This is a genomic window from Aequorivita flava (assembly GCF_038742595.1).
Lineage (GTDB): Bacteria > Bacteroidota > Bacteroidia > Flavobacteriales > Flavobacteriaceae > Aequorivita > Aequorivita marisscotiae.
In genome coordinates this window covers 1-57,671 of the sequence record NZ_JBANCF010000006.1, presented here as the reverse complement: position 1 = coordinate 57,671, position 57,671 = coordinate 1, and the positions used below count along the sequence as shown (strand labels likewise).

Below are 57,671 nucleotides of genomic sequence, written 5' to 3'. Positions count from 1 at the left end.
ATAAAAACCATACCATTGGTGTTGGGCGAACGCGATGTTTTAAAAGTTGCTACTACTATGCCGGGAATAAAAACTGCGGGTGAAGGTTCCAGTGGGTTTAATGTTCGCGGAGGTCGCGCAGATCAAAATTTAATTCTGTTAGACGATGCGGTGCTTTACAATCCATCGCATTTTTTGGGTTTCTTTTCAGCGGTAAATCCGTTTACCACCGGAAGTTTAGAAATTTACAAAGCCAGTATCCCCGCCGAATTTGGAGGAAGACTATCTTCAGTTTTTGATATTGAAACCAAATCTGGCAGTATGGAAAAATTTAAGGGCGAAGGTTCTGTAGGCCCAATTACCGCCAATCTTGCCGTAGAAGTTCCGGTTGTGAAAGGAAAAGCCTCGCTAATAGCGGGTTTCCGAGCCACCTATTCCGATTGGATTTTACGAAGTTTAGACGAAGAAGAGCTTAAAAACAGTGAAGCTTCATTTTACGATGGCATTGTAAAATACAAACACAATATAGACAATAACAATTCCATTCAAGGTACATTTTATTATAGCAAAGACCGTTTCAGCATAACTTCAGATTCAATTTTTGATTATAACAACCGTTTAATTTCGTTAAAATACGGTCGCAATTTCAACGATAAAAGTAGGGCAGAGGTTATTTTGGTAAATAGCCAGTATAAATACGGAATTAATTACGAAGCAGATGCCAACGAAGATTTCGATTTTGGATACGCCCTTAACGAGTATCAAGCTAAGCTTAATTTATCTTATAAGTTAAGTAAAAAACACAAGTTAAGTTACGGGTTAAGCAGCAAATTGTACGCAATAGACCCGGGCAATATTGAGCCCGTCGGGGCAAATTCCGATGTGCTCTCAAAAACCTTGGATCGCGAAAAAGGTTTGGAATCGGCCGTGTACATTGCAGATTTATTTGAAGTAAACAAAAGGCTTCTGTTAGATGTTGGGCTGCGCTATTCGTTTTATGCAGCATTAGGCGAAGCCACGCAAAATGTGTACGAAGCAGATGTTCCAAAAAGTGAAAATTCTATTGTAGAGGTTAAACATTACGATAAAAACGAAATAATTGAAACCTACGGCGGACCCGAATATAGAATTGCCGCACGCTATTTGTTGGGCAGCGACTTCTCGGTAAAGGCAGGTTTTAACAGAACAATTCAGTATTTACATCTTCTATCCACAAATACTACCCAATCGCCCACAGATATTTGGAAACTATCCGATTTAAATATTGCACCGCAACGCGCCAACCAATACAGCTTGGGTTTCTTTAAAAATCTTCCTGCATCCGATGTTGAATTCAGTTTGGAGGGCTATTACAAAACAATGACCGATTTATTGGATTATAAAATTGGCGCCCAATTAATTTTAAACGATAATCTTGAAACAGAGCTTTTGCAAGGCGAAGGAAAAGCATACGGAATAGAATTTTTAGTGAAGAAAAATTCAGGTAAATTCAATGGCTATTTTGGGTACAGTTATTCCAGTTCGCAAGTAAAATTGGATAGCCAAATTATGCAGGAACGCGTAAACAACGGCGAATTTTTTCCTGCAAATTACGATAAGCCACACGATTTTTCAGTAGTTGCAAATTACAAGTTAACGAAGCGGTTTAGCTTCTCCGGAAATTTCACCTATCAAACGGGGCGCCCCATTACTTATCCCATCGGACGCTATGTTTTTGCGGGTGAGGAACAGGTGCTTTACAGCGACCGCAATCAATTCAGAATTCCAGATTATTACAGATTGGACCTTGGCGTAAACATAGAAGGCAATCACAAATTAAACAAACTGGCGCATAGTTTTATAAACATTTCGGTTTATAATGTTTTGGGAAGAAACAATCCGTATTCGGTATTTTTTGTGAACGATGCTGGAGAGATAAAAGCGTACAAAACTTCTATTTTTTCAATTCCGGTTCCTACCATAACGTATAATTTTAAGTTTTAGAAAAGATGAAAACCAACATATTATTTACCGCTCTTTTCGCAATTTTGCTGCAGTATGCCTGTACCGAACCCTACGAAATTGAAACCGTAGATTTTGAGAGCGTTTTGGTGGTTGAAAGTACCATTACCGACGAAATAAAACCGCAAATTGTAAGATTGAGCAAAACTTCAACCTTAGAAAATCCAGCTATTATATATGAAACAAATGCAGCGGTAGTTGTTAATTCCAGTGTTGGGAACAATTTTAATTTTTCTTGGAATAATGAAATGGCGGCTTATGTTTCCGACGTTCCATTTAAAGCTGAGCCGAACGTTAACTACACCTTAAATATAATTTCAGCGGAAGGAAAACGCTATACGTCCTCACAGGTTAGCCTACCCCCAAAGGTAGAAATGGATCAAGTTTATCCCGAACGCATTACAGACCCTACAGCCAATAAAGATGGCGTGCAAGTATTGGTAAATACAGAAGATCCCACCGACAATGCAAAATACTTTCGCTACGAATACGAAGAAACCTATAAAATTGTTGCGCCCTATCCGTCGCCTTACTTTGTAGAAATTGTAAATTACAACTCCTCAAACGGAACCTATCAATTAGAGCTTACTCCAAGACAACCCGAAGAAATATGTTATTCTACGGTCTATTCTACGGGTATTGTTCAGACTTCTACAACAGAGCTCAACGAAAATAGGGTGTTTCGGTTTCCGGTGAAGTATTTGGCCAAAACCGACGCCAAAATACAAACGCGCTACAGTATTTTGGTGAAGCAATTTGTTCAAAGTGTTGAAGCCTTCACCTTTTATAAAATTGTACAGGAACTTGGCAGCGTTGAAAGTTTGCTTTCGCAAAGTCAGCCTGGATATGTAGCCGGTAATATGGTTTCCGAAGCCAACCCCAACGAAAAGGTTTTGGGTTTCTTTGAAGTTTCGTCTATGACTTCAAAACGAATTTATTTTAATTATGAAGATGTTGGACTGCAAAAACCACCATATTTTGTGGATTGCGAAGTGCTGACTTTAGATTATAACGATGCTACTATAATGGACGACGATCCCGATGAACGCGCAGCATTATATCAATTAATAATGTATTCCGACTATCAGGTGTTGTCACAAAACTCGCGCCTAATTTATAGAATTGTACAACCGGAATGTAGCGTATGCACCTATTTTTCAACAAATGTAAGACCCGATTTTTGGGTAGATTAATTATGGTTAAAAAACTCTTTATTACAATGTTTCTTTTAGTGGGATTGGCCGCGATGGCCCAAATTCCGAAGGAGGAAATATTGCTCGATACCGGTGTTTTTCCGAAAGAAAACGTAAAACTTTCGGTAAATTCAAAAGTGTTGCTTGCGGGCGAATTGCTTCAGTATAAAGCTTATAATTTAACAGCGTCCAATAAAATGAGCAATCTCAGTAAGATATTGTACGTATCGCTACGAAACGCAACCGACTCAATAGTATTCAATCATAAATTGCAAGTAAATCACGGAACGGCTCACGGCGATTTCTTTATACCTTCAAATTTAAAAACAGGCATTTACAAATTAATTGGCTACACAAATTTTTCAAAAAACAGTTCAAGCGATGCTTTTGCTCAAGTTGATTTATACATTGTAAATACCTTCGTAAAAAGCGAATTAATGCCCTCCAGTAAAGAAACCGTGGTAATGACTTCTTCCACTGAAGAGGATTTACAAAATTTGAAAACAAGACAAGATTTAAATTCACTTACAATAAAATTGAATAAAAAAACTTTCGGACTTCGGGAAAAAGTGTCTTTAACCATTGAAAACTCCGAACGTACCAACGATGGAAATTATGTGCTTTCCGTAAGAAAAATAAACCCCGTAAAAATCTCTGGTGATGTTGCAAAAGCGTCAAAAGTTACGGCTTCCGAAGTATTTTACATTCCAGAACTTCGCGGCGAATTAATTTCGGGCGTAGTTGTTTCAAAATTAAACAATACACCCGCCGCCAATAAAGAAGTGGCATTAACAATTCCGGGGAAAGATTATATTTTTAAAATCGCTACAACCAATGCACAAGGTCGTTTTTACTTTGCTATAGATGAACCTTACAATGCCGAAACGAGTATACTTCAATTGTATGGCGATGAGGCAATGCGAAACACGTACAAAATGGTCCTGGATTCTAAAGATTTTAAAATAACCGGAAAACCACCACACACTTTAAAATTAGAACCACAATTGGAGCCGTGGCTAGAGGAACGCAGCGTACAATTGCAAGTGGAAAATGCCTATTACAACACAAAAAAAGATAGCATTCTGTCTCATAAAGCCAAGCCGGCATTTTACGATAATTTAGGAACCGTGTTTTTGTTAGACGATTACACCCGGTTTTCCACAGTGCGGGAAACATTTGTTGAAGTAATTACACTTGCGGCTATTCGGGGCTCTGGTGATGATGCAAAATTTGTTGTAAACAATGCTTACGACCCAAATAGACTTGCAAAATTTAATAGAATAGATCCGTTGGTTCTTCTCGACGGTGTGTTGATTCAGGATAATGCCGAATTATTAAATTACAACGCTCGTAATATTGAAAGTGTACGCGTGGTAACGGAACCGTATCGTTATGGAGCCAAAATTTATAGTGGAATTATTGCAATTGAATCAAAAAGCGGCGACTATAGCCCAGCAGCTACTACCCACGAATATATTACCGAAATAAACCTGCCGCCAGTTGTAAGCCAAAAACGTTACTATCGCCCAGATTATGGTGCAGGCACGCAACTATCGCGGATTCCGGATTATAGAGTGCAATTACTGTGGCAACCCGAAATTAATATTTCTAGCAAAGATTTTACTACCGCTTTTTACACCTCGGATGTATCAGGTGTATTTGAAATTTTAATTGAAGGTTTTACCGAGCAAGGCGTGTATATTTCTGATAAACATCACTTCAGTGTTACGGAAAATTAACATAAAATGTTAATTTTTTTGCAGTATTGTTAATTTATTTCGATTAAATGAATTATCTTTCATTTTTTAACAACTGTAAACATAAAATTTACCGCCCTATGCTCCACTGGAAAGCAATATATATTATTCTTGCAATTGTTTTCGCGGTAATTGGTTTTATTGGTATTGGTGAAGGTGGCTTGCAACCGGCCAAATACATTTCGGGAATGTTTCTCATACTTTTAATAACACTCTGGGCGACCGAATATGTAGGCAGAAAACGCGGATAAATTGTGTTGTTAAAGTTTTACAAAGCCTGCAATCTATATTTAATATTTTAGTACTTTTATACAACTATCGTATCGGGGTGCTTAAGTTTTAAAAACAGCTGAGAATATACCCGTAAAACTTCGAAACGGATAATGCCAGCAGAAGGAATATGATTTTCAAAGGGAACTTAGATTTTTTTAAATTTTGTTCCCTTTGTTTATAGTCTCTGGGTCTCATAACTCATCTGTCTTCACTTTCTGTCCAGTCATCATTAAAAAAGCCTTTAAAAAACCATCTATTTCCCCGTCTAAAATTGCATCGGTATTCCCAGATTCATGTCCGGTGCGAACATCTTTCACCAATTTATAAGGGTGTAAAACGTAATTTCGAATTTGCGAGCCCCATTCAATAGCCATTTTACTGTCCTCAATTTGGGCACGCTGGGCCATTTGTTTTCTGAGTTCTATTTCGTACAACTGCGATTTAAGCATTTGCATTGCCTTTTCGCGATTCTCTAATTGGCTTCGGGTTTCACTATTGTGAATTACAATACCGCTAGGGTGGTGCGTAAGGATCGCTTTTGTTTCTACCTTGTTTACATTTTGACCGCCAGCGCCGCCACTTCGTGCAAAATCCCAAGAAATATCTGCGGGATTGATGGCTATTTCAATGGTATCATCAACCAACGGATATACATAAACACTCGCAAAACTGGTATGGCGCTTCGCATTGCTATCAAAAGGCGAAATACGCACCAAGCGGTGAACGCCGTTTTCACTTTTTAACCAGCCAAAGGCGAATTCGCCATCAATTTCTAAGGTTACGGTTTTTACTCCGGCAACATCACCTGCTTGAAAGTTAAGTTCTTTTACTTTATACCCATTTTTTTGAGCCCACATTAAATACATACGCATAAGCATATTGGCCCAATCGCAACTTTCAGTTCCGCCTGCACCAGCTGTAATTTGAAGTACGGCGCTCATATCGTCGCCTTCCTCGCCCAACATATTTCGAAATTCCAGTGCTTCAACGGCGCTTTCTGCCTTTTCAAAAGCTGTGTTTACTTGTTCGGGAGTACCTTCTCCTTCCTTGTGGAATTCCAATAAAATTTCGGCCTCTTCGGTAAGTGTTTTTGCGCTTTCGTAGTCTGTTACCCATTTCTTTTTGGTGCGCAAAACCTTCATAAAAGCTTCGGCTTCCTGTGGATTGTTCCAAAAATTGGGGTCGAAGGTTTTTTCTTCGTCGTTGGTAATTTCTATATTTTTGCCAGCAATGTCAAAGATGGCGCCTCAAGGCATCTAACCGCACCTTAAGGTCTTTTATTTGGTCTGTTGTGGTCATAATAACGCCCGTAAATAGGGGTGATTTTTAATTTAAATTTCAATTTAATTAATCTGAAGTAGTTTTTCAAATTACAATTGCCGCAAAAATACCACTAACTTAGCGAGAAGAAAGATTTTTTCGGCTAATTTTATACTTTCTTAAAATTTGTATTTGGAAAAAAATTAACCATTTAAATTCAATTGCCATGAAAAAATTACTGTTTTTATTCACATTAGTATCAGCTATTGGTTTTAGCCAAAACGACGAAGCCTACGTAGATTCGCTGGTGGCGCAGAAATTTGCTGAATTGGAATTGCAGCAAAATCAAGAATACTTTTACCGAAAGGATTATTGCCTCGGAAAAGTTATGATTTTTAATATGCCGGACGGAAATCTCTGCACCTCTTCCTCAACCTATTATGCGGTTTACGTTTTTTGGAAAGAAAGCGATTCGGTTTTAAAGATTCAAAAATTTGATAACTGTGGAAGCTTTAGGCCCATTCCTATAAGCCGAAGTAAGGTTTTTATAAAGGCCATAGAAGATAAGGAAGCCTTAATGACGGGCGAAGTATTGCCGTACAAAGGCGAACAGGTAGATGAAAATGCTACCGGAAATATGTCTGTACAGTCCTGCCATAAAGCCTATAAATTTGTTTTGGACGGCGAGCCGTTCGAAAAGAAATTTAGGGAATACGACTTAACCAACGAATCGAAATATAAAAACGTAAACGCCGAACACAACAATAGCTTGAAGTTGATAAAACTTGATGCATTGCTTTCCGAATTGATAAAAAGTTTTGAAGACAACGGCAAATTTTTTAGAGAAAGATAGCCATTAATTATGATTATAGATTTAAGAAGCGACACCGTTACAAAGCCCACCGAGGGAATGATGAAGGCCATTGTACAGGCCGAAGTTGGGGACGATGTATATAAAGAAGATCCAACCGCAAATAAATTGGAACAGAAATTGGCAACCATGTTTGGTATGGACGAGGCCCTGTTTTTTCCAACCGGAAGCATGGCAAACCAAGCAGCTATAAAAATGCACACCCAGCCGGGCGAACAGTTAATTGCCGATAAATGGGCACACGTTTATAATTACGAAGGCGGTGGCGTTTCGTTCAACAGTGGCGTTTCGTGCAAACTTATTGATGGCGACCGAGGTATGATTACAGCATCGCAAATTGAAGAAAATATTAATCCGCCAGACTTTTACCACAGTCCACTTACCAGTTTGGTGTGCTTAGAAAACACAACCAATAAAGGTGGAGGCGCGTGCTACGATTTTTCTGAAATTGAAAAAATACGAAAGGTATGCGATACCCATGATCTCGGGCTACATTTAGATGGTGCCCGAATTTGGAACGCTTTGGTAGCAAAAAAGGAAGATCCTAAAGCCTACGGAAATATTTTCGATACTATTTCAGTATGCCTAAGCAAAGGTCTGGGTACACCCATGGGCAGTGTGTTATTGGGAAAAAAAGATATAATGAAAAAAGCCATGCGCGTGCGTAAGGTTTTAGGTGGTGGCATGAGGCAGATTGGTTTTATGGCTGCTGCAGGGGTGTATGCTTTAGATTATCACCTGGAACGTTTGGCCGAAGACCACAAAAAAGCAACCGAAATTGCCGACATACTTTCGCAACAATCGTATATAAATAGGGTAGAACCTACCGAAACCAATATTGTAATCTTTTATTTATCAGAAAGTGTTTCCGAAGAAAAATTTATGACCGATCTTCTGCAGAAAAACATTAAAATTAGTTCGATGGGCCAGGGCAAACTCCGAATTGTAACTCATTTAGATTACACCAACCCGATGCACGAAACCTTTCTAAACGTGCTGAAAAATTATTCAAAATAGAATCTCCGTTATGCTCGATATTTCTGCTTCTTATACCGACTTGTATCAACTAACAATGGCACAGGTTTATTTTAAAACCAAACCTAAAAGCATAGCGGTTTTCGATTATTATTTTAGACACAATCCGTATGGTGGAGGCTATACCGTGTTTGCTGGTTTGGAAAATATACTCGAAATTTTAGAAAACCTACACTTTACAACAGACGATATTACCTATTTAGAAAAGCACAATTTTGAAGCAGAATTTTTAGAATATTTACGCAACTTCCGTTTTCGTGGAACAATTACTTCGGTTGCTGAAGGCGATGTTGTTTTTCCAAACAGGCCCATTTTGCAAGTGGAAGGCAATATTATGGAAGTTCAAATAATTGAAACCGTTTTACTGAATATTCTCAACTTCCAAACATTAATTGCTACCAAGGCGAGCCGTATTCGCCATAGCGCGGGCAATAAAATTTTAATAGACATGGGACTGCGTCGTGCGCATGCCACAGGAGGGTATTTAGCAGCCCGAGCCGCAGCTATTGGCGGAGTTAATAGTACCAGCAACGTAATAGCTGCCGAAGATTTTAAACTGAATGCTTCGGGTACTATGGCACATTCGTTTATACAGAGCTATAAAGACGAATTGCAAGCGTTTCGCGATTTTGCAAAAATCCGTCCCAAAAATTGTGTGCTGCTGGTAGATACCTATAACACACTAAAAAGTGGCTTGCCCAATGCAATAACCGTAGCAAAGGAAATGGAGGCGAGAGGCGATAGGCTACTGGGAGTTCGCTTAGACAGTGGCGATTTGGCATATCTCGCTAAACAAACGCGGAAGATTTTGGACAAATCCGGTCTGGAATATGTAAAAATAGTGGCTTCAAACCAGTTGGATGAATATGTAATTAAAAGTTTAAACGAGCAAAAAGCGCCCATAGATATTTATGGCGTGGGTACCAATCTTGTTACCGGTAAACCCGATGCCGCCTTAGATGGCGTTTATAAACTATCGGAATACAATAACGATGCACGTATAAAACTTTCGGAAAATATTATTAAAGTTTCGCTTCCTTCAAAAAAACAAGTTTTCCGTATGCTCGATGACAGCGGCATGTTTTATGGGGCCGACGTTGTAGGCCTTGCCTCAGAAGAAAATATATCTCAGATGCTCCACCCCTTCGATTCAAACAAAAGTTTAAATCTGCAAAATTTTAAACAGGAAGCATTATTGCAGAAAGTTATGCAAAACGGTAAACGAACTATTGAAGAGAAAACGGTTGCCGAAATTGCAAAATACACCGAGGCGCGTTTGGCACTTTTACCCGACGAATACAAGCGGTTTCAAAATCCACATATTTATAAAATTGGGTTAAGTGCCAACCTTAAAAGTGAACGTGACCGATTGGTTAAGGAACATAAATTTTAAATAATGAAAACACTTATAATTGTTGATGTACAAAACGATTTTATACCTGGTGGCTCCCTTGTGGTGCCTGAAGCAGACCAAATAGTTTCGGTAATTAATACCGTACAACCTAAATTTGATTTGGTAGTAGCTTCACAAGATTGGCACCCGCAAAACCATATTAGCTTTGCTTCAAACCATCCAGAAAAATCGGTTTTTGAAACCATTAAAATTAACGAACAAACACAGACCCTTTGGCCAGACCACTGTGTTCAAAATACTAACGGGGCACGTTTTCACCCTAACTTAAACACAGCTAAGTGGGAGGCTATTTTTCGTAAAGGCACCGATCCGGGTATAGATAGCTACAGTGCTTTTTACGACAACGGACATTTAAAATCTACCGGGCTTGCTGGCTATTTAAAGGAAAAGGGTGCCTCGCAGCTCTTTTTCTGTGGCCTAGCTGCAGATATTTGTGTTTACTATTCTATTTTCGATGCTTTTAAAGAAGGCTTCGCCTGCTTTTTTATTGAAGATGCCTCAAAACCATTAGATGTTGAAGGTTTCAAAAAAATAAAGGAGGAAATGGTTTATCATGGAATTCAGATTATTAATTCCAGCGAAATCTAATTCAAAATATTTCCCAATTGTTTTTACGAAAGGATGGGGTGGTGTGCTTTTTATTTCAAAACTATTTTGGTAACTTTAAAAAATCAACTTTAAATTTTTTTTAGAAATGTCTGAACAAGTACAAATGATTCCCGGAAACTCACTAATTACCAAAACCCCCGAAGAAGGGAGACAATTAGCAGTAAAAATGGCGCGATTGGTAATTAAAGCCACGCAACCCGATGCGGCAGTACGCGATAAATTGCGTCCTATTTATGCCGAAGATGCCGCAATGCTCATCGCAATCGGTCAAGTTGTAGCCACAGAATTTGCCACAATTGCAGCCGCCAACAATTATTGGAAATAGTGTTATGGCACAATAGAAAGCAATTTTAGGACCGGTTTTCTATTAATGTATAAATTAAAAAACCACGAATTCACAAATAATACAAGACTATATTATTTGTGAATTCGTGGTTAAGTAGTATTTAAATAAAACTACTCTAGTTCCTTAACTTGTGCGTTAGGCGCATTTTTCCGAACAGATTCTATTCCGTTTTTGGCACCACTCTCGGCGGCATACATTTGGCTGCTACCAATAATCTGCCCATTGCTCGCTTTTATGTTGAAATGTATTTTTCCATTTTTGGCGGTTTTCATTTCAAAGCTATCGTCTTTGCCACAGTTTTTCTTAATAGATTCAATACCATTGGAAGCCGATGCTTTTGTAGCATACATTTGGCTTGTTAAAATAACTTGGCCGTTAGCCGCTTTTAATACAAAGTGAAATTTATCACCGCTTTTTTTCAATTCAAACATAATAATTAGTTGTTTTAAGTATTTATAATTTATCTCGGGCTCAATATCGTAAATAGCAAGAGGTTATAAAAATTGAAAATGCTTTTTTATCATAATTTTAGCATTCTTTATTTAAACATATCCAATCCCGGAATATTAGGCATTCCTTCTTTTGCCACGGCAGCCACCTCTGCTTCGTGCACGTTAGTAGCCTTTTCAATAGCTTTGTTTAAGGCGAGGATTAAATAATCTTCCAGTTGTTCTTTATCTTCCAAAAGCGCATCGGCAATTTCTATGGTTTTGATTTTTCGGTTGGCGGTGAGGGTTATTTTTAATAATCCATCGCTACTGGCTTCTTCCAAAAATACCGTGTCCAATCGCTTTTTTGTAGCTTCTACTTTTTGCTGGGTCTCTTTTAATTTGCCCATCATTCCCATTAAATCTCCAAACATATCTTTTTTATTAAAGTTTGGTGCAAATTTACTAATTTGTAACTCTATATTACAATCTTAGAATCATGAAAAAACTAACCTTCCTTTCAATTGCTTCCCTTATTTTTGCTGCTTCAATAAATGCGCAGGAAATTTCAAAAAACATTATGACAATTACTCCCCCACGAGCTGAAAAAATTCCAAAGAAACTGGAAAAGCACGCTGATCTTCGAATTGATAACTATTACTGGCTTAACAATCCGGACAACGAAAAAGTAATAGCGTATTTAAATGAAGAAAACACCTATTACGAATCTATCACCGGCCACACTAAAAAATTTAAGGAAGACCTCTTTGAGGAAATGAAGGCGCGTATAAAGGAAAATGACGAATCGGTGCCGTATAAATTAAATGGATATTATTATATAACCCGTTACGAAACAGGAAAAGATTACCCAATTTATACCCGTAAAAAAGAGTCACTTAATGCCCCAGAGGAAATTCTTTTTGATGTAAATGAAATGGCCAAAGATTATAGCTACTATAACCTTACCGGTTTAAGTGTTTCTGAAGACAATAAGCTTATATCTTTTGGGGTAGATACCCTAAGCCGAAGAAAATACGACATCTACATTAAAAATCTTGAAACAGGCGAAATTTACGCTGAACGAATTCCACTTACCACAGGAAGCGCAACTTGGGGCAGTGACAACAAAACTCTTTTTTATACCCGAAAGGACGAAAAAACCCTTCGCGCCGATAGAATTTACCGCCATACATTAGGAACCGATCCCATTACGGACCAATTGGTTTTTACCGAAACCGACGATACCTTCGGCACCTACGTTTACAAAACCAAGTCGCGCAAATATATTGTAATTGGCTCCTATAGCACGCTTACTTCAGAATATCGCGTGTTGGAAGCGAATAACCCGATGGGCAGTTTTAAAATTTTTCAACCGCGCAAAAGAGGCTTGGAGTACAGTATTTCGCATTACGGCAATAATTGGTATGTTTTAACCAATAAAGATGGAGCGCTCAATTTTAAATTAATGAAAACTTCTGAAGATAAAACCGCTGCGGAAAACTGGAAAGATATGATTGCCCACAGAACCGATGTACTATTGGAAGACATCGATATTTTTAACGATTTTTTGGTGGTAAGCGAGCGTAGCGATGGACTTACAAAAATTCGAATTAAAAAATGGGAGGGAAGTGAAGATTACTATCTTCCATTTGACAATGAAACATACACCGCTTTTACCACGCAGAACCCTGAATTTAATACCAAAATACTTCGTTATGGGTATAATTCATTAAACACTCCGGCCTCGGTTATAGATTTTAATATGGAAACCAAGGAGAAAACCATCTTAAAGGAAACCGAAGTTTTAGGTGGAAAGTTTAATAAAAACAATTACCAAACGGAACGTTTATGGGCTACGGCAGCCGATGGTTCAAAAATTCCAATGTCGGTAATTTATAGAAAGGGAATTAAAAAAGACGGAACCAATCCGCTGCTCATTTATGGCTATGGCTCGTATGGCGCAACAATAGATCCGTATTTTTCAACGGTGCGACTTAGTCTTTTAGATCGCGGTTTTATATTCGCTATTGCGCACGTTCGCGGAGGTGAATATATGGGAAGACAATGGTACGAAGATGGAAAATTGCTGAAAAAGAAAAACACTTTTACCGATTTTATCGATGCTTCAAAATATTTAATTGAACAGGGCTATACCTCGCCGCAGCATTTATATGCTTCAGGTGGTTCTGCCGGTGGGCTTTTAATGGGAGCTATTGTAAATATGGCGCCAGAATTATACAACGGAGTAATTGCTTCAGTTCCGTTTGTAGATGTGGTAACCACCATGCTGGACGATTCCATTCCGCTTACAACTGGCGAGTACGACGAATGGGGCAATCCCAATGAAGTTGCATATTATGAGTATATAAAAAGTTACTCTCCCTACGATAATGTAATGCCAAAAAACTATCCAAACATGCTCGTTACCACTGGGCTACACGATAGCCAAGTGCAATATTGGGAACCAGCAAAATGGGTGGCAAAACTTAGAGATTTAAAAACCGATTCAAATATACTTTTACTCCAAACAAATATGGATGCGGGTCACGGCGGGGCTTCCGGACGTTTTGAAGCCTTAAAGGAAGTTGCAATGGACTATGCCTTTCTATTGGATCTGGAAGGAATTACGGAGTAATAAAAATATTTCATTATCTTTGTCGCGTTAAAAAATTCAGTTTGTAACTGGGTATTTTTTATAACGAACTCCCTCTTTATGAAAGAAGAAATAAAAGCCCACAATAATGTGTTGGAACTTATAGGCAACACACCGTTGATAAAGCTTACAAAAATTACCCAAAAAATGAAGGGTAATTACTTTGCAAAAGTAGAAGCATTTAATCCTGGGCACTCTACAAAAGACCGTATCGCACTTTATATTATTGAAGAAGCCGAGCGAAAAGGCATTCTTAAACCCGGCGATACCATTATTGAAACTACCAGTGGAAACACAGGTTTTAGCATTGCAATGGTTAGTATTATTAAAGGGTACGACTGTATTTTGGCGGTAAGTTCAAAATCGTCGGCAGATAAAATTGATATGCTTAAAACAATGGGCGCCAAGGTATATGTTTGCCCCGCCCACGTAAGTGCAGACGACCCACGCTCGTATTACGAAGTGGCAAAAAAATTACACAACGAAATTAAAGGTTCTGTTTACATCAATCAGTATTTTAATGAATTGAATATTGATGCACATTACCAAACAACTGGCCCCGAAATTTGGGAACAGACTGCTGGAAAAATAACCCACTTGGTAGCTTGCAGCGGTACTGGAGGAACCATTTCTGGAACCGCTCGATTCTTAAAGGAGCAAAACCCAGACATTAAAGTTATAGGTATTGACGCCTACGGCTCCGTACTTCAGAAGTACCACCAAACCAAGGAATTTGATGCAAATGAAATCTACCCATACCGAATTGAAGGTTTGGGGAAAAACTTGATTCCAACCGCTACAGATTTTAACATTATAGACAAATTTGAAAAAGTAACCGATGAAAGCAGTGCGCATACTGCCCGTGAACTTGCAAAAACCGAAGGGCTCTTTGTTGGGTACACCAGTGGCGCCGCCATGCAAGGTTTAAAGCAGCTGGAGGAAGAAGGCGAATTTACTGAAGATAGCAATATCGTGGTAATATTCCCAGACCACGGATCGCGTTATATGAGTAAAATTTACAACGACGATTGGATGAGCCAACAAGGTTTCATTGATTCTGAAACTGCGGAAATACAACAAATTGAATACGTCAAGTAATAATTACTTGGAGATTTTAGAAATACTATTTAAAAACCGGTTGAGCATATCTCAATCGGTTTTTAAGTATTGGCGGATCACTTCTAAACAAGAATTTGCGAAATCTAAAATCTCATGTCTAAAAACAATAATCTTATAATAATTTAATTAATTTTGTCCCGTATTTAATAAACAAAGGTTGATGAGAGATTTATTCGATAAAATTTATAAAGATAAAGGTCCGTTGGGTAAATGGGCTGAACAAGCGGAAGGCTATTTTGTTTTCCCAAAACTGGAGGGTCCAATTTCCAACAGAATGAAATTTAAGGGCAAAGATGTAATTACGTGGAGTATTAATGATTACCTAGGCCTTGCCAATCATCCCGAAGTGAGAAAAGTAGATGCCGAAGCCGCAAAAAAATGGGGCTCTGCCTACCCAATGGGCGCAAGAATGATGAGTGGCCATACAGATCTTCACGAACAATTACAGCGCGAACTCGCTGCCTTTGTAAATAAGGAAGCTGCTTACCTATTAAACTTTGGGTACCAAGGCATGGTTTCTACCATTGATGCCCTAGTGGCAAAAGACGATGTAATCGTGTACGATGTTGATGCCCACGCTTGTATTATAGATGGGGTTCGTCTTCATTTAGGCCAGCGTTTTACTTACAAGCACAACGATATGGAAAGTATCGAAAAGAACCTGCAACGCGCTACGAAAGTAGCCGAAAAAACCGGCGGGGGAATCTTGCTTATTTCCGAAGGGGTTTTTGGAATGCGCGGTGAACAGGGAAAACTAAAAGAAATTATTGCACTTAAGGAAAAATACAACTTCCGCTTTTTTGTTGATGATGCCCACGGCTTTGGAACACTCGGTAAAACAGGGGCCGGAGCAGGTGAGGAGCAAGGCGTGCAAGATGGAATTGACGTGTATTTTGCAACTTTCGCAAAATCTATGGCGAGTACTGGCGCTTTTATTGCCGGTGATGAAGAAATAATGAACTACCTTAAATACAACCTGCGTTCGCAAATGTTTGCAAAATCGTTACAGATGGTTTTGGTTGAAGGCGCGTTAAAGCGTTTGGATATGCTCCGAACGATGCCTGAATTAAAGGAAAAACTTTGGGAAAATGTAAACGCTCTTCAAGGCGGACTTCGAAAAAGAGGTTTTGACCTTGGAACTACGCAAAGTTGTGTAACGCCAGTATATTTAAAAGGAAGTATTCCCGAGGCAATGGCGCTGGTAAAAGACCTTCGTGAAAACCACGGTATTTTCTGCTCAATTGTAGTTTATCCAGTAATCCCGAAAGGATTAATTCTTTTAAGAATGATTCCAACGGCATCGCATACAATGGAAGATATTGAAGAAACGTTAGAAGCTTTTTCATCTATCCGCGAGCGACTGGAGAATGGAACGTACAAGCGTCTTTCTGCAGCTGTTGCTGCGGCAATGGGCGAATAAAAATTTCTCTGAAAAACAGAAGTTTCAAAAAAAATCCACCTTTTTTAAGGTGGATTTTTTAATTATAAGTCTTTTCTAAAAGTACTCCGCTCTTTGTGCTGCACTGGATTGTAATCCTTCCACAACAACTGCACGGCCGTATTTTCCTTTAACTCGGGATTGGTTTCAACAGTGTGTATTCCTTTTGAATTGAATAGGTGTTGCATCTCCTCAAAAATAATCGCGGTCACGCCTTTTCCTTGGTACTCCGGATCAATTCCTATTAAATAAAAAGCTGCGGTATCGTTCTTTTTCTGCGCCTTTAAAATATGCCGCCATCCAAATGGAAAGAGTTTCCCATTTGCTTTTTTCAACGCTTTCGAAAAGGAAGGCATCACAATGGAAAAAGCAATTAACTTTCCTGCTTCATCTTTAATACAGCAAATATAATCTGGGTGGATAAAGCTAAAATATTTCTCTTTATAATAATCTATTTGGTACTGTTGAATAGGAACAAAGGTTTGGAGTGTGTTGTACGTTTTGTTCAACAAGCCAAACATTTCATTAACATAGGGTAATATTTCTTTTTTATTTTTAAATCGAATTACCGAAAGTTTATACCGTTGGCGAACAATACTTGAAAATTTTGCTACTTTTTCAAATATAGTATCGGGAATTTGCAGGGTGTATTCAACCCACGTAGCTTGCTTGGTAAAACCGAGTTTTTCCAAGTGTTGGGCGTAATACGAATGGTGGTACCAAGTAATCATGGTGTTTAATTCATCATAGCCCATAGTGAGTATTCCGGCTTTCTCCATATTGCTGAAACCTACCGGGCCTTCGGCATATTCAAGATTGTGTTCGCGCCCTTTTTCGTAGGCTTTTTCAAGAAGCGCCTTTGTTACCTCAATATCATCTACCATATCTAACCAGCCAAAACGAATTTTTTTCTTCCCTTGCTCGTTTATTTCTAGATAGTTTAAAATTACGGCAATCCGGCCTACAATTTCATCGTTTTTATACGCCAAATAATACCAAGCTTCGGCATTTTTAAACACTGGGTTCTTTTTGGTGTCTAATGTTTCCATTTCGTCCTTTATTAAAGGGGGAACCCAATATTTACTGCCTTTGTACAGCTTAAATGGAAAAGTGACAAACTTTTTTAGATCACTTTTGGAGTTGGTTTGTTTTACAGTAATCATATAAAAATACTATTGTTCGCCGTTATTGTCTAAATCTAGTTCCTGCTGGCGTTCTTCTTTTTTGTTTTTTGCCTTTTTTTCTTCAGCTTTAATGGTTTTGTCTTCCAAATATTCGTCTGTGTCGTGCATATCAAAACGATAGGCAACCCCTAAGCGACCATAAAATTTTGAAGGAGTGTCCTTTAAACTAAAAGTAAGTGAAAGATCTACTTGAAGGTTTTCATTTATTAAAGCTGCCGCTCCTCCCCGAAGTAGTTGATCTGCATAAAAATCGCTTTTAAATCCTTGGTTTTCAACAAATATAGAAAAGTACCTGTTGGTAGCGTGTGTTAAGGTTACAATATAACCATAGGTTGGAAATTCGGTGGTTACACGATCTACAATTAAATTAGTCACAAAAACCCACCCACCAATAAAGTTATTTTGCGTAGAAATAACAAATTTCGGGCTTAATACACTTTCATTCTCCGGGGTAAACGGATTGTTTGAAAAATCAAAATTTGCCCCTGCGTAGAGTGCAACTGCCGGTATTAAATCCTCCCACTGTACTTTGTTGTTTTTTCGCCAGCTGTATAAATTGGGACCTTTTAAATCGCGTTTTCTGTACGGATCGTAAATTAAATATTTAGCGCCAATTGTGTTGTGCTTAAAATTTGAAAGCTTGTATTCCCTCGCCACCGCAGCACGTGTATCGGTAACCGTATTAGATTGAAAATCGCCCATAAAGCTCACTTCCAAACGTTCTTTAAAAAATCCATACCGCACCGAATAATCTATGGTATTGCCATCGGTTTCGGTTTTTAAAAGGCTGTGTTTTTCTTTTCCGTAACTATAGCCGGCTTCAATCTGCAATACATTGGTGCCTACCGCAAACGCGCCCTGAGAGCCCCCGGGACGGTTGGTGTTTATCATTTCGGTATATTGTGCCGAGAGGGTTAGATAAAAGAATAAGCTGAACAGAATGGATAAGAAAAATTTGGTGTTCATATATTGTTAGGTTTAGTTCAAAGATATAAGATTTTACCATTAATTTAATAGTCAATATTCGTCTTTTTCTGCATCAATACTTATTTTTGAAAACAATTTTACAGTTATGATGACATTCCTAAAAACGATATTAATCGTTCTATTGGTTTATTTTGGGCTTAAATTTCTTATTAGGCTCGCTACCCCTTACCTCATGCGGTATATTTCAAAAAAGGCCGGACAGCAGTTTGAGCAATTTTTTGGAAATACTACAAATATGAATACAGAACGTGAACGGGAGGGAAGTATTACAATTGATAAAAATCCTTCCAAAAATTCACGCGCATCTAAAACAGTTGGCGAATATGTAGATTACGAAGAGGTAGATTAAAAATAAACTTTTTAAACCCTACCGTATAACGGTACCACTCTTTTTAATTAACATTACAGCCGTAATTTGTTTTATTTGAAATTTGCATTTTCCCTTGGTCGTGGTTCTTTTTCAATTCTCTTTCAAAAAAAATCCCTAATTTCCCCACTTCAAACCCATAAGTAAAATTATGCCCTCCAGCTATAAAAAATTTCTTCCCCACTTAGTTGTCTTTGTTTTGTTTATCGTTGCCGCCTTGGCTTATTTTAATCCTGTTTTACAGGGTAAAAAAATATTCCAGAGCGATATTGTGCAATATACCGGGATGGCAAAGCAACAGAACGATTTCAGAAAAGCCACCGGTGAAGAAACCTATTGGACCGACGCCGCTTTTGGCGGAATGCCTACCTATCAATTGGGCGCCAAATACCCAAATAATTATATAAAACAACTGGATCTCGCCATTCGGTTTTTACCGCGACCGGCAGATTATCTGTTTCTGTATTTTATAGGGATATACCTATTGTTTTTAGTGCTAAAAGTAGATTATAAACTCGCCTTTCTCGGGGCCTTGGCCTTTGGGTTTTCTACCTATTTAATTATAATTTTAGGCGTTGGCCACAATGCAAAAGCCCACGCCATTGCTTATATGCCCTTTGTTTTAAGTGGCATATTCCTCACTTTTCGGAAAAAATATCTCTGGGGATTTTTAGTGCTAACAGTGGCAATGGGGCTGGAACTGGTTGCCAATCACTTCCAAATGACCTATTATCTATTACTGTTGGTGGCAATCATTGGCATAGTATATTTAATAGATGCTTTTAAAAAGAAAATGTTGCCCCATTATTTTAAGGCCATTGGAATAATGGCTGTAGCGGTATTGATTTCTATTGGTTTAAATGCTACCAATATTTTAGCTACCAAAGAATATGCAGATACTTCTACGCGCGGCAAAACAGAGCTTACCATAAATGCCGACAATACGCCAAAGGACAACAAAACAGGATTGGATTTTGACTATATAACCGAATACAGCTACGGCAAGCTGGAAAGTTTTAATCTTTTTATTCCGCGGTTTATGGGTGGAAGTTCTTCGGAAGCTTTTCCCAACGATTCAAAAACCGCTGAAAGTTTAATGCGCATGGGTGCTTCGGCACAAGAAGCAAATCAGGTTTTAAGCCAGATTCCAATGTATTGGGGCGATCAATCTTTTGTAGGCGCCCCGGCGTATATTGGAGCTATCGTGATTTTCCTGGCTGTTTTGGCCTTGTTTTTAGTTCGTGGAAGAATAAAATGGTGGATTGTTGCAGGATTTATTTTAACGCTTCTTTTATCCTGGGGTAAAAACTTTAGCGGCCTGACCCAATTCTTTATCGATTACGTTCCGCTTTACAATAAATTTCGCGCGGTTTCTTCAATTCAGGTAATTATTGAATTAATCCTTCCCATTCTGGCTATAGTTGGTCTTCATCAGTTTTTCAACAAATTTGAACAGGAAAAGGAAAAGAAAAAAGCACTGCTTTATTCCACGGGAATCGTTGGCGGCCTTACCTTGCTGTTTATTCTTTTTAAAACATCCCTTTTCGATTTTGCCAGTCCGTACGATAGTTATTTTCGTGAGGAAATGGGCCTTCCGTTTGTAGAGGCAATTCGCGAGGATAGAATGTCGCTTTTTACCTCAGACGCCATTCGTTCGTTAATCTTTGTAATATTAACAGCAGCCGTTCTATGGTTTTTTATAAAGGGATCACTTAAAAAGGGAATGGCAATTGGCGCACTTTGTATCTTGATTTTGGTAGATTTAGTGGGGGTAGATAGAAGATATGTAAACGAAGAAGACTTTGTACAGGCACGAATAGTAGATGAGCCCTTTCAGAAAAACGGAGCCGATATTCAAATTTTGGAAGACGATGGGCATTACCGTGTTTACGATGCTACAGGAAATGCGTTTAACAGTGGTCGCGCCAGTTATTTTCACAATGCTTTGGGCGGTTATCACGCTGCAAAACCCGGCCGTATGCAGGATTTATACGAATTCTACATTAGCCAGGGCAATATTGGTATGCTTAATATGCTAAACGTGCGCTATATTATTGTACAAAACAAAAACGGTGGCGCGGTAGCACAACGCAATCCCTACGCCAATGGCGATGCTTGGTTTGTTGAAAATGTACTTCCTGCCGAAAATGCTGATGAGGAAATTAGGCTTTTAGACAGTTTAAACACTAAAGTAACCGCAGTTGTAAACAACGAATTTATTTCTAAAATTCCGAGCCAAAAAATTGCAAGGGATAGCACTGCAAGCATCGAGCTTTTTAGTTATCAGCCCAATCATTTGGTATATGAAGCTGCTACCAAGTCGCCCCAATTGGCTGTTTTTTCAGAAATTTATTACCCTCAAGGTTGGAATGCCTATGTAAATGGTAAGCCCGCAGAATATTTTAGAGCTAATTATCTGCTGCGCGCCATGGTAATTCCGCCGGGAAACAATAAAATAGAATTCAAATTTGAACCAAAGGTTATTCAAACCGGAAGTACAATTTCCTTAATTAGCAGTATCATTTTTCTTTTAATTTTGTTGAGTGGCTTATATTATGCCTTTCGAAAAAAAGAAGAAAAACAGTAAATGAAACACGCCCTTATCATTACATATTATTGGCCTCCAGCAGGCGGTCCGGGCGTACAGCGCTGGTTAAAATTTGTAAAATATTTTCGTCAATTTGGAGTGGAGCCCATTGTGTATGCCCCCGAAAATCCAAACTATCCTTTGGTTGATGAAAATTTTTCTGCTGAAATTCCCGACGATATCAAAATCGTAAAACACCCCATTAACGAGCCGTACCGATTTGCAAAGCTTTTTTCAAAAAAGAAAACTGAAAAAATGAGCAGCGGTATAATTTCAAAGAAGGATTCGTCTGCAATGGAGAAGCTTATGCTTTACGTGCGCGGCAATTTCTTTATTCCCGATGCCCGCGTAGGATGGGTAAAACCTTCGGTGAAATTTTTGTCGCAATTTATAGCTGAAAACACTGTAGATGTGATAATTACTACGGGGCCTCCGCATAGTGTTCACTTAATAGGAATGCAGCTTAAGAAGGAGTTAAACCTGAAATGGATTGCAGATTTCCGCGATCCGTGGACAACCATTCACTACCACAAATCGCTTCGATTAAACAAAACTTCGGCACGAAAGCATAAAGAATTGGAAGCATCGGTATTAAAATCTGCCAACATAGTTACTGTAACCAGCCCTACAACCAAAAAGGAATTCCAGATGATTACTGATACCCCAATAGAGGTAATTACTAACGGCTACGATATACTCCCGGAAATTATTTTTAAATCGGATACAGCGTTTTCTATCTCGCACATTGGATCCTTGCTCAGCGAACGCAATCCCGAGGTGCTGTGGAAGGTTCTAAGCGAAATTTGTACGGAAAATGAAACTTTTAAAGCAGATTTACTCCTGCAATTTGCCGGTGCCGTAAGCGATGAAGTAAAGCAAAGTCTCAAGAAATTTCAACTTGATCAAAATTGTACATTTTTAGGTTATGTTTCGCATTCTAAAGCATTAAAACTGCAACACCAAAGTCAGTTACTATTGTTAGTTGAAATAAACAGCGCCGAAACCCGTGCCATAATTCCTGGGAAACTCTTTGAATATCTCGCTGCAAAACGCCCGATTATAGCATTGGGACCAAAAGAAAGCGATATTGAAGAAATTATATTGGAAACTAAATCGGGTAAATTTTTTAGCTATTGGAGCGATGCCGAGTTAAAAATTGAAATCCTTAAATCCTACGAAGCATATAAAAAGGGCAAGCTGCAAATTGCTTCCGAAGGTATCGATAAATACAGCCGAAGCCAATTAACTCAGCGGATGGCTACACTAATTAAGGTCGTTTAATTCCATAAAAAAAACCTTCGATCATCACCAATGGCAAATCACGAAGGTTTTCAACCAACCAAAAAACTATCTTTTATCCGCGTCCTCCGCGAGAGCGAACCCCTCTTGAGGAATTAGTACCTCGGGAAGTGTTGCTCCTCGTATTCCGTTGTACCGTCGTATTCGATTTGTTGACGCTACTTCGATTTACTGTTTCTCTTTTAGGAACCTGTGTTTTATTTCTAGTAACCGAACTACTTCTATTATTTGCAGTGGTTCTCGAATTTGTGCGGGCGCTTTGCTCACTTCGCGAATTTCTTACATTATTGTCACTGTAATTACGTTGCGTACTATTTCTAGTAGTGCTTCTTTTTACTTCGGTATTTCTGCTGTCTCTCGTGCTAGCCGAATTTCTACTGGGTACAGTGCTTTTATATTTGCTGTCGCTCCTTTTACTTTTACTTCGGTCTATTGTAGATGCGCCCCTGCTGTTGGTACTACTGTTGCGCGTTATGGTTTCACTGCGGGTGTTAGAGTTTTTAACGCTACTGTTTCGCCCATTGTTATTGTTGCGCGTGTTATTGGTGCGAACTGTAGTATTGTTTCGTGTGCCACTATTTCTTACGTCGCTTTTAATTCGTGAATTATTGGCGGCAATCAAGGTGTTTTTTCTATTAGGGTCGAAATTTCTGTTATACGAAGCTCTTCCTTTTTTGTCGTAAACTCTACTCCCTGGTCTATAAAAATCTCTACGTCCGTTGCGATACGCTATCTTATGTCGTTTTTTATAATACACAACATGATCGTGATAGCTATACCGAACAGGTGTGTAATATCTTCTGTAGGGCAAATCGTAAACTACGCAATGAGTGTAAATTGGAGGTGCGTAATACACGTGCCAAGGACGATAAATATAATACGGGTTATATCTGTTTATAACCCCGGTACAATGCGAAAAATAGCCAAAGTTATTGTACACTATGTGCAATCCACCTACGCGCGCAATTCGTCTATCGTTATACTGAATATCTACATTTCCGGCTTGTATTATTCTGCCGTAATAGTCATAATAAATAGGTACGCTTTCTATTTGTATTACCGCGCCATAATCATCGTATTGTACATAGGCGTCGTAATTATACCCAGAATTATAGCTAACATTCATGTTGGGGGTGCTAATGGTAACCTGTGAGCTTTTTTGTGGACCAACATACACAAAGTCGAATTGGCCATCCGGGAATATTGAAAATTCCACATCGCCTTCAATAAAAATATAGGCGCTACCATCATAACCTCTGCGGAGATTATTTTCACTTTCTGGGGAGCTCGCCTGTGCCGAAAATCCCAATAAAAGGATGCTAAAAATAAAGGTTAGGTTTTTCATAATAATTAAATTTTAAAGGTTTGTACTCGCTTTATAATTATTTTGGTCAGCTGTACACTTCAAAATAACCAACGACCGTGCCAAAGTTTTAAAACACTGATATTCAGTGGTGGTTGTAAGGGGTTAATAGGAATATTTTATTCTTTGGCTCTATAATTAAAAAATCCGCTACAGGTTTTTAAGCTGTAACGGATTTTTAAAACTAACCAACCAAAAACTAAAAATCTTATTTCTATTGTATTGGTTTCAATTAGTGTGCCAAAAAATTAGTTGAAATTTTAATTACTCGGGAACAAATCGGCTTGCAATTCCAGCAAATTAAATAGTGCAAAACCAATTTAAAGTTTTTCTCTTAAATATTCGGCGGTAAACGATTCTTGGTTTTTTGCAACCGTTTCTGGTGTGCCGGCTGCAACCACTTTTCCGCCGTTTTCTCCGCCTTCGGGTCCCAAATCAATTATAAAATCCGCGCATTTTATTAAATCTAAATTATGCTCCACAACAATAACTGTATGGCCTTTTTCCAAAAGCGCATAAAACGATGCGAGTAATTTTTTAATATCGTGAAAGTGAAGGCCTGTAGTGGGTTCGTCAAAAATAAAAACCGTTTTTTCTTTTGATGTTCCTTTCACTAAAAAGGAAGCCAATTTAATACGTTGCGCCTCGCCGCCGGAAAGGGTAGAGGAGCTTTGCCCCAATTGCACATACCCAAGACCCACATCTTGCAACGGTTGTAATTTTGATACTATTTTTTCCTGCTTGGAATTGCCAAAAAACGCTACGGCATCATCAACGGTCATCGTAAGAATATCGTCTATGTTTTTACCTTGAAAAGTTACTTCTAACACTTCCTTTTTAAAGCGTTTCCCGTTACAAGCATCGCACACTAAATGCACATCGGCCATAAACTGCATTTCAATGGTTACTTCACCTTCGCCTTTACAGGTTTCACAGCGCCCGCCATCTACGTTAAAACTAAAGTGCTTGGCCTTATACCCGCGAATATCAGAAAGTTTTTGCGAGGCGTACAGATTCCGAATATCGTCATACGCCTTAATATAAGTTACCGGATTACTTCGGCTGGAACGACCAATTGGGTTTTGGTCAATAAATTCAATGCTTTTAATGGTATTAAAATCGCCTTTAATTTCTGAAAATTGCCCGGGTTTTTCACCATATCCTCCAATTTGCCGCATCAGGGCAGGATACAGAATTTTTTTCACCAACGTACTTTTCCCACTTCCCGAAACTCCCGTTACCGCAGTAAAAACATTTAGCGGAAATGTAACATCTATATTCTTTAAATTATTCTGTCGTGCTCCAGTAATGGAAATCTTGTTTTTTGAAGTGCGTCTTTTCTCCGGTACTTCAATCTCCATTCGGCCATTTAAATATTTTGCAGTAAGCGAATCCGACTTTAAAATTTCGGCATAATTTCCTTGTGCCACCACTTCGCCGCCAAAAGTTCCTGCTTCGGGACCAATATCTATTATTTCGTCTGCGGCTTTCATAATGTCTTCGTCATGCTCTACCACAATTACCGTATTGCCCAAATCGCGGAGTGATTTTAGCACTACTATAAGTCTTTCGGTGTCTTTTGGATGAAGCCCTATACTAGGTTCATCTAAAATATACATAGACCCCACAAGGCTACTGCCCAAAGAGGTGGCGAGGTTTATTCGTTGCGATTCGCCACCCGAGAGCGTATTCGATTTTCTGTTTAACGTTAAATAGCCCAGCCCGACATCCTGCAAAAATCGAAGTCGATTGTTTATTTCCAGCAGCAAACGCTTTGCCACCTTTTGGTCGTATTCTGAAAGTTGCAGATTCTGAAAGAATTCAGCAGTTTTATTTAACGGCAACTCCACCAACTCTTGTATGGCCGTGCCGTTTATTTTTACGTAAGCAGCTTCCGGACGCAGGCGTTTGCCTTTACAGGTTGCGCATTTCGTTTTTCCGCGGTAGCGAGAGAGCATTACCCGATTTTGAATTTTATAGCTTTTCGATTCCAAATACGAAAAGAAAGAATGTAACCCCTCAAAATATGAGTTGCCATCCCAGACGAGTTGCTGCTGCTCAGATGTTAATTCAAACCACGGTTTGTGTATTGGAAAATTGAATTTATACGCATTGTTTACCAATTGATCGCGATACCAGCTCATACTGTCACCCCGCCAGGGAAAGATAGCATTTTCATAGATTGACAGGGCCGTATTCGGAATTACCAAATCTTCGTCTATCCCAATAACATCGCCGTATCCTTCGCAAACCGGGCAAGCGCCATACGGATTATTAAAGCTAAATAGATGCGCATTTGGCTCCATAAAAACCATGCCGTCGGCTTCAAACCTATTGTTGAATTCTGTTATTTTATTCGAAGAAAGCATTTCAATATACAACTCTCCCTTGCCTTCAAAAAAAGCAATTTCAACGGCGTCTGCCAGACGATTGTAAAAGTCTTCTTCGTTTTTGGTGATAATTCTATCTATCACCAAATCTATTTTTTTGGGGAAGGAATTATCTTTAAGTTCATCAATTCGCAAAACTTCATTTGCAACTTTAATTCGCGAATACCCTTGTTGCGCCAACGCCTTAATTTTGTTCTCCATACTTCGGCCCTCTTCCAAGTGAATGGGAGCGAGGAGAAGCATTTTTTCGCCTTCCGGAAATTCCTTTATAAACTTTATTACGTCTGTAGTGGTGTCTTTTTTTACTTCCCTCCCCGAAATTGGCGAAATTGTTTTTCCAATTCGCGTATAGAGCAATTTTAAATAATCGTAAATTTCAGTAGAGGTGCCCACTGTAGAGCGTGGGTTGGTTGAGTTTACTTTTTGTTCAATTGCAATTGCCGGCGAAATGCCTTTAATGCTATCTACCTTGGGCTTGTCTAATCTGCCTAAAAATTGACGGGCATAACTGGAAAGACTCTCAACGTATCGGCGTTGGCCCTCTGCATATAGGGTGTCAAATGCCAAACTGGATTTTCCGCTACCGGAAAGCCCCGTAATTACCACCAACTTATTGCGTGGAATGGCAACGGTAATATTTTTTAAGTTGTGTAATTTAGCACCCTGGATAAGGATGTTTTTTTTGATGTCTATAGTTTCAATATTCAATGTAATTCTCCTTTTTTAATCCCGATAACTATTGGGGCTGCAAAGATACTATATCGGTCTCAGCAAAGCACATTTGACGATATTTATTATTTTTTACGAGAAATTTAACCTTTTCTTTGCATTTGTAATTTCTTTGTTGTTATATTTACGGCTCTTAACGTCATATAAAAAAAATATTGCCTATAGCTGATCTTTACTTTTAACAAATAAACATTTTAACTAAGCAACCAAATCCATAGTTGTTTATTTTTTAAAAAAGTAGTGATATGAAACAAGGCACAAACTCTGATGCGTTTTTGGTAAACGCTTATATGAACGGTAATGAATCTGCACTTTGTGAGCTAATAACACGCCACAAGCAACGAATTTACAGTTTTATTTATTCTAAAGTTTTCGATAGGGATGTCGCAGAAGATATTTTCCAGGATACCTTTATTAAAGTTATTAAAACTTTAAAGAAAGGAGCGTACAACGAAGAGGGAAAATTTCTTCCGTGGGTTATGCGAATTGCGCATAATTTGGTGATAGATTATTTCAGAAAAAACAACCGCATGCCCAAATTTGAAAACAATACCGATTTTAATATATTTTCGGTGTTGAGCGACAATTCGCTGAATATAGAAAAACAAATGATTAAAGGGCAGGTGGAAGATGACGTACGTAGGCTTATCCAAGAATTGCCGGACGACCAAAAAGAAGTGTTAATTATGCGAATGTATAAGGATATGAGCTTTAAGGAAATAAGTGAGCAAACCGGGGTGAGTATTAACACCGCGCTCGGACGTATGCGATATGCACTTATTAATTTGCGGAAAGTGATTGATAAACACAATATTATATTAACCAATTAGTACAATAAAATAATTTTTGCTTCGTTATTTGGAAATATAACCTCTAAATAATATTCTATGCAAAAATTTTACTCTGAAACATCACGTGTGGACAGCGTGAATAAAAAATTAGTTCCAAAAGAGGAAACCATAAAATTTCTTCTGGATTATTCAATGGCTTTAAGTGTTATAGATTACCATAAAATGAAGTTTGAAGCGCTTCTAAACTAAACTTTGGAAAACCCTGGAATTAGCTTTTCAGGGTTTTTTTTATTTCTACCCTCTCATTAAAAAACAATGTCTTTTGTCCTTCCTTTTCTAATGCCAATCATTTTTTCACTTTCTTTAAATACTCCTTAATTACAGATTTTCTACCAATAGTTTTTGTAATTATGTCCTTTTCTAAATCCCAGCCACGCGCAGGAGAATATTGCCTTCCGTACCAAATAATCTGAAGATGCAGTGTATTCCATAAATCTTTTGGAAATAATCGCTTTGCATCTTTTTCTGTCTGTACTACGTTTTTACCATTTGTAAATCCCCAACGATACATTAATCTGTGAATGTGCGTATCTACCGGAAAAGCTGGAATATTAAAGGCTTGGCTCATAACTACACTTGCGGTTTTGTGTCCGACTGCAGGGAAAGATTCCAAAGCTTCAAAACTTGCAGGAACTATACCGTTGTGTTTTTCAATCAACATTTCTGAAAGCCCGTGGATGCCTTTCGCTTTCATAGGAGAAAGGCCAACGGGTTTTATAATTTCCCGTATTTCTTCCACAGAAAGTTTTACCATGTCGTATGGATTGTCCGCAATTTCAAAGAGTATTGGGGTAATTTGATTGACACGCACATCAGTGCTTTGTGCAGAAAGCAACACCGCAATCAATAATGTATAGGGGTCTTTGTGGTCTAAAGGAACGGGAATCTGAGGATAAATCTTATTTAACGTATCAATAACGAATGTTACCTTTTCTTGTTTGGTCATTTTAAGTACTTTTATACAAAAATAGCGATAATGAAAACATTACAAGCAGGAGATAAAGCTCCAGATTTTAAAGTAAACGATCAAGACGGAAATAGCATATCTTCTAAAGATTATAAAGGGAAAAAGTGGGTTGTTTTTTTCTATCCAAAAGCAAGTACACCGGGGTGTACAGCTGAAGCTTGCAATCTTCGCGATAATTATAAAAAGCTTCAAAAGGAAGGGTATGAGCTACTTGGCGTAAGTGCCGATAGTGAAAAGCGCCAAAAAAACTTTAAAGAAAAATACGATTTCCCGTTTCCATTATTGGCTGATGAAAACAAAGAAGTAATTAACGGTTTCGGGGTGTGGGGACCTAAAAAGTTTATGGGTAGAACATACGACGGTATTCACCGAAAAACTTTTATAATGGACGAATCGGGAACTATTACGCGCGTTATAGACAAAGTGAAAACCAAAGACCACGCGGCCCAAATTCTAGATTAGGTATTACTGATTTTTGCGGGTTCCGCTTTACAGTTAAAAAGATGTTTTTCTTTAATAATTTCTGACACTCCGGGAGGCAACATTTCTTCCCAGCCTTCTTCGTGTTTTTCTATCATCGACAGAACTTCTCGCGAGAATATATCCATGTTTTCGGGTTTGTAATCTGTAATGTCAACTACTTTGCCGTTGTATTTAAAGAATTTGTACAACTCTTTCATTCGGGGGTGTACTTTTAGGTTTTCGCTATTGATATATTCGCCGGTTTCCGGATCCTTCATGGGGTAGAGGTAAACCTTCAAATCTTTAAAGAATAGCTTTCCAAAAGCTTCCAAAATACCACCACTTAAATGGCGATAGTATTTTTCATCAAAAATATCTACCAAGTTGTTTACACCCATCGCTAGCCCCATGCGCATTTTGGTGTATCTTGAAAAATATTCAACTAGTTTATAATATTCCTGAAAATTAGAAATCATAACTGTATGCCCCAAAGAACACAGCAATTTAGCACGGTCCATAAAATCTTCTTCATCAATTTCACCTTCGGCACGCAAGTTTGAAAGGGTAATTTCAAAAACAACTTCAGTCCTTTCTTTTTCAACCCTGTTTTCATTTAAGAACATTTCATACGAACGTTCAAACATATCGATATTTACCTTGGTAACAGGTCTAAAACTACCCCTAAGCGCTAAAATATTCTTCTTATAAAGTATCCGTGCCGGAAGTATATTATGGCCTTCGGGATTAAACATAACCGCATCGGTCATTCCGTTTTTAATAAGTTGAAGGCTCATTAACCTATTGTCAACCTTCGCAAAACGCGGTCCCGAAAAATTAATGGTGTCTATTTCAATCTTGTCCTTGTCAATATGATCGTAGAGGTACCGAAGCAATTTATTGGGCTGATCGTATTTATAGTAAGCGCCGTAAATAAGGTTTACCCCCAAGGTGCCCAAGGTAATTTGTTGCAATTGCGCATCGTTTTCATGAAAGCGTATATGCAGGGTTATTTCGTTATAAGCTTCCTTTGGATCAATCTGATAGCGAATGCCTAACCAACCGTGGCCCTTGTATTTTTTTGCAAAATCTATTGTAGCCACCGTATTGGCAAACGCAAAAAACAATCGGTTGGGGTGCTTATCGCGATTAATGCGCTCCTCAATAAGTTTAAATTCATGGGTAAGCATTTTCTGTAAGCGCGACTCGGTTACATATCTGCCGTCTTCTTCAATACCGTAAATAGCATCGCTAAAGTCCTTATCATACGCAGACATGGTCTTGGCGATAGTTCCCGATGCCCCACCAGCCCTAAAAAAATTACGAACCGTTTCCTGCCCAGCGCCAATCTCGGCAAAAGTGCCGTAAATATTTTCGTTTAGGTTAATTCGTAAAGCCTTACTTTTTATGGAAGGAATATCTTCAAATTCCTTATCACCAATTATGGATTCTGGCATAGTAACGTTCTAAATTTAATTAACAAAGGTAGCGAATACAATAGGTAAACAAAAAAAATACCATTATTTTTGCGAAGATGAAACATAGGTTCCCAAACTTAAAAAATAGATCCAAATGCGGATTGTTTATGTTGTATCTGCCCATAAAAAAAATACAATTTTAAGCAGATGAATTCAGAACTTACAGTTACTTTTCTCGGCACGGGAACTTCACAAGGCATTCCTGTTATTGGTAGCGACCACCCAGTTTGTAAAAGCACGGATTTTAAAGATAAACGCTTACGGGTATCGGTTTTATTGCGTTGGGATAAATTTGTTTATGTAATAGATTGTGGGCCGGATTTCAGACAGCAAATGCTGCGCGAACACGTAAACAGATTAGACGGTGTTTTGCTCACACACGAACACAGCGACCATACCGCCGGCTTAGACGATATTCGCCCGTTTAATTTTATGCAGGGCAAGAGCTTGCCTTTTTATGCGCACGCCCGGGTTTTTAAATCGCTAAAAGAACGCTTTGCCTATATTTTTGCACTAGAAAATAAATATCCCGGCGCGCCCAGTATTACCCCCGTTCAAATAGATAAAAACACCCCCTTTACCATCGGCGACCAAGAGGTAATTGCCATTGAAGCCTTTCACGCATCCCTTCCCGTTTTGGGGTTTCGGGTGGCCGATTTTACCTATTTAACCGATGTTAAAACCATTTCGGATACCGAAGCCGAAAAAGTAAAGGGCAGCAAGGTTTTGGTAATCAACGCCCTTCGCGAAGAACGTCATTATTCGCACTTTAATATTGAAGAAGCCTTAGCTTTTGTTGAAAACGTAAAACCACAAAAAACATATTTTACACACATTAGCCACGTTATGGGCTTTCACGAGGAAGTGGAAAAAAAGCTACCCGAAAACGTACACTTGGCCTACGATACACTTACAATAACAATCTAATTATGAGGAATAAAATATTTATGTACCTGTTTCTTTTTGCAGTGCTTTTTATCATCTTTTTATATATGAGTGAAAAAAGCATTTTTGAATCGAAAGAAAAACGTATCGAACTTTTAGAGGCCAAAGTTGAAAAAGCGAACGATTCCATCAAAACGCTTCAGCGCTCAATGAGCGATTTAAATTATTTTTCATTAGATGGAAATGATAACGCAATGACCTATTTTGAAAATATGGGGTACGAAGCCGCCGATGTTGAAGCCAAGGTTTCCGATCAAATATATGATTTCAACTTAAAAAAGGGAAACAATCCATTGGTGCCTTTTGAAGGAATGGACGGCGATATGAAAATAAATAAATTGAAATTCCTAAACCACAAATGGATTCTTGCAGATTTTACCGACGGTAAATATTGGGGCGAAATGATTCTGGCTTATTCTTTCAATAATGAGAACGAATTGGAATTAACCACGCTCGGCTCATTTCTGTATCCGCAATAGGATTACGAATTTTCTGCCAGCCAATTTTTTAATTCGTAAAAATTCTGCGGCGCTACGCCATGCCCAACAGCAAATTCTGAATAGGTGCAATTTATATTCAGATTGTCTAAAAATGGCTTGGTTTTACGCGCCCACTGTACCGGAATTACCTGATCTGCATTTCCGTGTGATGAATATACCTTCAATTTGCTGAAGTTATTATTGGCATAGCCCTCCTTTAATATTTCTTCATTAATATACCCGCTTAAACCTATTACGTTTTTAACCTTTTCAGGGTAACTTAACGCCACGGAAAAACTGAGTATCGTTCCTTGGCTAAACCCCAACAGCGTTACGTTATTAGGGTCTATTTTATACTTTGTTACAACTTCATCAATACATTTTGAAACTAATTCGCGGGAGGCAATCGCCTGTTCGTCGTCGCTAAATTTTCCCTGTGCATTGTCAAAATATATATTGTACCAAGCATTGCCGTACGGCTCTAATCTAATGGGTGCCTTAAGCGAAATAATAGCGTATTTTTCGGGCAATTCGTTTGCAAATGAAAACAAGTCGTTTTCATCGCTACCAAATCCGTGGAGCATAATAATGGCAGGCGGATTTTCTGACGCATTTGCGGCCGGTCTATAATTGTGTTCTAAAAGTAATGTTTGCTTTTCCATAGAGTGCAAAAATAAGCAAGACCTTTTAAACTGAAGGTCTTTCAGTATAAAAGGTCTCGTTAAAATTGTTTAAAAATTTATATTCCTTTAAACCATTCCTGGAATTTTTCTCCAACTACGGGCACTGGTTTCATTTCGCCCTGTGCAGCGCTAATTAGCCCGAGTATCCACAGTACCAAAACCGCCAGATACACCACGCGCGAAAGAATGTAAATGTCTATTATACCCGAAATTATTGAAAGAATAACCCCTACACACATAATACCCAATGCTTGCCTAACGTGAAACGATCCCAATGCGGTTTTATCCTTATTGTTCATTATGAGCGCCACTATCCAGCCAATTAAGGTAATGTATGCTATTATGGCTACGGTTTTACCGTTGTTTGTACTTGCTTCCATATCTAAATTTATTGGTTAGTAATAATTTAAAGCTAAGATAACCAATACTTTCAACTTAAAAATGTAAACCACTCCTGAAATTTTTCACTTAAAATAGGAATAGCCTGCCGCTTGTTAAAATAGGCCATAGCCCAAGAGTATAACCACAGCACAAAACATATAACCCACAGCACGTCTCCGGCAGTAAGGTTAATTTGCGACTGTACAACCATTGCCACTACAAACAGTATAAATAACCCAAACATATTTTTAATATGCCAAGTTGCAAATTCGTGCTGCTCATCCCGGTTGATAAAGTAGGCGATTAAAAATCCTACAAAAGGGGCGTAGGCTATAAGGGCGGTCGATTTTCCTGCTGGCGAAGTTTTCATTCTTAATTAAGTACCAATTGGTTATTTGCAATAATTCCGTAAGGGTTGCCTTTTAGTTTTACCCCTAACAGCGCGGCATTTTTTGAAGTTGAAAGTATATCCTTTTCAGAAAATATCTTAGTGTCTTCGGGATTAAATAGGGTAAGCTCGGCCTGGTTTCCCTCTTTTATTTCGTTTAAACCAATCCCGAAAGTTGCCTTTAAACCCGTTAATGCTTTTACAGTATCCTCCATTCCCAACTGCTGGTTTAGTGCGCCAAAACATCCCTCCAAACCAATACTGCCAAAATAGGCTTGTTCAAATTCTGTTTTTTTGTGTTCCACATCTATTGGGTTGTGGTCGCTGGTAAGCCCGTCTATGGTTCCGTCCTTTAATCCTTTTAGCAAGGCTTTGTTGTCTGCATTTGTTCTCAAGGGAGGCATAACTTTGTAATGGGTGTTAAAATCTTCCAAAACGTCGTCTGTAAGTACAAGATTAAAAATTGAAACGCTACAACTTACATCCAATCCTTTTTTCTTGGCATTTTTGATTAATTCAACCGACTTTTTAGTTGAAATAGTCGGAATGTGAAGTTTCCCTCCAGTATATTCCAAAATATATAAATCGCGAATAATTTGAAGTTCTTCCGCAAGTGCCGGAATTCCTTTTAAACCCAAACGGGTACTGTTCACTTCTTCATTTACCATTCCGTTGCGCGCTACCGATTTTTCAAAGGGAAACGACTGAACCAAACCGTCAAAATTCTGACTGTATTGCAGCGCAATTTTTAAAAGGTTTGCATTGGTAATCGGATTTTTATAATCGTAAAAAGCTACGGCGCCTTCATTTTTCATATCGAACAGCTCAGCTAGGTCAACCCCCTTACTGCCAACGGTTAATGCTCCAACCGGATACAAATTTACCGCCTTGTTTTCGGCTTTCGATTTTAAAAATTTTATATGTCCTTTGCTATCGGTTACCGGAAAGCTATTTGCGTTTACGGCAACCCCTGTAAATCCGCTGTAAGCAGCCGTCTTTAAACCGTTTTCTACAGTTTCCCGTTCCTCAAAACCCGGTTCGCCAAAGGAAACACTACTGTCAAACCACCCTTGCGAAATATGTAGATTTTTTAGAATTACTTCCTTTACTTTAGCCGAAGAAGCAATGGTTGCAGCAATTTTTGAAATTTTACCATCTTCTATTAAAACATCGCGTTTTTTTAAATGATGCTCGCTGGAAGCATCTACAATGGTAGCGGATTTCAGTAGTATCTTCATTTGTAGAATTTTAGAATAAGCATTTCAAAAAGTAAAAAGAGCATGGCAAAAATAGCAAACCATTTCCAAAAACTGTTAATTTCGTTCGCCTCGGCTATAGAATCAAAAAGAGCTTCCACCGAATTGTAAACTTTGGCTCCATCCCAATTCTCGGGATTTAAATACAGTAATTGGCTTTCGCTGCGGTCGTAATTATAACTTATATTCTCCAGAAATTGGGCTTCTTTCACTATTTCGTAATTGCCCGCTTGTGTAGGCTCATCGGTCGTGGTTAAAAGCACATAATTGGCCATCGTTTGCTGCAACGGTATAAATTGCGACGTGCTATCCTTTATGGTAAGAATTTCATCAGACCCCAATTTTACTGGTACTATAATGGTGTTTTGCTGGCCAATTGTATAATACAAACGCGGCAAGGGCAAACTCTGTAAAGCCATATTGTAAATTGTAGGCACCACCAATGGCGAATTTTGAAAATTGCTATTCGTCTTGTTTATAGCTGCCGTAAACAAATAGGTATTATTTCTTTCAACCAAAAATGGCTGCCGGTCCTCATAACCAATTGCGGGCGACGCATTTGTTGAAATATCGTAATACGAATTAACCGTAGGATATTGAAAATTTGCCACTTCTTTTTCAAATACATCTTTAAACAACGGATGTGAAAAAACAATATTCGTAATTTGCTTTTCGCTACTTCTTTCCTCCGAAATACTCCCCAAGCCCATACGTAACAAAAAATTGTTATAGCTGTTTAAATCTGCCTGCTCCGGTGGAATAACCAAAATGCTCCCGCCATCGTCGCTATATGCTTTTAAGGCAGTAATAAGCGGCGCCGGAATTTCGGCTAGCTCATTGAGAACAATAAAATTTTGATCGGGAATTTCGTTGTAGTTCAATGTTTTAAAGGTTTGCTGGGTAAACTGAAACTCCTCCTTTTCAAACAGTCGTTGTAAAAAGTTGCCATCTGCTTCATTAATGGCAAAAACTTTTATCTTCCCCGGCTTGTTGATGCTAAAAAATAAAGTGTTGTCAAAGGTGAGATTGGGATCGTTAACTTCTAATTTCCCAATAAATTCTTCCTGATTGTCAATATCAAAGGCAACCGTTCCATCCGTATTTTCCAGGAAGTTTATCGCAGTTTTAGCAATTAATCTATCCTTGTTAAATAGTGAAATTGGCGCTTCGGAAATTTCATTGCCACCCTGCGTTTGCTGCGGCTTAGACACCTTCACCTTAAGCTGCGTAACAGAGGCATTTTTTGAAGCTATAAACACACTGTCTATGGCTATATTAAATGCTTTCACCGGTTTTAACTGCACCGCATCTACGATTACATCTTCCGGTATGGGCGGAAAGGCCGCTTGTTGCTGAAAATCGGACAGATAAACCAACCTCTTTAAAACGCCTTGTTCGTCCGAAAATATCTGATTGGCTTTTAGTAAAACTTCATTCGGACTTAACTGGTTTTGCGAATACGCTACGGAAAGTACCTCACTTTTAAAATCCTCTGCCGATACATTTTTATGTTCGGCATTGTTTGTAAACCAACTTATTTTTTCGGTGCCGCTAATTTTGTTAAACAAATCCTGCAGCGCTCGCTCCAAAATTGCACCGCTGCTACCTTTTGCCTGCATACTAAACGAGTTGTCTATATACACTACGGTTTCCTTTTGGGTAGCCAGCGCATTTTTTGCGGCCGTAAATGGCTGGGCAAAGGCAATAATTAGGCACGCCATTGCCAGCAATCGCATAAATAGGGTAAGCCACTTTTTTAGCTGCGAACTTTTACGCGTTTTAATGCTTACTTTTTTAAGAAAAGCAACGTTGGTAAAATCTACTTTTTGAAAACGCCGAAGTTGAAAAAGATGAATAAATATCGGGATGAGCAGCAGGAAAAGAGCGTAAAGAATTTCTGGGTGTTTTAACTGCATTCCTATAAATATTGCCCAAAGATAAAAAATGCAACGTAATAATTGCTATTTCTGTATAGTAAAGGTGAAGGTACTTCCGCAATCCAATTTAGATTGTAACGAAATGGTGCCTCCGAGCTTTGAAACTAAGCTTTTTACAGTGGCCAATCCTATTCCCGTTCCTTCCTTCCCGTTGCGATCTTTAATGCCCGTAGTTTTAAATAAATTGAAAATTTCTTCTTGAACTCCTAAATCAATCCCCATACCGTTGTCTTTAATCGCGAATTTATGAAATTGCATTTCTTCAACATACGATACCGAAACAAGGCGCTTTTCATTTAAATTGTACTTTAAGCTGTTATCGATTAAATTTAGGAATATTTGTGTGAGCGCCGCTTTGTTTACGTTCTTTAAAACTACATCCTTCGGAAATTCAAAAACCGTATCCTCGCCAATTAAGGTTTCGTCTATTACCTTAAAAAGCTTGGTCAGGGCAACGTCTTCATTCTGGGATTCCAGCAGCACATCTGCCTTGTAAAAACTTAAAATACCATTGATGTAGTTGTTTAGCGTTTGCGACGATTCTTCTATATATGAAAGGTAAAGCTCAGAGTCTTCAGAGAGGTTTTGATCATTCTCTTCCGTGAGCATCCGGGTAAGCGAAATAATATTGGCCAACGGCGACTTTAAATCGTGCGATACTACGTGGGCAAAGGTGGTTAACCGTTCATTTCTAGATTGCAGCTCCTTCTGATATTCTACGAGGCGTTTATTTTTTTTACGTAACTCAAGCAAATTCACCACTTGCTTGGCCAAAGATTTTAAGGAAGTAATCTGTATTTCGGTTAATTGCCTGGGTTTATGATCAAATACACATAAAGTTCCCAGTTTATAACCATTGTGGTTTATAAGCGGAACCCCCGCGTAAAATTGGGCATTGGCTTCTAAAACCAAAGGGTTGTCGTAAAAACGCTCGTCTTTTGTTGCGTCTTCAATTATAAAAATATCCTCCTCCTGCATAATCGCGTGCCCACAAAACGAAATATTCCGCGGCGATTCATTAAAATCGAGTCCAAAATGCGATTTAAAAAAATTCCGCTCACTATCCAACAAGGTTATTAGTGAAATTGGTACCTCGCAAATAGCGGCAATAAGGCTTGTAATATTATCAAAATTTTCTTCGGAAAGGGTGTCCAGTAAATCGTATCTTTTTAATTCAGCAAGGCGGGCTGCTTCATTTTCAGGTATTTCGGGAGAGATCATAATAAAAAAAATCTGTGCTTATAGTGGTTATTATAATCTATGAGTAGCAAAAATTATAGCGTCTATTTTTTAATCTAATTTCTTTATATTAAACTTAACAGTTGTGCCCTCGCCTAAAACCGACGACGCTTCTATATTGCCTTCAAGTCTGTTTACAAGTTTTTTTACGGTGGAAAGTCCAATGCCGTTCCCCTTTTTTCCATTCCGATCTAATGTGTTATTGGTAACAAATAAATCAAAAATTTTAGAAAGTTGATTGTTGGGAATACCCATCCCGTTGTCTGTGATTTCAAAATAGTAAATGCCGTCTTTTTCACGGCAATCTATATCTATCCTTATTTTTTCCTTATCGTTATACTTTAAACTGTTTCCTATTAGATTCAGCAAAATTTGCTCTAGCGCTACCTTATTGGCCTGCATTTCAATATTTTCTTCGGGCAGGTTTATCTCGCAGTCCATATTAATGTTCAAAAGCTCTATTATTTCTTCCAACATATCCTGGCTATCAAAAACTTCACTGCGGAAAGCTGCGGTTTTGTTAGTTTCATAATGCTCTAAAAGCCCGGTAATATATTCGCTTAAAGTAAAGGACGACTGCTTTATATAATCCAAATAATCTTTTCCCTGTTCATCCAATAATTGCCCGTATTTAGTGCGCAACATATCTGAAGTAATAATCATATTTGCCAAAGGCATCTTCATATCGTGCGATACTATACCCGCAAAATGCTTTAACTCCTCGTTGCGCTCCTCGAGTTCTGCCTGAGCAGTAAGCAACAGCCGGTTGTGTTTTCTCGCCTCAAACAAATTTACCACTTGATAGGCCAAAGCTACAAGCGCCTTCTGTTGCGATTTGGTTAACGTTCGTGGTTTGGTGTCAAAAACACAAAGGGTGCCAAGTGGGTACCCATCAGAATTTACCAATCGCACGCCCGCATAAAAAATGGCATTCATCTCCGTCACTAACGGATTGTCCTTAAACCGCTCGTCCTTTCTGGCATCCTCAACAATAAAAATGTTGCTTTCGTCTAAAATTGCGTGCCCACAAAAGGAAATATCCCGTGGCGTTTCATTTAAGGAAAGTCCGTACTGCGATTTTAAAAAATTGCGGTCGGCATCCAACAGGGTAACCAGCGAAATGGGAACATCACAAATATTCGCTGTTACCGCGGTAATATTGTCAAAGTCCTTTTCAGGCAAAGTATCTAATAAATGATACGATCGGAGCGCAGCTAATCGTTGCTGCTCGTCAACGGGAAATTTTGGTTTAATCAAGGTTGTTGTTTTATCAAAGCCTTAAACAGCTTGTTGTTTAAGGATTTTCGGTAAATGTACAACATTTTAAGTGGAAAATTTCGCCAAAATTTTTTTATGTGAAATGGATTAAACATTTACTCAAAAGCGTTCGTCTAAAGGCCAAGTAACTCAAAATGAATTAAAACCCTTCAAACACTCCTAATCCAAATAGCGCAAAATCATATTTAACAGGATCTGCAGCGTCCATTTTTCGCAAGTTCGTATCCAACTCCAGCAATGACTTTGCATCGTTCTGTTTTCGGGTTAAAAGTTTTAATTTGCGCGCTACATTGCCACTGTGTACGTCTAACGGACACGAGAGTAGGGCGGGAGGGATGCTCTTCCAAATTCCAAAATCTACTCCGGCCGTATCGCGCCGCACCATCCAGCGCAAAAACATATTTATTCGTTTGGCAGCCGAATTTTTTAAGGGATCGCTCACGTGTTTTTCCGTTCTCGTTGCATGCGGCAATTCAAAAAAGGTTTTTTTAAAATGATGTATTGCTGCCTGCATTGAATCTGCTCCTGCGTTTTTCGCGAAAACACGCTCCAGCCCGCCGTGATTTCTATAAATGTTCTGCAGCGCCCTTAAAAAATAAACAAGGTCGTAACTGTTAAAAGTACGGTGTACAAAAGTTGAAAGTGAAGCCGCTTCCTTTTCCGAAAAATTCATCACAAAATCAAAAGGCGCACCCTCCATCATTTCCATCAGTCTTTGCCCGTTGTTTATTATGCTCTTTCGGTTTCCCCAAGCAATGGTAGCTACCAAAAACCCTGCAATTTCAATATCTTCCTTTTTTGAAAAAAGATGCGGGATTTGTATCGGATCGGTTTCAATAAAATTCGGATTGTTATACATACGAACCTTTTCATCCAAAAATGATTTCAATTCGTTCTTGTTCATAGTCTATATTTTATCTCTCCCCAGAAACGTATGTGAACTAATTGGCGATCGGCGAGTTTCTTTTTCAATTCCTATTCCACTATAACCCCATCCTGCATTACCAATTTTCGATCCGCCATATTCGCGAGCTCCTCATTATGGGTAACAATTACAAAGGTCTGTCCAAATTCATCCCGCAGCTGAAAAAATAAATTATGAAGATTTTCGGCACTTTCAGTATCGAGATTTCCACTGGGTTCGTCGGCAAGAATTATGGCGGGATTATTTATTAAAGCGCGCGCTACGGCCACTCGTTGCTGCTCCCCTCCGGAAAGCTCGTTGGGCTTGTGATCCTCGCGGTGCGAGAGCCCTAAAAAGGACAGTAGTTCCTTGGCTCTTTTAGTGGCTTGGGCCTTGGGTGTGTTTTTTATAAACGCGGGAATACAAACGTTTTCCAATGCCGTAAATTCCGGAAGTAATTGGTGGAATTGAAAAATAAACCCCAAATTTTCATTTCTAAATTGCGCCAGTTGCTTCCCCGAAAGGGAACCGATGTTTATATCGTTTATTACCAATTTGCTTTTAGTCAAATCAAAAGCATCCAATGTTCCCAAAATTTGTAGTAAGGTAGTTTTTCCAGCCCCCGATGCCCCGACAATTGAAACTATTTCGCTCTTTTTAATATGTAGCGAAACGCCTTTTAAAACGTGGAGATTGTCGTAGTATTTATGAATATTTTGGGCTTCAATCATAGCAAAAATTTAAACCGTGAAAGTACTATTTATACTGCTATAATACAATCTGATGGGTATTATTGTTTTTATTTAAACTTATGTGTCTATTTTTGAATTGCAATTTTTAAATAGAAAATACATGGCATCATACAAATATTTTGAAGAGTATAACCAGCCCGTTACCGATAGTTTAATTAATGATTACGGTAATATTTTAGGAACCATCGGAGAAGATGTTAAGCGCGAAGGCATTGTAAAAACACCCGAACGTGCAGCAAAAGCCATTCAGTTTTTAACTTCCGGCAACTGCCAAGATCCAGCCGAAATTTTAAAAGGCGCTATGTTCGCCGAGTCTTATCACGATATGGTTATCATCAAGGATATTGAGCTGTATTCATTGTGCGAGCACCATATGCTCCCCTTCTTCGGCAAGGCACATATTGCCTATATTCCCGACGGACATATAGTCGGGCTCAGTAAAATACCGCGCGTAGTAGATGTTTTTGCACGTAGATTGCAAGTGCAGGAACGGCTTACGCACGACATCCTAGAGTGCATAAACAATACCCTAAAACCAAAAGGCGTGGCCGTAGTTATTGAAGCCTCGCATATGTGTATGATGATGCGCGGAGTACAAAAACAAAACAGTGTTACTACCACCTCAGGCTTTCGCGGACAATTTGAAGCCATAGAAACTCGCAGCGAATTTTTAAAATTAATAAGTCACGACTTGTCGTAACTTTTTTTACCGATTTTGGCATCGCGATTTCTTGGAATGTTTTTTGTACTACTGCAAGCGAAAAAAAATATAATGAAAAACGAAAAATATAAATTACTTAAAAAGGGTATTGTTTTAGATTTGGTGGGCATGGCAACCATGGCCATCCCTCTAATCGGTCCGTTTTTAGACATAATATGGGCGCCCATTGCAGCAAAAAAAATGACTAAAATGTACAAAGGCTCCGAAGGAAAAATTGCTTCAGTCCTGGTGTTTTTAGAAGAAATACTTCCCATTACCGATGTAATTCCAACATTTACCCTTATGTGGCTCTACACCTTTGTCTGGAAGAAACAACCAAAACCACAAACTATTAAAGTACGGGTCGACGAATAAAACGAGGCTGTTTAAAAAGTGATTTTGGATGTCTGTTCGAGCGCAGTCTAGAACGCTGTGTTTTTTGAACATATAATTAAATTATAATTGCGCCCAACCTGACAAACCGATTGTTTTCTACTTTTTAAACAGCCTCATTTATATTAAATTTCATTGTTGTCCGATAAAAGTAATGACTAACTCTGGAAAACCCCATATTGTATGTAGTCCCTACGGGACTAGGAATTGACGGGGCTCTATTTTTTTACCCATATTTAATGCCTAACGGCATACTGCTCCAGCTGGACAAAATATTGGTAATCAAGAGATCGCACCTAAACAAATGTCCGTAGGGGAAAAACATGATTTTTAATCGGACAATACTGATTAAATTTCTACTTTTAAATTTACGTTTATACTTCGTCCCATGTTTAAAATGTTATCCAACTTAAACCGCGACAAATGCGAAACATATTGCTTGTTGGTTAAATTGGTGCCGTTTAAACCTACCTTCAACAATATTTTATTAAGCGTAAAACTGCTCTCCACGCCCGCACTTACTAACGAATAACCCGCCGTTCTGGTTTCAAAAATACTGACGTTGTTTTGGTCAAAAGTGTTTTCGAGGGTAATAAAGGCCGAACTCGCTTTTCGAGCATTCCCGTCCGCAAATTCTACTCTAAATGTATTCCGAACACTGTTCGCCGGACTTAATGGTAAATACCCATTGTCGTCCAGTTTTCCGGTTACGGTTTCAAAACTACTCTCCAAATGCAGCCAATCCAACGGATGCGGGTGAAGGTGAAACCCAAATTCACCACCGTAAAGCGCTGCATTGTCCTGCAAATAATTATATACTGGCGTATTGTTTATAATTTCATTGGTGGGGGCCAAATAAATGTAATTGTTTACGGCATTGTAAAATCCATTCGCAAAAAACTCTATATGCTCATTTCGGTATTCCAAAGCAAGATCGGCCTGAAAATTCTGCTCGTTTGTTAAACTGCTGTTCCCACGCTCATATCTGTTTGTCCCTTCGTGCACGCCTTCCGATGTTAATTCGGCCAAATTGGGCGCGCGAAATCCACTCGCCAGATTAATGCGGACAGAAAATTTTTCAACCAGATCCATTTTAGCGCCCAAAGCCGCAGTAAAACTCGTAAAACTTTTATCTAACGCTTCAATATAATCTTGGTCCATTGGGCTGCCGGCAGCTTCGCTGTTTATCTTTCGGGAGTCCAATCTAACTCCGGCTTGCAGGTCCACCTTTTCCAAATGGTAGTGCGAGGTAGCCAATACCCCAACATCCGTAGTTTTGGCATCGGGAATTAAAATTTCTTCTCCCTCATTTTTATTGTTTTGAAACATACCCTGCACGCCCACAATAGTTTCAAAATTACCCAGTTGCGGCAGGTGATATTTTAGGTCGTAATTAAACGTATTCAGTTTAAGCCGAAGCGCTGCTACATCGGGTTCATCCTCAAATTCGCGCCTATCGTTAAACAAATAACCCGCTTTTACGTCTAAACTGGAATTGTTAAAAAACAGAGTATTTTCAATACTTAAAATATGGTTGTCTATTTCCTGAAACGGAAGCTCCAGATCCTTCGAACGCGATTGCACCCCAATTTCCTCCGGAATACCAATATTAGACCGATTGTAATTATAGCGAAGGGTAGATTTAAAAGCAATCCCCGAGTATTGAACCCCGGCTTTAAAATCCTTCTCGTTAAATCGCGAATTCGTTACCCTATAGTCCGCCCCCGATTTATAGTCGCTAAAGCTGGCATAGGCACCACGGGCCAAAAATTTCAATTTTTTACCGGAGGTTTTTATTCCCAGATTTGTAGAAGTTCCCAAAGTATTTGAAAAATAGCTACTGCTTACATCGCCCTGCGTTTCCCCCGTAAGTGCAAATTTTTCGGGGTTTAAATATAGCACGCCTCCCAAAGCATCACTGCCGTAGAGTAGGGAAGCAGGCCCCTTAATTACCTCCACACTCTCTATTCCCGCTTCATTGATGCCAAGGCCGTGCTCATCTCCAAATTGTTGGTTTTCCAAACGCACGCCCTGGGCATACGTTAAAACCCTATTGGAACTTAGACCGCGGATTACGGGCTTGCCAATTCCCGTGCCAGTACTAATTATATTTACCCCGGCAATAGTGTTAATACCCTCGGCAAGGGTTACCGCTCCCGACGCCCGCAATTCGTCCGTAGAAACGCGTTCTACTTTCATTACATTATCGCTCTGTAATTTATGAAAGGGCGTAGAGATAATTACCTCCTCCATTTCCACGGCGCTTTCCTGCAACTGCAGGTTTTCCGTTACCGTTTCTCGGTTTGTAAAACTTAGTTTCCTCGACACACTGGCATATCCCAACGAAGAGAATACCACATTATAATTGCCATCCGGAATGTTGTTTATAGTGTAATTACCGTCAAAATCGGCTACCGTTCCTTTTTCCAATTGCGGAATATAAACGGTTGCTGAAATAGGGTCATTTGTATTTTTTGAAGTTATATTTCCCGTTAAGGAATTTTGTGAGCTCGCTGTGGCGTACAAAAATAGCACCGCCAGCAAGCATAAATAATTTTTCATGCGCTCTCGATTTTAAAATGTAAATTTTTGAATTAATGTGAAATGCTAAAAATCAAGAAAATAGAGGAGGACCACGAAGAAAATAATACCTTGTATGTAAACTGCAATCCGATAGAATATAAGCGGTTGCTACACATTCAAAACTGTGAAAAACTGTAAACTCGGGCAGCTTTTCTGGCGAAAAATTAAATATTGAAAAATGAAAATCGCAAATAGAACAATCTAATTGCTTTTCGTGAAGATGAGTAGATAAATCGGTACAGGCTCTGTGCTCATGGCCGTCAAAGGAATGCGCAAAGCTTACCGCAGTGGGCAATAGCAGGGCAACCGAAAAAATGGTCGCTACCAGAATTTGCATTATTTTCCTTTGTAAAACCTTCATTTTTTAAATAAAAATCCTAAGCCCATACCGCTGAGCATCTTTTTAATAAAATTCCAAAAAAAGTTGAACTCTCCAAATACCCACCCAAAAAATACCAATAATACCTGATAAATCGGGAAGATTATTAAAATGCGGAATGGCCAGTAAATATACCAGCCCATTTCTTTCCGTACTTCTAAAAATTCCGAAACGGGCGCCCCGAGCTTTGCTGCGGAACTGCCGGTAATTGCGAAAACCAAAAATATTATAACAAGTTGGCCGTTGGTTTCAATATTCCAACGTTCTTTAAGCTTCTTCAATTTCTTCCTCCTATAAATTTTTCATTGTATTTTTCCTGAAAATACATAAAGTAGTTATACAATAAATAATTTACCTCATACCCGTAATCTACCGCTGCATCGTAGTTTATTTGCTCGGTATATAGGTTTCTGGAATATTTTGTAGGATTTAAAACCCGTGTGTTGTATTCGGCCACAAATTGCCTGTTTTTGGATTCTAATTTTGCCTGCCCGTAGTATCCCCGTGGCGGTTGCGAAATTAGCCAGGAATCAAAACCCGGTTCTACGATTATAACCTCGTATTCCAACGCTTCGTTCGCAATTTTAATAGTGTCGTTGGTAGCAATTTCCGAAGAAGAAGTATCGCCAATGGTTTTTGAACCAGGACCGCAACTAAAGATTGCAACGGATAAAAATGCTAGTATAAAAATGTTTTTCATCTGTTTAAACTTTTATGATTCAAAACTGCTCGGCATGCAATTTCAATCAAAATGAATTTTTGCAAAGTTAACGAATGTTATATGAAGCCCACGTTATTTAATAATCATTTAAAAGAAAACCGCCCATTTTAACAGGGCGGCGTGCAATTGTCTATAGTAAATTAAAGTGCTATTTCCCGAAAAGGCCTCCGAGCATACCGCCAAGGCCTCCTTTTTTCTTTTTTCCACCTAAAACCATCCCGGCAATATCGTCTATAACGCTGCCATCGCCATCGGCGTCTAAAAGCGTTGTTATTAGCGATTGGTCGTGGTCCGTATTTTTACCCATTACAGACCCAAGTAAATCGCCCAGCCCATTTTCATCTACATTGTCCTTTCGTTTTTGGCTACCCAAAATTCCCATCAATATAGGTGCCGCCATCTGTATAATCTTAGCTACCGAATTGGCATCTACGCCACTTACCTTGCTAATACCCTGCTGCACCTTTTGTTGGTTCCCGCCAAGTACGTGGCCCAATATACCTGCACCATCGCTCATTAAACTACTGTCTGCACTTTGGTTTCCCAATAAATCGCTCAGCTGGTTTAAAATGGAACCGTCGTGCCGATTGTCCTCCAAGGCACTGTTTAAACTTTGTGCACCCTGCGGACTCGCAGCGTTTTTTTGCATGGCTCCCAAAATAACAGGTAACGCCATGCTCAATACATTTGCAGTTTTTTCGGGAGTTTCACCGGTTTTGGCACTTGCGGCAGTAATAAGCTGCTGCCCCATATCGCTGCTGAGAAGATCTAAAATTGAAGGCATAATTTTCTGATGTTTAAGTTAGTAGGCAACTAAAGTAAATAAAATTATTTAGGCCTTCGTCAATAAGCTTATTATTTGTTCGGCAAGCTCAATGCCTATACGGTCTTGCGCTTCGTTTGTGGCGGCACCAATATGTGGCGTAAGCGAAATAGCGTCATTCATTAAAACTTTAATCGAAGGAGTGGGCTCATTCTCAAAAACATCCAAGGCCGCGAACGAAACCTTCCCATCCTCAATAGCTTCCAAAAGTGCAGCTTCGTTAAGTATCCCACCGCGTGCAGTGTTCACAATGCCCACGCCGTCTTTCATTTTGGCAATTTCGTCTTTTCCAATTAAATACCCCGATTGTGAAGGCACGTGCAAACTAATAAAATCGCTCTTTTTGATAAGCTTATCTATTGGCGCGGTCTTTATTTTTAAAGTAACCTCCTGTCCGTCGTAAAAAGTAAGCGTAATATCGGCTTCCCCAACTTCGTGGTCGCTGGCAATTACTTTCATCCCACAGCCCAAAGCTATTTTGGCTACCTGCCGCCCAATTCGCCCAAAGCCTATAATTCCCAATGTTTTTCCGCGCAATTCGCGCCCCGAGCCGTAACTCTTCTTTAATTCCTTAAACTTGGTATCGCCGTCTAAGGGCATATTTCTGTTGGCATCGTGAAGATAGCGAACGCCTCCAAACAAATGTGCAAATACCAACTCGGCAACCGACTCCGAAGAAGCCGCCGGGGTATTTATTACGTTTATTCCGTTTTTTAGTGCGTAATCCACATCTATATTGTCCATGCCAACGCCACCGCGACCTATTATTTTTAACGATGGACAGTTGTCTATTAAATCCTTCCGCACTTTGGTGGCACTGCGCACCAAAAGCACTTCTATATGGTGTTCGTTGATGTAATTTTGAAGCTGTTCCTGTGCTACACTTACTACTATTACTTCAAAACCTGCATTTTCCAACGCTTTTACTCCGCTTTTTGAAATACCGTCATTTGCTAATATCTTCATGTTTTATTCTTTCCTATTATTAATTTTATTCTTCTTGGGAATTCAAAATTCAACCCATAATTTTTACTGCTGTTACGCTTTTAAGTTTTAAGCGCCTTTTTCAACCGTTTGCATAACATCTACCAAAACCGCCACACTTTCCAAAGGCAGCGCATTATACATAGATGCTCTGTACCCGCCAACACTACGGTGCCCGTTTATCCCGCTAATACCAGCCTGTTTTAAAGATTCGTCAAAGGTGGCTTTTAACTGTTCGTCCTTTAAATTAAAGGTGGCATTCATTTTAGAGCGATCCTCTTTCTTGGTAACATAGCCCTCAAAAAGTGAGTTTCTATCTATTTCGGCATAAAGAAGGGCGGCCTTTTGATTGTTTACCTTTTCTATTGCAGAAATTCCTCCAGCATCCTCCAACCACTGCAGGGTCAACATTGAAACATACACCGCAAATACCGATGGCGTATTAAACATGCTCTCTTTCCCTATCTGCACCTTGTAATTAAGCATAGATGGAATGGCGCGCGAAACCTTTCCGAGGATTTCTTCCTTTACCACCACCAACGTAGCTCCCGCCGGCCCCATATTTTTTTGCGCCCCGGCATATATTAAATCGAATTTTGAAAAATCCAACTGCCGCGAAAAAATATCGCTACTCATATCGCAAACCATCGGAATGTCGGTTTCGGGAAACTGCTGTAGTTGCGTACCAAAAATGGTATTATTACTGGTACAGTGAAAGTAATCCGCATCGCCCGGAATACTATAGTTTTTTGGGATATAATTAAAGTTATCGCTTTTTGACGATGCTACTTCCACCACTTCCCCCAAGAGCTTAGCCTCTTTTATGGCCTTGTCGCTCCAAGTGCCGGTGTTTAAATACGCAGCTTTCTTTTCCAATAAATTATAAGCCGTCATCAAAAACTGCATACTCGCCCCACCTTGCAAAAACAAGGCTTGGTACCCTTTATTCTGAAGCCCCAAATGCGTTAATGCCAAACTTCGGGCAGTGTCCATTACCGCAACAAAATCTTTGCTTCGGTGCGAAATTTCCAATAACGAAAGGTTTAAATCGTTGAAGTTTTTTACAGCTGCGGCAGCTTGTTGCAAAACCGATTGCGGTAATATGCAAGGCCCTGCGCTAAAATTATGTTTCTTCATCTTTTGTGAAATTTATACAACAAAGATGTGAATTATGCAGTTAAAATATTGGGCAATTATGGTTTTTTTATCAAGGAAGTATCAACCGTAGGAATTATATAATTCTCCCAAATTAATACCGTTGCTTTGTAGGTCGAAAAATAAAATACACTTGCAACAGTTTGGGCATCCCATTAATTTTTCAATAAAAATGCCACCGTATCTACCCCGTCGGCATAATCCCAAAGTTGTGGGTGTTGCGCTTCCCCAAAAGCAACTTCATTGGTAAACCCTGCTTTTGAAACCAAACATTGAATCTGCATTTCATTCGCCTTTAAATCTGCTTTTAAACTTTCCAACCCTGTGTAGAATTCATAAAAAACCACCGAAATAGGCGAGGAGAAGCCAGTATCTTGCTTTAGTATCATAAACTCATTGTCTAAGAGCGGAAAACTGTCCATTAAATACACCGCCTTGTTGTAATCGTAATTATTGATGTATTTGTGGTGGTTTATAATTGCCTTCCAACTATACATAGCCTTAAAAAACGCTTCAAAATTATAGTTTTCGGGAATGTAAATTTTTGAAACGTTGCGGCAGCCCAATCCAAAATACCTAAAAATATCGTCGGCGAGTTTTACGAGTTCAGCCTCGGTTTCTTCCCCGGTTAACACTGCAACCGAATTTCGGTTTTTGCGGATAATATTCGGGTATTTTCCAAAGTAATATTCAAAATAGCGCGCCGTATTATTGCTTCCGGTGGCAATTACGGCATCAAAATTTTGCAATCTTCCTTCGGTAAATTCAATTAAATCCTTAAATCTGGGCTCAACGGATATTAAATGGCTTGCCAGATAGGGCAGTAAGGTTTTATCGTTAGACGATAGCTTCGCCAAAACCTTGTTTCCCGTAATTAACACAGAGAGAAAATCGTGGAATCCCACCAACGGAATATTGCCCGCCATAATAATTGCGACGGTTTTTGGCTTTGCTTCCTCCAAATTATACGCTGCAACCCACTGCTCCAAATTTTCTTCACTCAGCGCCTGACTCCAATTTTTTAAGGCAAATGATATATTATCCGGGGTAAACCATCCGTTTTCCGCTTCGGCTTTCTTTAAAATATGATTGGTTTCGGTATTAATTTCGCCAAGAAATTTCCCTAATTTGATAAAAGCGTTAATTCTGTCCTTTATTTGCATACTTCCTTTGGAGTTACCCTTTATAGGCATTAAATTTGTGCAAAGTTAGAAAAAGTAAATACCATGGCAATTATAATAACAGACGAATGTATAAACTGCGGTGCTTGCGAGCCCGAATGCCCGAATACGGCAATATATGAAGGTGCCGACGATTGGCGTTATGCCGATGGCACCGACTTGGAAGGCAATGTTGTGCTTCCAAATGGAAAACAGGTAGATGCTAATGAAGCTCAAGAACCTGTAAGCGACGAAATATACTTTATAGTAGCAGATAAATGTACCGAGTGCAAAGGTTTTCATGATGAACCACAATGTGCCGCCGTATGCCCCGTAGATTGCTGCGTTCCCGATGAGGACAACGTAGAAACCGATGAGGAACTACTGGCCAAGCAAGCCTTTATGCACAAAAAGTAAATTTTTATATATTTCAACAAAAATAAATCGCCCTTCAAATAATTAAATTTGAAGGGCGATTTGTATGTAGGGGAGTTAAGCGAAAATTATTCTTTTACCGCTGCATTGCTTTTCATCTGCAACTTATAAACGTCAGAAACAATGGCGTCTAGATTTGCGTCGTAACGCTCAACAACAAAGTTTCCATCCGCATTAAAATATCCAAAAGACGACTTCCCATCCCTAGACATTATATAATAACCATTTTGTGAAGTAGGCTTTATAATTGCGTACTCTTCCTGGGTAGCATTGTCCTTTACGGTCATTAATCTGTACCCATCTTTGTCTTTCTGATTTAAAAACTGAAATCGGTTGCCATCGTAATCATAGCTTACATCGGTATTTACCTTGGCGGGCTTCATCACAACACTTTGGTTGGTCTGGTTTGCGTCACTATCGTCTAAAGCTAAAATCTGCTTTTTGGTTTTTGTAACGGCTTTGGTTGATACCTCTGTGCCTTTTTCACTTTTTACAGCAGTCTTTGTAACTACCGTTTCAGATTTCTTATTTTTATTTTCTTGTGCAAAACCAGCCGTAAAAGCTGCCAATGCAATAATTAAGAGTGTCTTTTTCATAGTGTTATATTTTGGTTTGATTTTCTAATTACAAATATATTTGCTGTAGCTGTTAAAACGAAATATTAAATGATAACTAATTCTTAAAATATTCAACGATTCTTGCTTATTTAATAAAATTTCTTAAAATAATCGCTAATGTTCGCTTTAAACTATAATTTTTACGATACTATTTTTCAAATAAAATTGAATATTCATCGCAAATAAGCCACCGCAAAAGCCCTATGTTCCAACCGAAATCCCGAAATGGAACTTAGTATTTATAGTTTTTTAGTCGTTATCTAATTTGGCCATCCCTTTCGGACGCGTTTCCAACTGCGCTCTTCTTTCGGCCAATTCCTGCGCCATCTTAGCTTTTTTTGCTTCGAATTCCGCCTTTCTTTTAGCAGCCAAAGCAGCCTGTTCTTTTTTAGAAGCTTCCAGCTGTACCTGTACCTGCGCTTTCTTTGCGGCAATCATTGCCTCGTTCTCCCGATCTACCACAACTTCATCTACCAGCACTTTTTTATCGGAATCCCTTTTTGTAGTTTCCTTAAATTCCTGGTTGGTTTGGTTGTTGTCCTTTACAACTACCACCCCGCTTTCGGTATCGGTGTTTTTTACCTCTTTAATCTTTACATCACTACCTTCTTTGGTAATAACGCGCTTTACGGTAGATTCTTCCCGAACGGTTTTATTTTCCTGGGCCTGTAGTGCCGAAAAGGTAAAAACGGCCACGGCTATGCTCATTACTATACGTTTCATAATTTTGGTTATTAAGGTTTCTAGTGTAAACATAGTGTTACAATAGTTAAGTTATTCAAAAATTTTAGTGAAAATATCCCCAATCTTTTTCTGAAAAGCATTTTAAACGAAGTCTTGATTGTATGCTTTGAAGATGTATATTTGCACCTCTTAAAAATTTCAGCATATAAAGCGAAAATTAATAAGAGATAGGTTGAAGCTCATAACACAAAACGTTTTTCGGAATCGGTTTTTAAATTGAAAAATATTTCCAGCGTTTTAAAACTTAGCGTGCTAAGCCATTTTAAAATTAAATAAAGATTATTACTATGAAAGCAGGTATTGTAGGATTGCCAAACGTTGGAAAATCCACTCTTTTTAATTGTTTGTCCAATGCAAAGGCACAGAGTGCCAATTTTCCCTTCTGTACCATCGAGCCTAATATTGGCGTTGTAAATGTACCGGACAAGCGCTTGTTAAAGTTGGAGGAATTGGTAAAACCAGAGCGCGTATTACCTGCAACTGTTGAAATAGTAGATATCGCAGGCCTTGTAAAAGGAGCCAGCAAAGGGGAGGGGCTCGGCAACCAGTTTTTGAGCAACATCCGCGAAACCGATGCTATTCTTCATGTATTGCGTTGTTTTAACGATGATAATATTGTACACGTAGATGGTAGCGTAAATCCTATTCGCGATAAGGAAACAATAGATATTGAACTGCAATTAAAAGATCTGGAAACGGTAGACAAAAAACTGGAAAAAGTAAAACGCGCGGCTCGTACCGGAAATAAAGAAGCACAAAAAGAAGAGGCAGCTTTGTTAAAGGTAAAAACGGGTCTAGAAGCCGGAATCTCCGTTCGGGCAATTGAACTTTCTGCCGAGGAACGTGAGGAGTATATAGCCGACTCCCAATTTATAACAGACAAGCCTGTGCTTTACGTTTGTAATGTAGATGAAGCTGCAGCCGCAACGGGCAACGACTATGTGGATAAAGTAAGAGCAGCGGTAGCCGATGAAAATGCCGAGGTTTTAGTTTTGGCAGTTGGCACCGAAGCCGATATTACCGAACTCGACACCTTCGAAGAACGCCAAATGTTTTTGGAAGATTTGGGATTGGACGAGGCGGGTTCTGCTAAATTAATTCGCAGTGCCTATAAACTGCTAAACCTGCAAACCTATTTTACGGCCGGTGTAAAGGAAGTACGGGCGTGGACCATTCCCGTTGGTGCTACAGCACCTCAGGCGGCCGGTGTTATTCACACCGATTTTGAGAAGGGCTTTATCCGCGCCGAAGTTATAAAATACGACGATTTTGTTACTTACGGTAGCGAGGCCAAAGTAAAGGAAGCAGGAAAAATGGGGGTAGAAGGAAAGGAGTATATCGTAAAGGATGGCGATGTAATGCACTTCCGTTTTAACGTGTAAACAGCGTATTCACAAATCTAAACTTGTTGCCGCTTTAGTCTTTTAATTCAGAGATTAGGTCTTCGTAGGTGTAATACTCCTTCGTCTTATTCGTGTTTTTGCTGTAAAGCACTTTTACGCGTAAGGCTTTTAGGCCGGTAACACCCTGTAAGTCTTCCAATTCCAACATCTCTACACCCTCGTCGAGCATTTTCTGACTTTGTAAAAACTTTATATATTGTAAATACTCTTCCTCGTCTTCTTTTTGCGAATATACCATTACAATTTTCCCCGGTTGGGTAATACGCTCTTCGGTTCCTTTTATATGGGCCTTGTCCACGCGTTTTTTTACCACTTCATATCGCGCGTTATAGGTGCCATCTACGTCAAATCGTTTTTCGTCCATCCTAAACCGTAGCGACAACGATCCGTTAAATACCAAAATCATCGAGGCTACATCTAAATTTACGGGCAAGCTCTCCTTAAAATTATAAAAGCTATTCTCCATTTCGCACACAATCTGCAACTGCCACAACCTTAAATTTTTAAGGTATAACTTGTTAAAGGTTCTACGCTTTGTAATGTTTTCACCTATATACATATTGTGCTCAACCCCGTCTGTATTAAAACGTTCAAAGTAATGCGGGTACATTTGCTGTGCCTCCAGCTGTTTCCTGTCTAAAATCGCTGCAAGCCTTTTGTTGGTTTGCATAACCGATTCGTCGTAGTCTTTTCTAAATTTATAAACCAATCCCGAATTTAGATCCACCAGTTCGTTGTATTCATCTATCCACTTTTTATGCGTATTGTTCTTAAGCCGCATATGTTTAAAAAATGGAATGATTTCAGAAGCGATAAAATCTATTACTTTTCGCTCTGTATCTACTTGAAGGTTTTCGGTAATTTCATTTGAAAAGTTCGCGACTGTAAACTTCATCTGCTCAAAAATTAGCAGCGGATTGTATTTTGAAAGCTTTTGCAGCAGTTCGTCTATATACTGTAATTGCAGCATTAAGTCTTGCTTGGTAGCCTCGTTTCGAGCTTCGGAAGAACCTTTTATATCGGTTTGTCCATACAGCGGAAACACATCCTGAAAAACAATTTCCCTAAAATAGTTGGCATTGCCTTCGTTTTTACTGTTTAAATACCGCTTTGCCTCCTGCCGAAACTTCCAATGTACACTGCTGTGTATGGCAGTACATTCCTCTTGGATAATAAGTTCCAATTCGTTCTCCAGATTTTCCTTCGAGCGCACAACCGAATCAATTAAAAACGGCATTATATCGCGTAGCTTGTTGGCATTAATGGTATTAAGGTCGTTCGCGTTGGGCGAAACCAATTCCAGCACCCCCAAAATTTTATCCTCGTGTACTATCGAGGCAAAAATTGCACTCTTCATACCTTGGTCCAGCATTTTTTTATAGAGCAGATTATCCGGGTATAATTTGTGGTAACGCTCGGCATCGGTAATGCAGTAAAATTCGCGCTGCTTAAAAAGCTTGTAATACGAACCACTACAAAGGGCGTCCTTGCAGCGTTGCGATTTCTTATTATTGAGTATAAAACTCGAAATTTCCTTAAACAGGGTGCGTTCAAAAGTCTCCGTTTCTTCGTGATAGTCGGTAAAGCCTATCATCAAATCCTTTAAATGAAAAATAGAGCGGAAAATACGGCTAAACTCAGTATCCTCAAAGCCCCCGTTTTTTTCCAATCGCAGTAAATTCGATTTAAAATCTGAAATGGATACATTTAAGGTAACATCCGTTAGCGAGGCGATAACAAAACCGTTAAAAATCCAGCTTTCGGGTGGAAACTTTTCTTTCCAAATGGCAACATTTTCGTAGCTCTCCAAAAGTTCGTTGATATCCGCTTCCGAAATATCCTTCGCCTTATCGGTTTTTTGAATTTCCACAAAATCTGCATTGTAGAGCAGCCTGTAGTTTTTTACCATCCCGTGTTCATCGGGAATATTGTAGTAATACGAACGTCTAAAATCAACTTTTATCCCGTAATATATATTTAAAATTATACTGCAGCCCATAATATAAAATTGGTCTGCATTAAAATTTATAATCTCTAATGCTACCTCTTCTCCAGCCGCCTTAATTAAATTTTTATAGCGTTGGGTGCATTTAATGGCAATATTTTGAAAAGGAATGGTGGCGAATTTAATTTCGTTTTCGGTCAACAACGGGGAGAACAACGGATTTAACACCGCGTCTATTTGCGTTTGGTATTCGGTGAGGTCCGTACATTTTGTTAAGCCCGTAGTTAGTTTGGGATATTCTTTTTCTATAGCGAGTATTTCCGCAGCCTGCTGTTTTTCAATCGCAGTCTGGGGTTCCAAAGCTTTGTAAGCGTCAAAAACCTTTTTGAAGCCCACTTTTATCTTCATCGGGAAATCCCTTTTTTCTACTATTAAATCGTCTTTTAACATAAGGGGATAAAAGTACGAGTTAAAAATTAAGCGATATGTTAATAAATAACAAAATATTAGCCCATGTCACGCATTGCCAGAATAATCTGCTATTTTTGCCCCACAAATAAAAACACAGATTCTATGAGACTTATTTTAGCTTCACTTTTAACAATTTCATTACTTTCCTGTACGCAGGAATCCGACAGCTATGTGCTACAAGGCGAGGCTCAAGGTTTTGCCGACGGTACCGAGATTTACGTCTATACCTTGGCAGACAGGCAACCTAAAATTATTGATACTATTACCGTTACCGGCGGTGCCTTTTCGGCTACCTATCCAAATAGCCAGGCCACTAGCCTTAATTTTTTAAGAGTGAATGAAGTGCCCGGCTCAGTAATATTTTTCCCTGAAAATGTAGATATGAAAGCCACTATTTACAAAGATAGCATACAGGCATCTCGTGTGTCCGGTGGAAAGCAAAACAATGCCTACGGCGAATTTGCCGATAAAATGACGGCCTTTAATAAAAGAAAACAAGAAAGCATGGACCGTTTCCGCGAAGCCCGCATGGCGAACGATACGGCCGAAATTGCCGAAATACAAAGTAAAAATCTAAATATTGTTGCGGAAGAAACCCAGTATAAAAAGGAATTTTTAAAGTCGAACAACAATACTCTTTTCGCCGCTATGCTTATTTCTGAAATGGTAGGCAGAAAAGAACTCACCCCAGCCGAAGCCTCTGCTTTTATAGATAATATGGATTCAAAACTGGCAACCAGCGGTATTGTAACCGATTTAAAAACCAGCATAGAAAATATGAAAAAGGCCGAAGTGGGAAGCCTTGCTCCAGATTTTAGCGCTCCAACTCCAACGGGCGAAATGAAGTCGTTAAAAGATGCCCTTGGAAAATATACGATTATAGATTTTTGGGCCTCGTGGTGCAAGCCTTGCCGTATTGAAAACCCGAACGTGGTAAAAGTGTACAATAAATACCACGATAAAGGCCTAAATATTATCAGCGTTTCTCTAGATAAAGCCGAACAAAAAGACAAATGGATTCAAGCCATAGCCGACGATAAAATGGATTGGCACCATGTTTCTAACCTGCAATTTTGGCAAGACCCAATCGCCAAGCAGTACAACGTTCGTTCAATTCCTGCCACATTTTTATTGGATGAGGAAGGCGTAATAATCGATAAAGATCTACGCGGCGCCGCCCTGGAAGCCAAAATCGCAACCCTTTTAGGCGAATAAAAGCATAAAAATTCATTGAGCTAAAATTAATACCACACAAAACCCTACACATAACCAATCCTGTCCCTATGGTTGACAGATGGGAAAAAACATTAACCCCATCCACCCGTCCCATAGGGACAGAATATCGGTGGCTCCATCCACCTGTCCCGTAGGGACAACATATGGGTAGAAAAGGAAACGGACAAACGAACCCATTGTCCCGTAGGGACAAAATATGGGTAGAAAAAACCTATAACCAAGCCCGGCATCATCAAATCATCGACCCATCCACCCGTTCCGTAGGGATAATATATGGGTAGAAAAAACATGGACAAACAAACCCATTGTCCCGTAGGGACAAAATATCGGTAGAAAAAGCCCGAAAGATAGAATCCCATTGTCCCGTAGGGACAACATATCGGTAGAATGCATTGGCTCCATCTATTTGTCCTGTAGGGACGAAATATGGGTAGAAAAAACGTCTAACCAAACTCAGCATCCCCAAATCATCGACCCCATCCACCCGTCCCGTAGGGACAACATATGGGTAGAAAAGAAAACGGACAAACAAACCCATTGTCCCGTAGGGACAAAATATCGGTAGAAAAAGCCCGAAAGATAGAATCCCATTGTCCCGTAGGGACAACATATCGGTAGAATGCATTGGCTCCATCAACCTATC

At 39.1% G+C, this 57,671-nt stretch carries 54 protein-coding genes (1 of these 54 running past the window's edge); 25 read left to right on the top strand and 29 right to left on the bottom strand.

Going from position 1 to position 57,671, the window contains the following annotated elements:
• The 4 genes from VZD24_RS09045 to VZD24_RS09030 form a co-directional block, all read left to right on the top strand.
• A protein-coding gene (locus VZD24_RS09045) for a carboxypeptidase-like regulatory domain-containing protein (RefSeq protein WP_342688790.1) crosses the window boundary here: on the top strand, positions 1-1,962 show its 3' portion. It extends 798 nt beyond the left edge of the window; 1,962 of the gene's 2,760 nt are visible here — the last part of the coding sequence; its start codon lies off the left edge, out of view; it ends in the stop codon at positions 1,960-1,962.
• Between the two features lie 5 nt (positions 1,963-1,967).
• On the top strand, positions 1,968-3,173 hold the full coding sequence (locus tag VZD24_RS09040; protein WP_342687487.1) for a DUF4249 domain-containing protein: 1,206 nt from the start codon (positions 1,968-1,970) through the stop codon (positions 3,171-3,173).
• A 26-nt stretch (positions 3,174-3,199) separates the two neighbouring features.
• Positions 3,200-4,912: a hypothetical protein gene (locus VZD24_RS09035; protein WP_342688789.1), complete on the top strand. Its 1,713-nt coding sequence runs from the start codon at positions 3,200-3,202 to the stop codon at positions 4,910-4,912.
• 98 nt (positions 4,913-5,010) lie between these two features.
• Positions 5,011-5,181: a DUF1328 domain-containing protein gene (locus tag VZD24_RS09030; protein WP_279448243.1), complete on the top strand. Its 171-nt coding sequence runs from the start codon at positions 5,011-5,013 to the stop codon at positions 5,179-5,181.
• A 213-nt stretch (positions 5,182-5,394) separates the two neighbouring features.
• Here the strand turns inward: VZD24_RS09030 and prfB are convergent.
• Positions 5,395-6,502 (bottom strand): peptide chain release factor 2 gene (gene prfB / locus VZD24_RS09025; RefSeq protein ID WP_342687489.1). Its coding sequence is split into 2 segments (ribosomal slippage): positions 5,395-6,438 and positions 6,440-6,502, totalling 1,107 coding nucleotides; the frame shifts between segments, so codons are not numbered across the junction.
• 187 nt (positions 6,503-6,689) lie between these two features.
• Between prfB and VZD24_RS09020 the strand changes: the two genes are divergently transcribed.
• The 5 genes from VZD24_RS09020 to VZD24_RS09000 all read left to right on the top strand — a co-directional run bounded on the left by VZD24_RS09020 (position 6,690) and on the right by VZD24_RS09000 (position 10,717).
• On the top strand, positions 6,690-7,316 hold the full coding sequence (locus VZD24_RS09020; RefSeq protein ID WP_279448241.1) for a hypothetical protein: 627 nt from the start codon (positions 6,690-6,692) through the stop codon (positions 7,314-7,316).
• A 9-nt stretch (positions 7,317-7,325) separates the two neighbouring features.
• Positions 7,326-8,351, top strand: coding sequence for a threonine aldolase family protein (locus VZD24_RS09015; RefSeq protein ID WP_342687490.1), 1,026 nt, complete (start codon positions 7,326-7,328; stop codon positions 8,349-8,351).
• 10 nt (positions 8,352-8,361) lie between these two features.
• Complete coding sequence (locus tag VZD24_RS09010; RefSeq protein WP_342687491.1) at positions 8,362-9,762, top strand: nicotinate phosphoribosyltransferase; 1,401 nt, start codon at positions 8,362-8,364, stop codon at positions 9,760-9,762.
• Positions 9,763-9,765: 3 nt separating this feature from the next.
• The gene (gene pncA / locus VZD24_RS09005; RefSeq protein WP_342687492.1) at positions 9,766-10,371 is read left to right on the top strand and encodes a bifunctional nicotinamidase/pyrazinamidase; all 606 of its coding nucleotides are present in this window, start codon (positions 9,766-9,768) and stop codon (positions 10,369-10,371) included.
• A 106-nt stretch (positions 10,372-10,477) separates the two neighbouring features.
• Positions 10,478-10,717, top strand: coding sequence for a hexameric tyrosine-coordinated heme protein (locus tag VZD24_RS09000; protein ID WP_279448237.1), 240 nt, complete (start codon positions 10,478-10,480; stop codon positions 10,715-10,717).
• 131 nt (positions 10,718-10,848) lie between these two features.
• On the opposite strand, the gene VZD24_RS08995 is transcribed toward VZD24_RS09000, so the two are convergent.
• Both VZD24_RS08995 and VZD24_RS08990 read right to left on the bottom strand, forming a co-directional pair.
• A complete protein-coding gene (locus tag VZD24_RS08995) occupies positions 10,849-11,169 on the bottom strand; it encodes a YegP family protein (RefSeq protein ID WP_279448236.1) in 321 nt (106 codons plus the stop codon).
• 107 nt (positions 11,170-11,276) lie between these two features.
• On the bottom strand, positions 11,277-11,600 hold the full coding sequence (locus VZD24_RS08990) for a YbaB/EbfC family nucleoid-associated protein (RefSeq protein WP_279448235.1): 324 nt from the start codon (positions 11,598-11,600) through the stop codon (positions 11,277-11,279).
• A 65-nt stretch (positions 11,601-11,665) separates the two neighbouring features.
• Here VZD24_RS08990 and VZD24_RS08985 point away from each other — a divergent pair, with 65 nt between their 5' ends.
• The 3 genes from VZD24_RS08985 to capB all read left to right on the top strand — a co-directional run bounded on the left by VZD24_RS08985 (position 11,666) and on the right by capB (position 16,358).
• Positions 11,666-13,801 carry a S9 family peptidase gene (locus tag VZD24_RS08985; RefSeq protein WP_342687493.1) on the top strand — a complete coding sequence of 712 codons (2,136 nt, stop codon included), beginning with the start codon at positions 11,666-11,668 and terminating at the stop codon, positions 13,799-13,801.
• A 78-nt stretch (positions 13,802-13,879) separates the two neighbouring features.
• On the top strand, positions 13,880-14,917 hold the full coding sequence (gene capA / locus VZD24_RS08980) for a cysteate synthase (protein WP_279448233.1): 1,038 nt from the start codon (positions 13,880-13,882) through the stop codon (positions 14,915-14,917).
• A gap of 181 nt (positions 14,918-15,098) precedes the next feature.
• Positions 15,099-16,358, top strand: coding sequence for a cysteate-C-fatty acyltransferase (capB, locus tag VZD24_RS08975; RefSeq protein WP_279448232.1), 1,260 nt, complete (start codon positions 15,099-15,101; stop codon positions 16,356-16,358).
• Positions 16,359-16,420: 62 nt separating this feature from the next.
• Here capB and VZD24_RS08970 read toward each other — a convergent pair whose 3' ends face one another.
• The gene (locus VZD24_RS08970; protein ID WP_342687494.1) at positions 16,421-17,539 is read right to left on the bottom strand and encodes a GTP cyclohydrolase; all 1,119 of its coding nucleotides are present in this window, start codon (positions 17,537-17,539) and stop codon (positions 16,421-16,423) included.
• Positions 17,540-17,548: 9 nt separating this feature from the next.
• Positions 17,549-18,526: a transporter gene (locus tag VZD24_RS08965; RefSeq protein WP_279448230.1), complete on the bottom strand. Its 978-nt coding sequence runs from the start codon at positions 18,524-18,526 to the stop codon at positions 17,549-17,551.
• 106 nt (positions 18,527-18,632) lie between these two features.
• Here VZD24_RS08965 and VZD24_RS08960 point away from each other — a divergent pair, with 106 nt between their 5' ends.
• The 3 genes from VZD24_RS08960 (at position 18,633) to VZD24_RS08950 (ending at position 22,782) form a co-directional block, all read left to right on the top strand.
• Positions 18,633-18,896: a DUF4834 family protein gene (locus VZD24_RS08960; RefSeq protein WP_279448229.1), complete on the top strand. Its 264-nt coding sequence runs from the start codon at positions 18,633-18,635 to the stop codon at positions 18,894-18,896.
• Positions 18,897-19,065: 169 nt separating this feature from the next.
• Entirely contained in the window at positions 19,066-21,501 is a 2,436-nt protein-coding gene (locus VZD24_RS08955) for a YfhO family protein (protein WP_342687495.1), read from the top strand.
• Positions 21,502-22,782: a glycosyltransferase family protein gene (locus tag VZD24_RS08950; protein WP_342687496.1), complete on the top strand. Its 1,281-nt coding sequence runs from the start codon at positions 21,502-21,504 to the stop codon at positions 22,780-22,782.
• Between the two features lie 73 nt (positions 22,783-22,855).
• Here VZD24_RS08950 and VZD24_RS08945 read toward each other — a convergent pair whose 3' ends face one another.
• Positions 22,856-24,145, bottom strand: a complete 1,290-nt coding sequence (locus VZD24_RS08945; RefSeq protein ID WP_342687497.1) for a hypothetical protein — start codon at positions 24,143-24,145, stop codon at positions 22,856-22,858.
• A gap of 338 nt (positions 24,146-24,483) precedes the next feature.
• On the bottom strand, positions 24,484-27,261 hold the full coding sequence (gene uvrA / locus VZD24_RS08940) for an excinuclease ABC subunit UvrA (protein WP_373693825.1): 2,778 nt from the start codon (positions 27,259-27,261) through the stop codon (positions 24,484-24,486).
• Positions 27,262-27,527: 266 nt separating this feature from the next.
• On the opposite strand from uvrA, the gene VZD24_RS08935 reads away from it, so the two are divergent.
• Positions 27,528-28,112, top strand: coding sequence for an RNA polymerase sigma factor (locus VZD24_RS08935; protein WP_279448225.1), 585 nt, complete (start codon positions 27,528-27,530; stop codon positions 28,110-28,112).
• A 57-nt stretch (positions 28,113-28,169) separates the two neighbouring features.
• Entirely contained in the window at positions 28,170-28,322 is a 153-nt protein-coding gene (locus VZD24_RS08930; RefSeq protein WP_279448224.1) for a hypothetical protein, read from the top strand.
• A gap of 97 nt (positions 28,323-28,419) precedes the next feature.
• On the opposite strand, the gene VZD24_RS08925 is transcribed toward VZD24_RS08930, so the two are convergent.
• The gene (locus VZD24_RS08925; RefSeq protein WP_342687498.1) at positions 28,420-29,079 is read right to left on the bottom strand and encodes an endonuclease III domain-containing protein; all 660 of its coding nucleotides are present in this window, start codon (positions 29,077-29,079) and stop codon (positions 28,420-28,422) included.
• A gap of 30 nt (positions 29,080-29,109) precedes the next feature.
• Here VZD24_RS08925 and bcp point away from each other — a divergent pair, with 30 nt between their 5' ends.
• Positions 29,110-29,562 (top strand): thioredoxin-dependent thiol peroxidase, encoded by a 453-nt coding sequence (gene bcp, locus VZD24_RS08920; protein WP_342687499.1) that lies wholly within the window; start codon positions 29,110-29,112, stop codon positions 29,560-29,562.
• Here the strand turns inward: bcp and VZD24_RS08915 are convergent.
• Entirely contained in the window at positions 29,559-31,016 is a 1,458-nt protein-coding gene (locus VZD24_RS08915; RefSeq protein WP_342687500.1) for a TonB-dependent receptor, read from the bottom strand. The two genes, bcp and VZD24_RS08915, sit on opposite strands and share 4 nt — an antisense overlap.
• 168 nt (positions 31,017-31,184) lie before the next feature.
• Between VZD24_RS08915 and VZD24_RS08910 the strand changes: the two genes are divergently transcribed.
• Entirely contained in the window at positions 31,185-31,964 is a 780-nt protein-coding gene (locus VZD24_RS08910) for an MBL fold metallo-hydrolase (protein ID WP_342687501.1), read from the top strand.
• A gap of 2 nt (positions 31,965-31,966) precedes the next feature.
• The gene (locus VZD24_RS08905; protein WP_342687502.1) at positions 31,967-32,461 is read left to right on the top strand and encodes a hypothetical protein; all 495 of its coding nucleotides are present in this window, start codon (positions 31,967-31,969) and stop codon (positions 32,459-32,461) included.
• Positions 32,462-32,463: 2 nt separating this feature from the next.
• On the opposite strand, the gene VZD24_RS08900 is transcribed toward VZD24_RS08905, so the two are convergent.
• From VZD24_RS08900 to VZD24_RS08860, 9 genes are all read right to left on the bottom strand, one after another.
• On the bottom strand, positions 32,464-33,123 hold the full coding sequence (locus tag VZD24_RS08900; RefSeq protein ID WP_342687503.1) for an alpha/beta hydrolase: 660 nt from the start codon (positions 33,121-33,123) through the stop codon (positions 32,464-32,466).
• 77 nt (positions 33,124-33,200) lie between these two features.
• Entirely contained in the window at positions 33,201-33,524 is a 324-nt protein-coding gene (locus tag VZD24_RS08895) for a DUF4870 domain-containing protein (protein ID WP_279448217.1), read from the bottom strand.
• Between the two features lie 50 nt (positions 33,525-33,574).
• Complete coding sequence (locus VZD24_RS08890) at positions 33,575-33,895, bottom strand: hypothetical protein (protein WP_279448216.1); 321 nt, start codon at positions 33,893-33,895, stop codon at positions 33,575-33,577.
• A gap of 2 nt (positions 33,896-33,897) precedes the next feature.
• The gene (locus VZD24_RS08885; RefSeq protein ID WP_342687505.1) at positions 33,898-35,151 is read right to left on the bottom strand and encodes a dihydroorotase; all 1,254 of its coding nucleotides are present in this window, start codon (positions 35,149-35,151) and stop codon (positions 33,898-33,900) included.
• Positions 35,148-37,085 carry a BatA domain-containing protein gene (locus tag VZD24_RS08880; protein WP_342687506.1) on the bottom strand — a complete coding sequence of 646 codons (1,938 nt, stop codon included), beginning with the start codon at positions 37,083-37,085 and terminating at the stop codon, positions 35,148-35,150. Before VZD24_RS08880 ends, VZD24_RS08885 begins: the two co-directional genes overlap by 4 nt.
• A gap of 45 nt (positions 37,086-37,130) precedes the next feature.
• On the bottom strand, positions 37,131-38,327 hold the full coding sequence (locus tag VZD24_RS08875; RefSeq protein ID WP_342687507.1) for a sensor histidine kinase: 1,197 nt from the start codon (positions 38,325-38,327) through the stop codon (positions 37,131-37,133).
• A gap of 69 nt (positions 38,328-38,396) precedes the next feature.
• Complete coding sequence (locus VZD24_RS08870; protein ID WP_342687508.1) at positions 38,397-39,602, bottom strand: sensor histidine kinase; 1,206 nt, start codon at positions 39,600-39,602, stop codon at positions 38,397-38,399.
• 160 nt (positions 39,603-39,762) lie between these two features.
• Positions 39,763-40,527, bottom strand: coding sequence for a TIGR02757 family protein (locus tag VZD24_RS08865; RefSeq protein ID WP_342687509.1), 765 nt, complete (start codon positions 40,525-40,527; stop codon positions 39,763-39,765).
• A 71-nt stretch (positions 40,528-40,598) separates the two neighbouring features.
• Positions 40,599-41,258 carry an ABC transporter ATP-binding protein gene (locus tag VZD24_RS08860; RefSeq protein ID WP_342687510.1) on the bottom strand — a complete coding sequence of 220 codons (660 nt, stop codon included), beginning with the start codon at positions 41,256-41,258 and terminating at the stop codon, positions 40,599-40,601.
• A 121-nt stretch (positions 41,259-41,379) separates the two neighbouring features.
• Here VZD24_RS08860 and folE point away from each other — a divergent pair, with 121 nt between their 5' ends.
• The gene (gene folE, locus VZD24_RS08855; RefSeq protein WP_342687511.1) at positions 41,380-41,979 is read left to right on the top strand and encodes a GTP cyclohydrolase I FolE; all 600 of its coding nucleotides are present in this window, start codon (positions 41,380-41,382) and stop codon (positions 41,977-41,979) included.
• Positions 41,980-42,051: 72 nt separating this feature from the next.
• Positions 42,052-42,354: a hypothetical protein gene (locus tag VZD24_RS08850; RefSeq protein WP_342687512.1), complete on the top strand. Its 303-nt coding sequence runs from the start codon at positions 42,052-42,054 to the stop codon at positions 42,352-42,354.
• A gap of 366 nt (positions 42,355-42,720) precedes the next feature.
• On the opposite strand, the gene VZD24_RS08845 is transcribed toward VZD24_RS08850, so the two are convergent.
• The 8 genes from VZD24_RS08845 to VZD24_RS08810 all read right to left on the bottom strand — a co-directional run bounded on the left by VZD24_RS08845 (position 42,721) and on the right by VZD24_RS08810 (position 50,180).
• Complete coding sequence (locus VZD24_RS08845; RefSeq protein WP_342687513.1) at positions 42,721-44,934, bottom strand: TonB-dependent receptor; 2,214 nt, start codon at positions 44,932-44,934, stop codon at positions 42,721-42,723.
• A 52-nt stretch (positions 44,935-44,986) separates the two neighbouring features.
• A complete protein-coding gene (locus tag VZD24_RS08840; protein ID WP_279448206.1) occupies positions 44,987-45,316 on the bottom strand; it encodes a hypothetical protein in 330 nt (109 codons plus the stop codon).
• Positions 45,313-45,615: a DUF6787 family protein gene (locus VZD24_RS08835; RefSeq protein ID WP_279448205.1), complete on the bottom strand. Its 303-nt coding sequence runs from the start codon at positions 45,613-45,615 to the stop codon at positions 45,313-45,315. Before VZD24_RS08835 ends, VZD24_RS08840 begins: the two co-directional genes overlap by 4 nt.
• A complete protein-coding gene (locus tag VZD24_RS08830) occupies positions 45,612-46,034 on the bottom strand; it encodes a DUF6146 family protein (RefSeq protein ID WP_342687514.1) in 423 nt (140 codons plus the stop codon). The genes VZD24_RS08835 and VZD24_RS08830 overlap by 4 nt, the downstream gene beginning before the upstream one ends.
• Before the next feature lie 169 nt (positions 46,035-46,203).
• The gene (locus VZD24_RS08825; RefSeq protein WP_279448203.1) at positions 46,204-46,839 is read right to left on the bottom strand and encodes a DUF937 domain-containing protein; all 636 of its coding nucleotides are present in this window, start codon (positions 46,837-46,839) and stop codon (positions 46,204-46,206) included.
• A 48-nt stretch (positions 46,840-46,887) separates the two neighbouring features.
• Entirely contained in the window at positions 46,888-47,844 is a 957-nt protein-coding gene (locus VZD24_RS08820) for a D-2-hydroxyacid dehydrogenase (RefSeq protein ID WP_279448202.1), read from the bottom strand.
• An 87-nt stretch (positions 47,845-47,931) separates the two neighbouring features.
• Positions 47,932-48,999, bottom strand: coding sequence for a 3-phosphoserine/phosphohydroxythreonine transaminase (serC, locus tag VZD24_RS08815; protein ID WP_342687515.1), 1,068 nt, complete (start codon positions 48,997-48,999; stop codon positions 47,932-47,934).
• 173 nt (positions 49,000-49,172) lie between these two features.
• A complete protein-coding gene (locus VZD24_RS08810; protein ID WP_342687525.1) occupies positions 49,173-50,180 on the bottom strand; it encodes an acyl-CoA reductase in 1,008 nt (335 codons plus the stop codon).
• Positions 50,181-50,243: 63 nt separating this feature from the next.
• Here VZD24_RS08810 and VZD24_RS08805 point away from each other — a divergent pair, with 63 nt between their 5' ends.
• Positions 50,244-50,594, top strand: a complete 351-nt coding sequence (locus VZD24_RS08805; RefSeq protein ID WP_279448200.1) for a 4Fe-4S binding protein — start codon at positions 50,244-50,246, stop codon at positions 50,592-50,594.
• 86 nt (positions 50,595-50,680) lie between these two features.
• Here the strand turns inward: VZD24_RS08805 and VZD24_RS08800 are convergent, their stop codons facing one another.
• Positions 50,681-51,208, bottom strand: coding sequence for a hypothetical protein (locus tag VZD24_RS08800; protein WP_279448199.1), 528 nt, complete (start codon positions 51,206-51,208; stop codon positions 50,681-50,683).
• 270 nt (positions 51,209-51,478) lie between these two features.
• Complete coding sequence (locus VZD24_RS08795; RefSeq protein WP_342687516.1) at positions 51,479-51,952, bottom strand: hypothetical protein; 474 nt, start codon at positions 51,950-51,952, stop codon at positions 51,479-51,481.
• 308 nt (positions 51,953-52,260) lie between these two features.
• Between VZD24_RS08795 and ychF the strand changes: the two genes are divergently transcribed.
• A complete protein-coding gene (gene ychF / locus VZD24_RS08790) occupies positions 52,261-53,355 on the top strand; it encodes a redox-regulated ATPase YchF (RefSeq protein ID WP_279448197.1) in 1,095 nt (364 codons plus the stop codon).
• 34 nt (positions 53,356-53,389) lie between these two features.
• Here ychF and VZD24_RS08785 read toward each other — a convergent pair whose 3' ends face one another.
• Complete coding sequence (locus VZD24_RS08785) at positions 53,390-55,729, bottom strand: GAF domain-containing protein (protein WP_342687517.1); 2,340 nt, start codon at positions 55,727-55,729, stop codon at positions 53,390-53,392.
• Positions 55,730-55,894: 165 nt separating this feature from the next.
• On the opposite strand from VZD24_RS08785, the gene VZD24_RS08780 reads away from it, so the two are divergent.
• Positions 55,895-57,007 (top strand): redoxin domain-containing protein, encoded by a 1,113-nt coding sequence (locus tag VZD24_RS08780; protein WP_342687518.1) that lies wholly within the window; start codon positions 55,895-55,897, stop codon positions 57,005-57,007.
• The last annotated feature ends 664 nt before the right edge of the window (positions 57,008-57,671 follow it).

Coding starts and splice junctions, on each gene's coding strand:
- VZD24_RS08800 (WP_279448199.1), bottom strand. CDS start 51,208: ATGAAAAAGACACTCTTAATTATTGCATTGGCAGCTTTTACGGCTGGT.
- VZD24_RS08795 (WP_342687516.1), bottom strand. CDS start 51,952: ATGAAACGTATAGTAATGAGCATAGCCGTGGCCGTTTTTACCTTTTCG.
- folE (WP_342687511.1), top strand. CDS start 41,380: ATGGCATCATACAAATATTTTGAAGAGTATAACCAGCCCGTTACCGAT.
- capB (WP_279448232.1), top strand. CDS start 15,099: ATGAGAGATTTATTCGATAAAATTTATAAAGATAAAGGTCCGTTGGGT.
- VZD24_RS08905 (WP_342687502.1), top strand. CDS start 31,967: ATGAGGAATAAAATATTTATGTACCTGTTTCTTTTTGCAGTGCTTTTT.
- VZD24_RS08945 (WP_342687497.1), bottom strand. CDS start 24,145: ATGAAAAACCTAACCTTTATTTTTAGCATCCTTTTATTGGGATTTTCG.
- capA (WP_279448233.1), top strand. CDS start 13,880: ATGAAAGAAGAAATAAAAGCCCACAATAATGTGTTGGAACTTATAGGC.
- VZD24_RS08880 (WP_342687506.1), bottom strand. CDS start 37,085: ATGCAGTTAAAACACCCAGAAATTCTTTACGCTCTTTTCCTGCTGCTC.
- VZD24_RS08915 (WP_342687500.1), bottom strand. CDS start 31,016: ATGCCAGAATCCATAATTGGTGATAAGGAATTTGAAGATATTCCTTCC.
- VZD24_RS08865 (WP_342687509.1), bottom strand. CDS start 40,527: ATGAACAAGAACGAATTGAAATCATTTTTGGATGAAAAGGTTCGTATG.
- VZD24_RS09020 (WP_279448241.1), top strand. CDS start 6,690: ATGAAAAAATTACTGTTTTTATTCACATTAGTATCAGCTATTGGTTTT.
- VZD24_RS08960 (WP_279448229.1), top strand. CDS start 18,633: ATGATGACATTCCTAAAAACGATATTAATCGTTCTATTGGTTTATTTT.
- bcp (WP_342687499.1), top strand. CDS start 29,110: ATGAAAACATTACAAGCAGGAGATAAAGCTCCAGATTTTAAAGTAAAC.
- VZD24_RS08810 (WP_342687525.1), bottom strand. CDS start 50,180: ATGCAAATAAAGGACAGAATTAACGCTTTTATCAAATTAGGGAAATTT.
- VZD24_RS09030 (WP_279448243.1), top strand. CDS start 5,011: ATGCTCCACTGGAAAGCAATATATATTATTCTTGCAATTGTTTTCGCG.
- VZD24_RS08850 (WP_342687512.1), top strand. CDS start 42,052: ATGAAAAACGAAAAATATAAATTACTTAAAAAGGGTATTGTTTTAGAT.
- pncA (WP_342687492.1), top strand. CDS start 9,766: ATGAAAACACTTATAATTGTTGATGTACAAAACGATTTTATACCTGGT.
- ychF (WP_279448197.1), top strand. CDS start 52,261: ATGAAAGCAGGTATTGTAGGATTGCCAAACGTTGGAAAATCCACTCTT.
- VZD24_RS08950 (WP_342687496.1), top strand. CDS start 21,502: ATGAAACACGCCCTTATCATTACATATTATTGGCCTCCAGCAGGCGGT.
- VZD24_RS08995 (WP_279448236.1), bottom strand. CDS start 11,169: ATGTTTGAATTGAAAAAAAGCGGTGATAAATTTCACTTTGTATTAAAA.
- VZD24_RS08990 (WP_279448235.1), bottom strand. CDS start 11,600: ATGTTTGGAGATTTAATGGGAATGATGGGCAAATTAAAAGAGACCCAG.
- VZD24_RS09040 (WP_342687487.1), top strand. CDS start 1,968: ATGAAAACCAACATATTATTTACCGCTCTTTTCGCAATTTTGCTGCAG.
- VZD24_RS08910 (WP_342687501.1), top strand. CDS start 31,185: ATGAATTCAGAACTTACAGTTACTTTTCTCGGCACGGGAACTTCACAA.
- VZD24_RS08845 (WP_342687513.1), bottom strand. CDS start 44,934: ATGAAAAATTATTTATGCTTGCTGGCGGTGCTATTTTTGTACGCCACA.
- VZD24_RS08780 (WP_342687518.1), top strand. CDS start 55,895: ATGAGACTTATTTTAGCTTCACTTTTAACAATTTCATTACTTTCCTGT.
- VZD24_RS08820 (WP_279448202.1), bottom strand. CDS start 47,844: ATGAAGATATTAGCAAATGACGGTATTTCAAAAAGCGGAGTAAAAGCG.
- VZD24_RS09000 (WP_279448237.1), top strand. CDS start 10,478: ATGTCTGAACAAGTACAAATGATTCCCGGAAACTCACTAATTACCAAA.
- VZD24_RS08895 (WP_279448217.1), bottom strand. CDS start 33,524: ATGGAAGCAAGTACAAACAACGGTAAAACCGTAGCCATAATAGCATAC.
- VZD24_RS08830 (WP_342687514.1), bottom strand. CDS start 46,034: ATGAAAAACATTTTTATACTAGCATTTTTATCCGTTGCAATCTTTAGT.
- VZD24_RS08825 (WP_279448203.1), bottom strand. CDS start 46,839: ATGCCTTCAATTTTAGATCTTCTCAGCAGCGATATGGGGCAGCAGCTT.
- VZD24_RS08925 (WP_342687498.1), bottom strand. CDS start 29,079: ATGACCAAACAAGAAAAGGTAACATTCGTTATTGATACGTTAAATAAG.
- VZD24_RS08965 (WP_279448230.1), bottom strand. CDS start 18,526: ATGAACACCAAATTTTTCTTATCCATTCTGTTCAGCTTATTCTTTTAT.
- VZD24_RS08900 (WP_342687503.1), bottom strand. CDS start 33,123: ATGGAAAAGCAAACATTACTTTTAGAACACAATTATAGACCGGCCGCA.
- VZD24_RS09035 (WP_342688789.1), top strand. CDS start 3,200: ATGTTTCTTTTAGTGGGATTGGCCGCGATGGCCCAAATTCCGAAGGAG.
- VZD24_RS08885 (WP_342687505.1), bottom strand. CDS start 35,151: ATGAAGATACTACTGAAATCCGCTACCATTGTAGATGCTTCCAGCGAG.
- VZD24_RS08935 (WP_279448225.1), top strand. CDS start 27,528: ATGAAACAAGGCACAAACTCTGATGCGTTTTTGGTAAACGCTTATATG.
- VZD24_RS09015 (WP_342687490.1), top strand. CDS start 7,326: ATGATTATAGATTTAAGAAGCGACACCGTTACAAAGCCCACCGAGGGA.
- VZD24_RS08985 (WP_342687493.1), top strand. CDS start 11,666: ATGAAAAAACTAACCTTCCTTTCAATTGCTTCCCTTATTTTTGCTGCT.
- VZD24_RS08805 (WP_279448200.1), top strand. CDS start 50,244: ATGGCAATTATAATAACAGACGAATGTATAAACTGCGGTGCTTGCGAG.
- VZD24_RS08955 (WP_342687495.1), top strand. CDS start 19,066: ATGCCCTCCAGCTATAAAAAATTTCTTCCCCACTTAGTTGTCTTTGTT.
- VZD24_RS08970 (WP_342687494.1), bottom strand. CDS start 17,539: ATGATTACTGTAAAACAAACCAACTCCAAAAGTGATCTAAAAAAGTTT.
- VZD24_RS08860 (WP_342687510.1), bottom strand. CDS start 41,258: ATGATTGAAGCCCAAAATATTCATAAATACTACGACAATCTCCACGTT.
- VZD24_RS09010 (WP_342687491.1), top strand. CDS start 8,362: ATGCTCGATATTTCTGCTTCTTATACCGACTTGTATCAACTAACAATG.
- VZD24_RS08875 (WP_342687507.1), bottom strand. CDS start 38,327: ATGATCTCTCCCGAAATACCTGAAAATGAAGCAGCCCGCCTTGCTGAA.
- serC (WP_342687515.1), bottom strand. CDS start 48,999: ATGAAGAAACATAATTTTAGCGCAGGGCCTTGCATATTACCGCAATCG.
- VZD24_RS08890 (WP_279448216.1), bottom strand. CDS start 33,895: ATGAAAACTTCGCCAGCAGGAAAATCGACCGCCCTTATAGCCTACGCC.
- VZD24_RS08785 (WP_342687517.1), bottom strand. CDS start 55,729: ATGAAGATAAAAGTGGGCTTCAAAAAGGTTTTTGACGCTTACAAAGCT.
- VZD24_RS08840 (WP_279448206.1), bottom strand. CDS start 45,316: ATGAAGGTTTTACAAAGGAAAATAATGCAAATTCTGGTAGCGACCATT.
- VZD24_RS08930 (WP_279448224.1), top strand. CDS start 28,170: ATGCAAAAATTTTACTCTGAAACATCACGTGTGGACAGCGTGAATAAA.